The 57671-nt window shown below is 37.6% G+C and carries 61 protein-coding genes, 2 pseudogenes and 3 riboswitches (1 of these 66 running past the window's edge); of the genes and pseudogenes, 36 read left to right on the forward strand and 27 right to left on the reverse strand.

What is annotated here, in order from left to right; genetic code table 11:
- Nucleotides 1–87, forward strand: an 87-nt coding sequence (locus FCI53_RS10995) for an IS3 family transposase (protein WP_138417204.1), incomplete at its 5' end; no start/stop codon positions are given.
- Between the two features lie 75 nt (nucleotides 88–162).
- On the opposite strand, the gene FCI53_RS11000 is transcribed toward FCI53_RS10995, so the two are convergent.
- From FCI53_RS11000 to katA, 8 genes are all read right to left on the reverse strand, one after another.
- Complete coding sequence (locus FCI53_RS11000) at nucleotides 163–552, reverse strand: ectoine synthase (protein WP_138418793.1); 390 nt, start codon at nucleotides 550–552, stop codon at nucleotides 163–165.
- A gap of 90 nt (nucleotides 553–642) precedes the next feature.
- Nucleotides 643–1902, reverse strand: coding sequence for a diaminobutyrate--2-oxoglutarate transaminase (gene ectB / locus FCI53_RS11005; protein WP_425457175.1), 1260 nt, complete (start codon nucleotides 1900–1902; stop codon nucleotides 643–645).
- A 128-nt stretch (nucleotides 1903–2030) separates the two neighbouring features.
- Entirely contained in the window at nucleotides 2031–2564 is a 534-nt protein-coding gene (gene ectA, locus FCI53_RS11010) for a diaminobutyrate acetyltransferase (RefSeq protein WP_425457176.1), read from the reverse strand.
- Nucleotides 2565–2836: 272 nt separating this feature from the next.
- Nucleotides 2837–2983, reverse strand: a complete 147-nt coding sequence (locus FCI53_RS11015; protein ID WP_138418797.1) for a YfhD family protein — start codon at nucleotides 2981–2983, stop codon at nucleotides 2837–2839.
- 76 nt (nucleotides 2984–3059) lie between these two features.
- Nucleotides 3060–3668, reverse strand: coding sequence for a DNA-3-methyladenine glycosylase (locus tag FCI53_RS11020; RefSeq protein ID WP_281279529.1), 609 nt, complete (start codon nucleotides 3666–3668; stop codon nucleotides 3060–3062).
- A 23-nt stretch (nucleotides 3669–3691) separates the two neighbouring features.
- Nucleotides 3692–4648 carry a calcium/sodium antiporter gene (locus FCI53_RS11025; RefSeq protein WP_138419036.1) on the reverse strand — a complete coding sequence of 319 codons (957 nt, stop codon included), beginning with the start codon at nucleotides 4646–4648 and terminating at the stop codon, nucleotides 3692–3694.
- A gap of 257 nt (nucleotides 4649–4905) precedes the next feature.
- On the reverse strand, nucleotides 4906–5172 hold the full coding sequence (locus FCI53_RS11030) for a DUF1450 domain-containing protein (protein ID WP_138418800.1): 267 nt from the start codon (nucleotides 5170–5172) through the stop codon (nucleotides 4906–4908).
- 224 nt (nucleotides 5173–5396) lie between these two features.
- Nucleotides 5397–6860 carry a catalase KatA gene (katA, locus tag FCI53_RS11035; RefSeq protein ID WP_138418802.1) on the reverse strand — a complete coding sequence of 488 codons (1464 nt, stop codon included), beginning with the start codon at nucleotides 6858–6860 and terminating at the stop codon, nucleotides 5397–5399.
- Nucleotides 6861–7347: 487 nt separating this feature from the next.
- Between katA and FCI53_RS11040 the strand changes: the two genes are divergently transcribed.
- From FCI53_RS11040 to FCI53_RS11060, 5 genes are all read left to right on the forward strand, one after another.
- Nucleotides 7348–8157 carry an ABC transporter ATP-binding protein gene (locus tag FCI53_RS11040; RefSeq protein ID WP_138418804.1) on the forward strand — a complete coding sequence of 270 codons (810 nt, stop codon included), beginning with the start codon at nucleotides 7348–7350 and terminating at the stop codon, nucleotides 8155–8157.
- 20 nt (nucleotides 8158–8177) lie between these two features.
- On the forward strand, nucleotides 8178–9146 hold the full coding sequence (locus FCI53_RS11045; protein ID WP_138418806.1) for a bile acid:sodium symporter family protein: 969 nt from the start codon (nucleotides 8178–8180) through the stop codon (nucleotides 9144–9146).
- Nucleotides 9147–9335: 189 nt separating this feature from the next.
- Nucleotides 9336–9686, forward strand: a complete 351-nt coding sequence (locus FCI53_RS11050) for a DUF1360 domain-containing protein (protein ID WP_138419038.1) — start codon at nucleotides 9336–9338, stop codon at nucleotides 9684–9686.
- A 368-nt stretch (nucleotides 9687–10054) separates the two neighbouring features.
- Nucleotides 10055–10456, forward strand: a complete 402-nt coding sequence (locus tag FCI53_RS11055; protein WP_138418808.1) for a MarR family winged helix-turn-helix transcriptional regulator — start codon at nucleotides 10055–10057, stop codon at nucleotides 10454–10456.
- A gap of 17 nt (nucleotides 10457–10473) precedes the next feature.
- The gene (locus tag FCI53_RS11060) at nucleotides 10474–11694 is read left to right on the forward strand and encodes an MFS transporter (RefSeq protein ID WP_138418810.1); all 1221 of its coding nucleotides are present in this window, start codon (nucleotides 10474–10476) and stop codon (nucleotides 11692–11694) included.
- Between the two features lie 233 nt (nucleotides 11695–11927).
- On the opposite strand, the gene FCI53_RS11065 is transcribed toward FCI53_RS11060, so the two are convergent.
- From FCI53_RS11065 to FCI53_RS11075, 3 genes are all read right to left on the reverse strand, one after another.
- Complete coding sequence (locus FCI53_RS11065) at nucleotides 11928–12731, reverse strand: SDR family NAD(P)-dependent oxidoreductase (RefSeq protein WP_138418812.1); 804 nt, start codon at nucleotides 12729–12731, stop codon at nucleotides 11928–11930.
- A 96-nt stretch (nucleotides 12732–12827) separates the two neighbouring features.
- Nucleotides 12828–15437, reverse strand: coding sequence for a bifunctional acetaldehyde-CoA/alcohol dehydrogenase (adhE, locus tag FCI53_RS11070; protein WP_138418814.1), 2610 nt, complete (start codon nucleotides 15435–15437; stop codon nucleotides 12828–12830).
- Nucleotides 15438–15492: 55 nt separating this feature from the next.
- Nucleotides 15493–15723 (reverse strand): hypothetical protein, encoded by a 231-nt coding sequence (locus FCI53_RS11075; protein WP_138418816.1) that lies wholly within the window; start codon nucleotides 15721–15723, stop codon nucleotides 15493–15495.
- Between the two features lie 165 nt (nucleotides 15724–15888).
- Here FCI53_RS11075 and ltaE point away from each other — a divergent pair, with 165 nt between their 5' ends.
- Complete coding sequence (gene ltaE, locus FCI53_RS11080) at nucleotides 15889–16911, forward strand: low-specificity L-threonine aldolase (protein ID WP_138418818.1); 1023 nt, start codon at nucleotides 15889–15891, stop codon at nucleotides 16909–16911.
- A 388-nt stretch (nucleotides 16912–17299) separates the two neighbouring features.
- Here ltaE and FCI53_RS11085 read toward each other — a convergent pair whose 3' ends face one another.
- On the reverse strand, nucleotides 17300–17722 hold the full coding sequence (locus FCI53_RS11085) for a pyridoxamine 5'-phosphate oxidase family protein (RefSeq protein WP_138418820.1): 423 nt from the start codon (nucleotides 17720–17722) through the stop codon (nucleotides 17300–17302).
- A 228-nt stretch (nucleotides 17723–17950) separates the two neighbouring features.
- Here FCI53_RS11085 and ytzI point away from each other — a divergent pair, with 228 nt between their 5' ends.
- The gene (gene ytzI / locus FCI53_RS11090; RefSeq protein ID WP_138418822.1) at nucleotides 17951–18106 is read left to right on the forward strand and encodes a YtzI protein; all 156 of its coding nucleotides are present in this window, start codon (nucleotides 17951–17953) and stop codon (nucleotides 18104–18106) included.
- Between the two features lie 180 nt (nucleotides 18107–18286).
- Nucleotides 18287–18832, forward strand: a complete 546-nt coding sequence (locus tag FCI53_RS11095; protein ID WP_138418824.1) for a ribonuclease H-like YkuK family protein — start codon at nucleotides 18287–18289, stop codon at nucleotides 18830–18832.
- 47 nt (nucleotides 18833–18879) lie between these two features.
- Here the strand turns inward: FCI53_RS11095 and FCI53_RS11100 are convergent, their stop codons facing one another.
- Both FCI53_RS11100 and FCI53_RS11105 read right to left on the reverse strand, forming a co-directional pair.
- A complete protein-coding gene (locus tag FCI53_RS11100) occupies nucleotides 18880–20046 on the reverse strand; it encodes an iron-containing alcohol dehydrogenase (RefSeq protein WP_138418826.1) in 1167 nt (388 codons plus the stop codon).
- Nucleotides 20047–20180: 134 nt separating this feature from the next.
- The gene (locus tag FCI53_RS11105) at nucleotides 20181–21068 is read right to left on the reverse strand and encodes an SDR family oxidoreductase (protein ID WP_138418828.1); all 888 of its coding nucleotides are present in this window, start codon (nucleotides 21066–21068) and stop codon (nucleotides 20181–20183) included.
- A gap of 518 nt (nucleotides 21069–21586) precedes the next feature.
- Between FCI53_RS11105 and FCI53_RS11110 the strand changes: the two genes are divergently transcribed.
- The 3 genes from FCI53_RS11110 (at nucleotide 21587) to FCI53_RS11120 (ending at nucleotide 25385) form a co-directional block, all read left to right on the forward strand.
- Entirely contained in the window at nucleotides 21587–22468 is an 882-nt protein-coding gene (locus FCI53_RS11110) for a TetR/AcrR family transcriptional regulator (RefSeq protein ID WP_138418830.1), read from the forward strand.
- 23 nt (nucleotides 22469–22491) lie between these two features.
- Nucleotides 22492–23934: an MDR family MFS transporter gene (locus FCI53_RS11115; protein WP_138418832.1), complete on the forward strand. Its 1443-nt coding sequence runs from the start codon at nucleotides 22492–22494 to the stop codon at nucleotides 23932–23934.
- A 92-nt stretch (nucleotides 23935–24026) separates the two neighbouring features.
- Nucleotides 24027–25385, forward strand: a complete 1359-nt coding sequence (locus FCI53_RS11120) for an amino acid permease (protein ID WP_138418834.1) — start codon at nucleotides 24027–24029, stop codon at nucleotides 25383–25385.
- Nucleotides 25386–25666: 281 nt separating this feature from the next.
- Here the strand turns inward: FCI53_RS11120 and FCI53_RS11125 are convergent, their stop codons facing one another.
- From FCI53_RS11125 to FCI53_RS11135, 3 genes are all read right to left on the reverse strand, one after another.
- On the reverse strand, nucleotides 25667–26299 hold the full coding sequence (locus tag FCI53_RS11125) for a LysE family transporter (protein WP_138418836.1): 633 nt from the start codon (nucleotides 26297–26299) through the stop codon (nucleotides 25667–25669).
- A 262-nt stretch (nucleotides 26300–26561) separates the two neighbouring features.
- Nucleotides 26562–26801, reverse strand: coding sequence for a hypothetical protein (locus FCI53_RS11130; RefSeq protein ID WP_138418838.1), 240 nt, complete (start codon nucleotides 26799–26801; stop codon nucleotides 26562–26564).
- Nucleotides 26794–27060, reverse strand: coding sequence for a DUF1292 domain-containing protein (locus FCI53_RS11135; protein WP_138418840.1), 267 nt, complete (start codon nucleotides 27058–27060; stop codon nucleotides 26794–26796). The genes FCI53_RS11130 and FCI53_RS11135 overlap by 8 nt, the downstream gene beginning before the upstream one ends.
- A gap of 466 nt (nucleotides 27061–27526) precedes the next feature.
- Between FCI53_RS11135 and pflB the strand changes: the two genes are divergently transcribed.
- The 5 genes from pflB to proC all read left to right on the forward strand — a co-directional run bounded on the left by pflB (nucleotide 27527) and on the right by proC (nucleotide 32794).
- The gene (gene pflB, locus FCI53_RS11140) at nucleotides 27527–29782 is read left to right on the forward strand and encodes a formate C-acetyltransferase (protein WP_138418842.1); all 2256 of its coding nucleotides are present in this window, start codon (nucleotides 27527–27529) and stop codon (nucleotides 29780–29782) included.
- 57 nt (nucleotides 29783–29839) lie between these two features.
- Nucleotides 29840–30580, forward strand: coding sequence for a pyruvate formate-lyase-activating protein (gene pflA / locus FCI53_RS11145; RefSeq protein ID WP_138418844.1), 741 nt, complete (start codon nucleotides 29840–29842; stop codon nucleotides 30578–30580).
- A gap of 255 nt (nucleotides 30581–30835) precedes the next feature.
- Nucleotides 30836–31255: an organic hydroperoxide resistance protein gene (locus FCI53_RS11150; protein WP_138418846.1), complete on the forward strand. Its 420-nt coding sequence runs from the start codon at nucleotides 30836–30838 to the stop codon at nucleotides 31253–31255.
- Nucleotides 31256–31344: 89 nt separating this feature from the next.
- A complete protein-coding gene (locus FCI53_RS11155; RefSeq protein ID WP_138418848.1) occupies nucleotides 31345–31968 on the forward strand; it encodes an SGNH/GDSL hydrolase family protein in 624 nt (207 codons plus the stop codon).
- 31 nt (nucleotides 31969–31999) lie between these two features.
- Nucleotides 32000–32794: a pyrroline-5-carboxylate reductase gene (gene proC / locus FCI53_RS11160; protein WP_138418850.1), complete on the forward strand. Its 795-nt coding sequence runs from the start codon at nucleotides 32000–32002 to the stop codon at nucleotides 32792–32794.
- Nucleotides 32795–33163: 369 nt separating this feature from the next.
- Here proC and FCI53_RS11165 read toward each other — a convergent pair whose 3' ends face one another.
- The 3 genes from FCI53_RS11165 to FCI53_RS11175 form a co-directional block, all read right to left on the reverse strand.
- Nucleotides 33164–34621 (reverse strand): flotillin lipid rafts scaffold protein FloT, encoded by a 1458-nt coding sequence (locus FCI53_RS11165; protein ID WP_138418852.1) that lies wholly within the window; start codon nucleotides 34619–34621, stop codon nucleotides 33164–33166.
- A 15-nt stretch (nucleotides 34622–34636) separates the two neighbouring features.
- Nucleotides 34637–35167 carry an NfeD family protein gene (locus FCI53_RS11170; protein WP_483964210.1) on the reverse strand — a complete coding sequence of 177 codons (531 nt, stop codon included), beginning with the start codon at nucleotides 35165–35167 and terminating at the stop codon, nucleotides 34637–34639.
- 74 nt (nucleotides 35168–35241) lie between these two features.
- Nucleotides 35242–36480, reverse strand: coding sequence for a CynX/NimT family MFS transporter (locus FCI53_RS11175; RefSeq protein WP_138418856.1), 1239 nt, complete (start codon nucleotides 36478–36480; stop codon nucleotides 35242–35244).
- Nucleotides 36481–36828: 348 nt separating this feature from the next.
- Here FCI53_RS11175 and lepB point away from each other — a divergent pair, with 348 nt between their 5' ends.
- From lepB to thiE, 8 genes are all read left to right on the forward strand, one after another.
- On the forward strand, nucleotides 36829–37377 hold the full coding sequence (lepB, locus tag FCI53_RS11180; protein WP_138418860.1) for a signal peptidase I: 549 nt from the start codon (nucleotides 36829–36831) through the stop codon (nucleotides 37375–37377).
- 21 nt (nucleotides 37378–37398) lie between these two features.
- Nucleotides 37399–37785, forward strand: a complete 387-nt coding sequence (locus FCI53_RS11185) for a TIGR02328 family protein (protein ID WP_138418862.1) — start codon at nucleotides 37399–37401, stop codon at nucleotides 37783–37785.
- Between the two features lie 25 nt (nucleotides 37786–37810).
- Complete coding sequence (locus FCI53_RS11190; protein ID WP_138418865.1) at nucleotides 37811–38392, forward strand: LOG family protein; 582 nt, start codon at nucleotides 37811–37813, stop codon at nucleotides 38390–38392.
- A gap of 444 nt (nucleotides 38393–38836) precedes the next feature.
- Nucleotides 38837–39094 (forward strand): transcriptional regulator SplA domain-containing protein, encoded by a 258-nt coding sequence (locus FCI53_RS11195; protein WP_138418867.1) that lies wholly within the window; start codon nucleotides 38837–38839, stop codon nucleotides 39092–39094.
- On the forward strand, nucleotides 39087–40115 hold the full coding sequence (splB, locus tag FCI53_RS11200) for a spore photoproduct lyase (RefSeq protein ID WP_138418870.1): 1029 nt from the start codon (nucleotides 39087–39089) through the stop codon (nucleotides 40113–40115). The genes FCI53_RS11195 and splB overlap by 8 nt, the downstream gene beginning before the upstream one ends.
- Nucleotides 40116–40207: 92 nt before the next feature.
- A riboswitch (TPP riboswitch) is annotated at nucleotides 40208–40310 on the forward strand.
- A gap of 617 nt (nucleotides 40311–40927) precedes the next feature.
- Nucleotides 40928–41746: a bifunctional hydroxymethylpyrimidine kinase/phosphomethylpyrimidine kinase gene (thiD, locus tag FCI53_RS11205; protein ID WP_138418872.1), complete on the forward strand. Its 819-nt coding sequence runs from the start codon at nucleotides 40928–40930 to the stop codon at nucleotides 41744–41746.
- Nucleotides 41743–42567, forward strand: a complete 825-nt coding sequence (gene thiM / locus FCI53_RS11210; protein WP_138418874.1) for a hydroxyethylthiazole kinase — start codon at nucleotides 41743–41745, stop codon at nucleotides 42565–42567. The genes thiD (FCI53_RS11205) and thiM overlap by 4 nt, the downstream gene beginning before the upstream one ends.
- Nucleotides 42567–43205, forward strand: a complete 639-nt coding sequence (thiE, locus tag FCI53_RS11215) for a thiamine phosphate synthase (protein WP_138418876.1) — start codon at nucleotides 42567–42569, stop codon at nucleotides 43203–43205. Before thiM ends, thiE begins: the two co-directional genes overlap by 1 nt.
- 250 nt (nucleotides 43206–43455) lie before the next feature.
- On the opposite strand, the gene FCI53_RS11220 is transcribed toward thiE, so the two are convergent.
- Entirely contained in the window at nucleotides 43456–44184 is a 729-nt protein-coding gene (locus FCI53_RS11220; RefSeq protein ID WP_138418878.1) for a Fic family protein, read from the reverse strand.
- Between the two features lie 211 nt (nucleotides 44185–44395).
- Between FCI53_RS11220 and FCI53_RS11225 the strand changes: the two genes are divergently transcribed.
- The 4 genes from FCI53_RS11225 (at nucleotide 44396) to FCI53_RS11240 (ending at nucleotide 47309) form a co-directional block, all read left to right on the forward strand.
- Nucleotides 44396–44917, forward strand: coding sequence for a type 1 glutamine amidotransferase domain-containing protein (locus FCI53_RS11225; protein WP_138418880.1), 522 nt, complete (start codon nucleotides 44396–44398; stop codon nucleotides 44915–44917).
- Between the two features lie 240 nt (nucleotides 44918–45157).
- On the forward strand, nucleotides 45158–45634 hold the full coding sequence (locus tag FCI53_RS11230) for a DUF456 domain-containing protein (RefSeq protein ID WP_138418882.1): 477 nt from the start codon (nucleotides 45158–45160) through the stop codon (nucleotides 45632–45634).
- Between the two features lie 428 nt (nucleotides 45635–46062).
- The gene (thiD, locus tag FCI53_RS11235) at nucleotides 46063–46887 is read left to right on the forward strand and encodes a bifunctional hydroxymethylpyrimidine kinase/phosphomethylpyrimidine kinase (RefSeq protein ID WP_138418884.1); all 825 of its coding nucleotides are present in this window, start codon (nucleotides 46063–46065) and stop codon (nucleotides 46885–46887) included.
- Nucleotides 46884–47309 (forward strand): DUF4064 domain-containing protein, encoded by a 426-nt coding sequence (locus FCI53_RS11240; RefSeq protein WP_138418886.1) that lies wholly within the window; start codon nucleotides 46884–46886, stop codon nucleotides 47307–47309. Before thiD (FCI53_RS11235) ends, FCI53_RS11240 begins: the two co-directional genes overlap by 4 nt.
- 58 nt (nucleotides 47310–47367) lie before the next feature.
- Here FCI53_RS11240 and FCI53_RS11245 read toward each other — a convergent pair whose 3' ends face one another.
- Entirely contained in the window at nucleotides 47368–48156 is a 789-nt protein-coding gene (locus FCI53_RS11245) for a carbon-nitrogen family hydrolase (protein ID WP_138418887.1), read from the reverse strand.
- 17 nt (nucleotides 48157–48173) lie between these two features.
- Nucleotides 48174–49265 (reverse strand): iron-containing alcohol dehydrogenase family protein, encoded by a 1092-nt coding sequence (locus FCI53_RS11250; protein WP_138418889.1) that lies wholly within the window; start codon nucleotides 49263–49265, stop codon nucleotides 48174–48176.
- Nucleotides 49266–49909: 644 nt separating this feature from the next.
- A riboswitch (SAM riboswitch) is annotated at nucleotides 49910–50014 on the reverse strand.
- Between the two features lie 150 nt (nucleotides 50015–50164).
- Here FCI53_RS11250 and FCI53_RS11255 point away from each other — a divergent pair.
- The 7 genes from FCI53_RS11255 to FCI53_RS11285 all read left to right on the forward strand — a co-directional run bounded on the left by FCI53_RS11255 (nucleotide 50165) and on the right by FCI53_RS11285 (nucleotide 56350).
- Nucleotides 50165–51343, forward strand: a complete 1179-nt coding sequence (locus FCI53_RS11255; RefSeq protein WP_138418891.1) for a pyridoxal phosphate-dependent aminotransferase — start codon at nucleotides 50165–50167, stop codon at nucleotides 51341–51343.
- A 64-nt stretch (nucleotides 51344–51407) separates the two neighbouring features.
- Nucleotides 51408–51511: riboswitch (SAM riboswitch) on the forward strand.
- Between the two features lie 75 nt (nucleotides 51512–51586).
- A complete protein-coding gene (locus FCI53_RS11260; protein ID WP_138418893.1) occupies nucleotides 51587–52597 on the forward strand; it encodes a methionine ABC transporter ATP-binding protein in 1011 nt (336 codons plus the stop codon).
- The gene (locus FCI53_RS11265; RefSeq protein WP_138418895.1) at nucleotides 52590–53252 is read left to right on the forward strand and encodes a methionine ABC transporter permease; all 663 of its coding nucleotides are present in this window, start codon (nucleotides 52590–52592) and stop codon (nucleotides 53250–53252) included. Before FCI53_RS11260 ends, FCI53_RS11265 begins: the two co-directional genes overlap by 8 nt.
- 36 nt (nucleotides 53253–53288) lie before the next feature.
- Nucleotides 53289–54131 (forward strand): MetQ/NlpA family ABC transporter substrate-binding protein, encoded by an 843-nt coding sequence (locus FCI53_RS11270; RefSeq protein WP_138418897.1) that lies wholly within the window; start codon nucleotides 53289–53291, stop codon nucleotides 54129–54131.
- 312 nt (nucleotides 54132–54443) lie between these two features.
- Entirely contained in the window at nucleotides 54444–54983 is a 540-nt protein-coding gene (locus FCI53_RS11275) for a hypothetical protein (RefSeq protein ID WP_138418899.1), read from the forward strand.
- A gap of 133 nt (nucleotides 54984–55116) precedes the next feature.
- Complete coding sequence (locus FCI53_RS11280; protein ID WP_138418901.1) at nucleotides 55117–55569, forward strand: RDD family protein; 453 nt, start codon at nucleotides 55117–55119, stop codon at nucleotides 55567–55569.
- A gap of 400 nt (nucleotides 55570–55969) precedes the next feature.
- Nucleotides 55970–56350 (forward strand): hypothetical protein, encoded by a 381-nt coding sequence (locus FCI53_RS11285; protein WP_138418903.1) that lies wholly within the window; start codon nucleotides 55970–55972, stop codon nucleotides 56348–56350.
- 99 nt (nucleotides 56351–56449) lie between these two features.
- On the opposite strand, the gene FCI53_RS11290 is transcribed toward FCI53_RS11285, so the two are convergent.
- From FCI53_RS11290 to FCI53_RS11305, 4 genes and pseudogenes are all read right to left on the reverse strand, one after another.
- Nucleotides 56450–56728, reverse strand: coding sequence for a type II toxin-antitoxin system death-on-curing family toxin (locus FCI53_RS11290; protein ID WP_342774205.1), 279 nt, complete (start codon nucleotides 56726–56728; stop codon nucleotides 56450–56452).
- Between the two features lie 117 nt (nucleotides 56729–56845).
- Nucleotides 56846–57097 (reverse strand): AbrB/MazE/SpoVT family DNA-binding domain-containing protein, encoded by a 252-nt coding sequence (locus FCI53_RS11295; RefSeq protein ID WP_138418905.1) that lies wholly within the window; start codon nucleotides 57095–57097, stop codon nucleotides 56846–56848.
- A 278-nt stretch (nucleotides 57098–57375) separates the two neighbouring features.
- Nucleotides 57376–57534 (reverse strand): annotated as a pseudogene (locus FCI53_RS11300) (tyrosine-type recombinase/integrase); the annotation flags it as partial.
- 76 nt (nucleotides 57535–57610) lie between these two features.
- Nucleotides 57611–57671 (reverse strand): annotated as a pseudogene (locus FCI53_RS11305) (AraC family transcriptional regulator) (it continues 812 nt past the right edge of the window).

Consider the following 57671-nt stretch of genomic DNA (forward strand, 5'->3'; position numbering starts at 1 on the left):
ATGGTTTACTATAACAATTATCGATATCAATGGAACTTAAAAAAGATGACCCCTATCCAATATAGGAATCATCTTCAAGTAGCTTAATCTCTTTTTTCATAGTGTCCTTGACACGGGTGCCAGTTTATACTTTATCAAGCCTGTCATCTTTTTTTTATTTATTTATTCACTATCATCTACAGGATACACGCCATTTTCATCATGAACTTCTTTGCCAGTTAATGGTGGGTTGAATACACAAACCATGCTCATACCATCTTTAGTTCGTAGTAAGTGTTCATCGTGTTTATCCAACACATAAAGGTCATCCTTTTTAATAGGCCAAACTTTATTGTCGCTAAGTGTAACAACTTCTCCTTCGCCTTCAGTAAGGAAAACCGATTCTAAATGGTTTTGATACCAAATGTGTGTTTCTGTGCCAGGTTTAATCGTTGTATAGTTAACCGTGTAACCCATACCATCCTTTTTAAGGAGCATGCGTTTGGAGACCCAATTACCTCCATCTACATCATGTTCAGTACCTTCAATGTCTTTTAAAGAAATTACTTTCATGTTTAGTTCCTCCTGAGAATTTAGTTAGTATAATGTATTCATGTGTCTCCCCAAGTAGGTTACTTGGGATTTTAATTTAATAGAATACCTTTAGTTTGTTACTGGTTCTTTTATTAAACTTTTTACACTTTTTTCAATAATTTCTAAGCCTTCCTTTAATCCGGCTTCATCAATGTTTAATGGTGGGAAAAGCTTAAATACTTCATCATTAGGTCCAGCAGTTTCCATGATTAGTCCGTTTTCAAATGCTTTGGCTGCAATCTTGTCCGCCAAACCATCTACTTCTGAAGAAATACCAACCATAAATCCGCGACCTTTAACTTTTCCTTTAAGCTCTGGATAATCATCAACAACTTTTTGTAAAAAGTTATAAATGATATCTGATTTCGCTTTAATATCCTTCTCAAAATTTTCGTCTTTCCAGTAGTCTAATGCTGCAGTTGCGGTAACAAATGCATGGTTATTACCACGGAACGTTCCATTATGTTCACCAGGTTTAAATTTATCAATTTCTGGGCGTATTAATGTGATTGCAAATGGTAAACCGTAACCACTTAGTGATTTTGACATACAAATAATATCAGGTTTGATTCCAGCAGGTTCAAAACTAAAGAAAGAACCAGTACGACCAACCCCTGCTTGAACTTCGTCAACGATAAGAAGGATGTCCCAACGCTTACATACTTGTTCAACTTTTCTTAACCATTCAAAGCTAGCAGCATTAATTCCACCTTCACCTTGAACTGTTTCAAGAATAATAGCAGCAGGAATGTCTACACCACTACCACCATCTTCTAGGAAACGTTCTAAATAGTCGATGGAGTCTTGTTCATTCACATAGTTGTCATATGGCATGGTAACAACATTTTGTAATGGAATTCCAGCACCTTTACGTTTCATTGCATTACCAGTCACGGATAGGGAACCGATCGTCATACCGTGAAAGCCGTTAGTAAAACTGATCACATCGGTACGACCAGTTACTTTACGTGCTAATTTCAACGCACTTTCGACTGTATTTGTTCCTGTTGGTCCAGGGAACATGATCTTATAATCTAGGTTTCGCGGTTTAAGAATGGTATTATTAAATTTATCTAAGAATTCAGCTTTTGCTGAAGACGCCATATCAAGTGAATGAGTAATACCGTCACTTGTGATGTATTCGATTAATTTTTCCTTCATCTTAGGATCATTATGTCCATAGTTTAATGCACCAGCACCTGAGAAGAAATCGATATATTCTTTACCAGCTTCATCCCACATTTTGTACCCTTTTGCCTTTGTAAATACGGTTGGAAAACTACGTACATAACTACGAACCTCTGATTCTAACTGATTGATAATATTCATATCATTACTCACGGTAATTAGTTCCTCCTTAATAGTAGGCATACCTTTTAATAAAGTATGTTTATTTAAAAAATATTTGAAATTTTTAAAATTCTATATGTGCAAAAATTCTATGTGTGAAAAAAATTCTATTTGCGTATTGGTCCAATTCGGAAATTTAATTCTGCTTCATGACCTTCGCCTGGAAATAGTTCCTCGGGAAATAGGTCACTAACTTCACATGTTGTATCATGGTCACGAGCAAGACGTTTAAACAGTGATTGAGATGCTTTGTTTGATGGAGTAACCGTTGCTTCAACGAATTGAACGTCCTGGCATGACTCTCTGTTAATAAGTTCATTTAAGAGTTTGGAGGCGATTCCTTTTCCCCGTTGTGAGGAATCTACACCAACTTGCCAGACAAAGACTACATCTTGACGTTCTGGGGGGATAAATGCAGTAACAAATCCAACGACCTTATCTTCTTCTTTTGCTACAACACATGTCTCGGCAAAATACTCAGCCATCATAATGTACTTATATGGTGAGTTTTGGTCCAGTGTTGAGCTGTTTACTAGTTCCCACATTGCTGCGCCATCTTCAACTGTTGGTTTTTCAAATGTAACAATTTTTTTCTGTGGGGCAGTTGCAATTTGACTGTTAATGGTAACTTCTCCCTTCACTTGCTTTTTTTTAACTAATTGTTCACATCTATAATGATAACCATCCAACACAACTTTTCGCAAACAAGCTTATTAGCCATTCATGGTCATTAATTGTGCTTTGCAACGATTAAACATAAAAAGGTTGCCTAAGTTAATAAATACTACAGAATTGTTAAAAATTCTAACAATTTATACGATTTTGCAATTTTTATTAGAATTTAATCTATGTTATGGAAGGAAGTGGAAACGAAAAAACAGCAGATCAAGTGTGATCTGCTGTTCCTATCTATTCATTTATTTTTATTTTGTGCGCGACGATCAGCAGCTTTCATTCGCTGTACAGCTTCCATGTCTTCGGAGTCTGCTAGTTCATAGGAAAATTCAACATCTTCTGCTTTTTCAATGTTTTGCTTTTGGTTCTTGTTGTTTTTGCTCATCGTAACCTTCCCTCCCTCTCTGTTATTTCTTTGTTAGTATGGAGTCATTTTAGAAAAGGTATGCGTTACAAACGTTTCATCTTGAAAGAAAGGGGTTGTCATCAATCCAGAATCGCCATGGATAATATTTAGCCTCGCCACTGTTTTCAATGCCGATTCTAGGACCGGAGACAATCGTGATCTTTTTAGTTTGGTGCGGTTTGGCTATCCAAAGGGGAGGCAACTGTAAGTCATGTCCATAATCCTCCATTTGGATTCCAAGTGCTTGTGTTAGCTTGCCTGGACCATTGGTTAGTTGCTGTTCTTTTTTAGCTTTTGGTCGACGTTTTACCATTAACTCCTGATTATAATAAGGTTGTATGGCACGAATAAGAACAGCCTCAGGGTGACCTACTTCACCACTTACTATATTAAATAAGCAATGTGTATGCATCGTATACGTATAGCAGTATCCAGCTGGGCCAAACATGACTTCTGTTCGTTTTGTTCGACGGTTATTATAACTATGGGCCGCGCGGTCGTTGGGTCCGATATATGCTTCTGTTTCTACGATCATACCTGCTGCAGTTCCTTCTGGCGTTTCTTTGACGAGAATACCTCCAAGTAAAGCTTTGGCAAGGTTGAGTGTTGGCATTTGATAGTCTGCGTTGGTTAAAAGGGTAAGATCTGAGAGCTTACGATCCAATCGTTATCAAATTCCTTTCTTCATTAATTTCGGATTATAATAAAGACCATATAAACAACGTAACAAAGGACTAAAATAAACCCTTCGAACCTTCCGATAGTATATTTTGATCTGGAAAAAAGCAAAAGTGTAGCTGTTAGTAAAATCATAATCAAAATATCAAAGAAGATTTTATTGGAAATATGAAGCGGTGATATTGTAGCTGTTGTACCAAGTACAAATAGGATATTAAAAATACTACTTCCAACTATATTTCCTAACGCAATATCACTTTGTTTCTTTAAAGCTGCAGCGGCTGATGTTACTAATTCGGGTAAAGAAGTTCCAACTGCAACAATGGTAAGACCTGCTAAGGTTTCACTCATTCCCCAAGCATAGGCGATTGCTGTACTACTATCTACTACTAAATTTCCACCAAAAACAATAGCGGCTAATCCAACAATGGTAAGTACAATATTTTTTCCCCATGTTTTTGGTGAGGTGGAGATGTTTTTTTCTAGAACTTGTTCTCGATCGTTTCTTGCTACTTCAAAAATGTAATTTAAAAAGATAAGTAAAAATAGTAATAAGATAATCCCATCCGAGCGCGTAAGCATATTGGTTGTCCCATTTTGTAAAAACATATCACTGATTAGCACATATAAGGCCACACATGTTAAAAGTGTAAAGGGAATTTCTTTCCGAACTGTAGCACTTTCTACTTTTAAGGGATAGATCAGTGCAGTTACCCCAATCGCTAGCGTAATGTTAAAGATATTGCTACCTACTACATTCCCTAATGATACAGTTTCTGTTCCGTGGACAGCTGCTGTAATACTTACAGTTGCTTCGGGGGCGCTGGTTCCAAAAGATACAATCGTTAAGCCAATTAGAAGAGGGGAGACGTGTAATAACCTAGCGATCTTTGATGAACCATCGACAAAAAAATCTGCGCCTTTAATTAATAATAAAAAGCCAATGATTAAAAGTATGTAATTAATTTCTAACACCACCAACAAATTAATCTATAAAATAGGTTAAACAAAAAATAAAAAAATTATTATACAAGTTTATATATCGGGAAGTCTAGGGTGATCGTATATGTATGTTTTTGATTTTTGATGATGAAAACAAGGGAACTCGGGTTCGAGGGCAGGATGTTCCTAAAAGCAACCATAGACAAACAAAGCCACCATGCTATATATCTAGACAAGACCTAAACATATATTTGGTGGCCATCATCATGAAGTTTTAACATTTATTCATTTGCTCTAACTTTTTTTATTTTTGCTAATACTTGATCAGGGTTATCGGCAAAAATTTTTTGTTTATTGTAGACAGCATACGATGAGATTGGACATTCATCACAATTGTCTAGGCACTCCATTTCGCGTAATTCAATTCCTTGTTCCTCTGCATAGTTTTCAAAGGCATCTAAATCTTCATCGTTATAAAATAAATCTAAATTGGTTGAACAGCATTGTATCAAACTCTTCTTACGTTTAAGTTTACTAAATATCCCCATTCTATCTCTTCCTTTTATTAAGGCTGTATAAACATTTTTTGTTTCTTCTATTATATAAGATGAAAAATATTATGGAAAGCTAAAGGCTGGTTGTGTTGCAGATAATGTAATTGTTTGTCGTAATATGACAGAGTCGGCTTTGATTTACTATGCTGCAAAACCTGTAAAATGACAATGAAAAAAGGCCGCTCACTAGGAACGACCTTAAACTTTATATAAGAAAACTATTTTACTGCATTAGGAACTTGTAAACCTAGACCTTCTGCAATCCGAGTACCAAATTCAGGGTCTGCTTTATAGAAATGCCCAATTTGACGAAGTTTAATTTCTTCTTTTTCAACTGGCTTCATATGATCAACAAAGTTTTGTACAGTACGTGTTTTTTCATCTTCGCTCATTAACCGGTACAGGTCACCTGCTTGAGTGTAGTGGTCATCACTATCATAGGCAACACTATCAGCAAATCCGGAAACTTCAAATGGATTAATTTTATTTTCTGGTGTTTCTTTTGGTCCGTCAAAGCTGTTTGGTTCATAGTTAACAGAACCACCTCCGTTGCCATCAAAACGCATATACCCGTCTCTTTGATAGTTATTTACGTCTACTTTTGAACGGTTAATCGGTAATGCATCATGGTTTGCGCCAACACGATAACGATGTGCATCAGCATAAGAAAATAGACGACCTTGAAGCATTTTATCTGGTGATGCTTCAATACCTGGTACGAATCGTCCTGGTGAAAATGCAGCTTGTTCTACTTCAGCAAAGTAGTTTTCAGGGTTTTTGTTAAGCACCATTTTACCTACTTCAATTAATGGATAGTCTTTGTGAGACCATACTTTTGTGACATCAAATGGGTCAAAACGGTACGTATTCGCATCTTCAAATGGCATGATTTGAACATATAATGTCCAGGAAGGATAGTCTCCATTTTCAATTGCATTGTACAGATCTTCTATATGATAGTCTGGATTTTCTCCAGCCAATTTATCAGCTACTTTTGCATCAAGGTTTTTAATCCCTTGGTCTGTTTTAAAGTGATATTTCACCCATACAGATTCTCCGTTTGCATTAGTCCATTTAAAGGTGTGACTTCCATAACCATTCATATGGCGCCATGTTGCAGGAATACCACGATCACCATGTAGGTAAGTGATTTGATGTAGTGATTCTGGTGATAAAGACCAGAAGTCCCAGACAGCGTTAGGATCTTTTAAGTGTGTTTTTGGATTGCGTTTTTGCGTGTGAATAAAATCAGGGAATTTAATTGCATCACGAATAAAGAATACCGGTGTATTGTTACCGACTAGGTCATAATTCCCTTCCTCTGTATAAAATTTAACCGCAAATCCTCGTGGGTCACGTACGGTATCAGCTGAACCAAGCTCACCAGCTACGGTTGAAAAACGAATAAACATTGGTGTGCGTTTACCAGCTTCTGATAAAAAGTCGGCTTTCGTATAGTTAGAAATTTCATCATTGGTAACTTCAAAGTATCCATGTGCACCGCCACCTTTTGCGTGAACAACACGTTCAGGTACTCGTTCGCGGTTGAAGTGTGCTAATTTTTCTAATAGGTGAACATCTTGAATTAAAGTTGGGCCACGGTGACCTGCTGTTATCGAGTTTTGGTTATCCCCAACAGGGCTTCCAGAAGCAGTAGTTAAGTATTTTTTTTCGTTACTCATTATGTGAACACCTCTCCTTAATAGTTTGATAGATAAGCTATAATCTGTCTCTTATTATAATACAAACTTTTTAAAAGTCAATATTTGTTTATAATAATTATAAATAATTATAGGTTGTTCCCTAATTTATATATGGTGTGAAAACACTAAATATGATAGTTATAAAGTTTTTTCGTATAAATGATTAGGAAAAACTAAATTTTGTACAAGAATAGATACAATATGTCATTTTTGTTTTGTTAAGTATATTAGTGGATTTTCCGTTGTAACAGTCCCTCTCTCTTTCCAATGGGTTCAGACTAACAATCATGGGCTAAGAGCAAAACCACCACGGACTTAAGTGTCAGTTTATTGAACGCGTGATTATTATTCTTATAACACTAATTGAGAATTAATAAACTTACAGAATATTCTATAAACAAATTAAAAGCAGTAATCCATTGAATATAGTAGAATAAAAGAAACTACTTTTATATAGGGGGCAATCATGGTTTTACATTTAAAGAATGTGTCGCTTATACGGGATGGGCATCAAATACTAAATGCAATTGACTGGGATGTAAATCAAGGGGAACATTGGGCAATTTTAGGTTTAAATGGTGCAGGAAAAACAGCGTTGTTAAACATGCTATGTGCCTACTATTTTCCAACACATGGTCAAGTAACTGTGCTCGGTAGACAATTTGGCAGAGATATTTTAGGAGAGGAACTCCGTAAAAAAATTGGTCTTGTATCTTCTTTATTAAAGAATAGATTTTATGAATCAGATAGTGCTTATCAAGTGGTACTAAGCGGGGCGTTTGCATCCATTGGTCTTTATGAGACGCCTACAGATGAAATGAGGGAAAAAGCACAACATTTACTAAAAGAATTAGGTTGCTTTTCTTATGCCAATCGACCTTTTCGCTATTTATCTCAAGGCGAGCGGCAACGCGTTATGATTGGTCGTGCTTTAATGGCGGATCCCGAACTGTTAATTTTAGATGAACCAACCAATGGTTTAGACTTTCTTGCTAGAGAACAATTGTTGGAAGTAATCGAAAAAATCACATTAGCCTCTAATGCACCGACAGTAATTTTTGTTACGCATCATGTAGAGGAAATTTCACCTTGTTTTCAAAAGGCATTACTATTAAAAGGTGGGGAAGTTTTTTCGAAAGGACCAATAAACCAAGTGATTGAATCAACGGTTTTATCTAATTTTTTTGAGCTAGATGTCGAGGTTGAGTGGTATGGTAAAAAACCATCTTTGCGTAGAAAAGTAACCAGTGTAAATCATCATGATGTGAAAGCATAAACGTAGGCGAGGGGAATAATATGTTACAACAAGTGAATAACAAATTAGAAAAAGCAATGCCGTTTATAGCTCCATCTAGTGTGATCATCGGTGTTGTTTTTTCTAAATATTTAACTCCACTGGATTTCTTAGTACCTTGGATTTTTGCGTTTATGACATTCATAGGTAGTTTGAATTCAAATTTTCGATCTTTATATAAAGCTGTATCGCATCCTTTACCGATTATAATTGCTTTAGTTACATTGCATGTGATTATGCCACTTTGGGCATGGGGGATTGGTTATTTAGCATTTAGTGGAGATATCTATACGATAACAGGATTAATTATTGCTATGGTAATTCCAACTGGTATAACGAGTTTTATATGGGTGTCCATGGCAAAGGGCAATGTAGCGTTAACCCTTTCTATTATTTTAATTGATACGATACTATCTCCATTTATTGTTCCATTTAGTATTTCTGTGTTAGTGGGGCAATCTGTTGAGATCGAAATTTGGAGTATTATGAAAGGTTTAATTGGCATGGTGGTAGTTCCATCGATTATTGGGATGTATTTAAACCAGTTTACCGCCGGGAAGTTACCGGAAGTTTTAAAACCTCGTCTATCACCATTTTCCAAAATTGGACTTGGTTGTGTGATCATGATAAATAGTTCGGTCATTGCACCATATCTAAGCAATATAAACTTAAAATTAGTTGCTATTGCAGTAGTCGTCTTTTTTATCGCATTTAGTGGGTATTTACTGTCGATGGGAATGGGGAAACTAGTCGGAGTAGATCAAGAAACGATGATTTCCTTAACCTTTTCGGGTGGTATGCGTAATATTAGTGCAGGTGCCGTGATTGCAGTTACCTATTTTGCACCACCAGTTGCTGTTCCAGTTGTAATAGGTATGCTATTTCAACAAATCATTGCCTCGATCTATGGAAAATGGATAAGTAAACACTTCCATAAACCACCAGTTCCTCAATACCAATATGGTACATAAAAAAAGGGGGCTATCCACTTTCGGTAGTCCTTGTTTTAATAATGCATCTACCCGCTCCCCGCTCTGAATACGCTAATGCAAGTCATGCATGCTTCACGGAGGAATTTACACCTAGCAACTCGATTACATTCGCACACGCCAATGTCAGATGAATAGAATATAGCATCCTATTTGTGCGGGGGGAAGTGTATCGTGTCATTGTTTAGTTTTCTTCTATTGGGATTGGCTACATTTCGTTTAACAAGACTACTCGTTTATGATCAAATAACTGAATTTCTTCGTGCACCTTTTCATGATGTGGTAGAGGAGGTGCAAGAAGATGGAACAGTCGAAGAAGTCATTCATATCAAAGGGGAAGGGATACGAAAGTTTTTTGGCGAGTTACTAAGTTGTCACTGGTGTACAGGGGTATGGTGTTCGATCCTATTGTATATTGGTTATGTTTTGATTCCTTATTGGATTACTCCGATCATAATGGTGTTATCTGTCGCAGCAGTTGCTTCAATTATTCAAGTATTTGTGGACTATTTTATGGTGTGAAAAGAAATGTGTCGAATAAAAACGCTAGGCATTCATCAGCCTAGCGTATGTTTATAACTTAATCTAATCTTTTGCTCTTCTTTTCTTTCTTCGTCTTCCAGTACCACAACCGCAGCCAGCTCTACGGCCTTTTTTCTTTCTTTTCACATCTTGACTCATTCTCTCACCTCATTATCTCCAATTTAGCATTACCGTACCTGTATCTATGTTTATGCAATTACGTTAAACAAGGGAAGGGCTGAAAACTAATTAACTGGTAAAATAAGCAAATGGGACTATTACTTTAAAACTTTACAAACACCGAAAAATAGGATAATGTGGTAAAAGTGCAAAATAGTTACCCAGGTAACTATATAGGAGGTTGTTTTGTGGACCAGCAACATTTGGTGCATTTATTGAACCAACGTGTGCGTTATATTAATAAAAGTTTAAACGAAACGCTAAAGCAATATGGATTATATAGTGCGCAGTGGTCTATTTTGTTTTGTTTGGTTACAAATGGTTCGATGACGCAAACGGAAATTTCAAACTATCTTAATGTTGAAAAGCCAACAGTCACTAGAACATTAAAGCGAATGGAAGCAAGTGGCTGGGTAGAAAAAGCACAAGGAAAAGATAAGAGGGAATTGCTAGTAGGTTTAACAGACATGGCGGAAATGAAGTATGAAGAAATCAAGGAAGTTGTTTCGATTCATGATCAAGAAATACTTACAAACTTAACGGAGGGAGAGAGAGAAACGTTATATAACATATTATTAAAATTAGGTTGAAAAAGGGGACTTTCAGCATGAGTAATCACAAACCAGCTATATGGACAAAGGATTTTATTAGTATTTCATTATCACAATTTATGGTATTTGTTGCCTTCTATACATTATTAACTACATTACCAATCTATGTGATTAGCAGCCTTGGTCGAAGTGAGGCAGAAGGTGGATTGATCGTTACTAGTATGCTAGTAGCAGCGATTATTATGCGTCCATTTTCAGGTAATTTACTAGATAAGATTGGGAAGAAAAATGGATTGGTAGGAAGCGTTATCCTCTTTACCGTTACGATGTTTTTATATATATGGATTGATCAGTATGTTCCGCTATTAGTGTTGCGCTTTTTACACGGTTTGTCGTTTGGGGTGTTAACCACAGCAACAAGTGCGATAGCAGCAGATGTTGTACCAATGGAACGCCGAGGTGAAGGGTTAGGATATTTTGCAATGTCAATGAATCTAGCTGTTGTCATTGGCCCTTTCTTAGGTTTATCGGCTATTCAGCTAGTATCCTTTCAAACGCTATTCGTTATATTAAGCGTCATTATGATTAGTGGTGTTGTGTTTTCGTTAGTGGTGAACGTATCAGAACCAACAAATAAAGAAGTACCGAAAACCGCCAGGCAAAAGAAATTTTCTCTACATGATCTATTTGAGTTTAAAGCATTTCCGATTGCCATGATTAGTGGTTTAGTCGCGATCGCCTACTCAAGTGTTCTATCCTATATTTCCGTTTATACGGAAACTATAGGATTGGCTGCAGTCGCAAGTTACTTCTTCGTTGTTTTTGCACTGATTATGCTTATTTCACGCCCATATCTTGGGAAAATGTTTGATTTGAAAGGTGCAAAATATGTTATTATTCCATGTTTATTATTATTTGCGATCGGACTAGTAATGTTAAGCTTTACTGAATCATTGTGGTTGTTATTAGTATCAGCTGCCATTATTGGGCTTGGAAGTGGATCACTATTACCTAGCTTTCAGACGATGTGTATTCAATCAACAGAAAAGCATAGAAGTGGTCATGCGACAGCAACTTTTTTCACCTTCTGGGATTCTGGAATTGCTCTAGGTTCCTATGTGTTAGGAATGATTGTTGCTCAATTTAATTTTCAAATCATGTATGTGATGTGCGCGATTCTATTAATCTCCGTGATGGGATTATTTATGATTCAACAACGATGGAGTGCAAGAAAGGCGGCTATTCCAGTCAAGGATACAGTTTATTCGAATGAATAAGCAGTTATCTTCATTATCAGGTTATTGTTATTGTGCAAAAGCTAACTTTCTATAAAATCAGCTCGTAGATTATCAAGGACTTTTTCTCACGTAATCCGGCAGTTATAAGCTTTATAACGTATATTTACGACTTTACTCTTATCGCCTAGTTTACTTGTAATTACCGATTTAGTGCGCATTAGCTAATGCGCACTAAGTGTAGTTTTACGAAGGGAGCTTTCTATATTAAACTATTACCTCATCACCGACCCACCAGAAATTTTCACAGATTCGCCTACAATATTAGTTGCAGCGTCAGTCAGTAAAAAGGCAATTGTGTTGGCTACTTCCTCAGGTTCAGTAATTCTTCCTGATGGTAATCCTTTATTTGCAAGTTCATACTGCTCTTCGAAACTACGATTTTCGCGTTTGGCCTTATTACGAATGGATGCTCTTCCCATATCAGTTTCTACATAGCCAGGACAAACCGCATTTACCCGGACATTATGTTCAATTGCTTCTAATGCAAATGATTGAGTGAAACCAATCAGAGCAAATTTTGATCCGCAATATGCTGTCCCCCCATATGTGCCACGTAGCCCAGATAGAGAAGAAACATTCACGATTGCGCCTCGTTTATTCTGTTTCATATTTTGATAAATTTCTTGTGTGAGAAGAATCGGAACGGTATAATTCAAGTCCATTACGGATTCAATTTCGGACCGTGTTAGGTTCTCGACGATATCTCCATCCATAATACCGGCGGAGTTTACTAATAAAGAGATAAATCCGTTTGCTGATTCAGCTGCTTTAATCAACATTTTTCGTTCACGATCGTTTGTTAAATCTGCTACATAACTAAATACATCTATATGGGAATGGTTTTGCTCAATCTCTTTTTTTAGTTTGCTTAACGCTTGTTGATTACGTCCAGTAATACTAAGGCTTGCCCCCATACTTGCTAAAGCAAGTGCAGTTTGGTATCCAATCCCTCGTGTAGCACCAGTTATTAGTACGTGTTCTCCTTTTAAACTGTCAGAAGCATAAATGTTCTTCACTGTTCATCACCCTTTGTCCGTGTTATATATATACTTCTATAGAACATAAGAAAATCCTCTCAGTTTGAACTGAGAGGATTGGTCGATACTTGTGTGTTAAACCCCTTTAAATGCCTTGCGATAAACTTCGGCAAGCTCTGTTACCAAAGGCAATTTAGGGTTGGCGGTTGTACATTGGTCTTCAAATGCACGGTCAGCTAGATAGTCTACTTTTTCTTCAAAGTCTTTTTTATTCACACCATTTGCTTCAATGCTCATCGGGATGTTTAGTTCTTTAGCTAGTTTAATAATAGCTTGAACTAAGCTTTCCACACCTTCTGAAGTAGTTCTGGCAGGGAGCCCCAATTCTTTAGCGATTTCTGCATAGCGTTGATCCGCAATAAATTGTTCATACTTAGGGAATGATGCAAATTTTTTCGGTTTTACTGCATTATATCGAATTACATGTGGTAATAGAATAGCATTAGCACGTCCGTGTGCAATCTCAAACTCAGCACCTAACTTATGTGCGAGACTATGGTTAATCCCTAAAAATGCATTGGCAAATGCCATGCCGGCAATAGTGGATGCGTTATGCATTTTTTCACGTGCTTTTTGATTGGATCCATCACGATAAGCAGTTGGTAAATAGTCAAATACGAGTTTGATCGCTTGAAGTGCTAATCCATCTGTATAATCATTGGCCATATTAGATACATAGGATTCGATCGCATGTGTCAAGACATCCATACCAGTATCCGCTGTTACGGTTGGTGGAACTGACATCACAAATTGTGGGTCAACAATCGCAACATCTGGTGTTAATTCATAATCTGCTAGTGGATATTTTACATTGTTTTCTTTATCGGTAATAACAGAAAAGGATGTAACTTCAGAACCAGTACCAGAGGTTGTTGGGATTGCAACAAATTGAGATCGTTTCCCTAACTGAGGGTATTTATAAACCCGTTTACGTATATCTAAAAACTTCTGTTTTAATCCATTAAAATCTGTTTCAGGGTGTTCGTAAAATAACCACATTCCTTTAGCGGCATCCATTGCAGAACCACCACCAATAGTAATGATTACATCTGGCTTAAACTCTTCCATCATTTTTGCCCCGCGCATAACGGTATCTTTGGACGGGTCTGGTTCTACATCAGAGAAAATTTCACAATGCACATAGTCAGGGCGTTTACGTAAATAGTATAATACCTTGTCGACATAACCTAGTTTGATCATCATTGGGTCGGTTACAATAAAGGCTTTAGAAATGTTTGGCATCTTAGCTAAATATTGTACCGCATTTTTTTCGAAGTAAACTTTTGGTGGAACTTTAAACCATTGCATATTCACTGTCCTTTTTGCCATTGTTTTGATATTAACTAGGTGTACCGCTCCAACGTTTGTTGAAACAGAATTTCCGCCATAAGAACCACAACCTAATGTTAGGGATGGCATATAAGCATTATAGATATCACCAATTGCCCCTTGAGAGGAAGGTGCATTTGTAATCAAGCGCCCTGCTTTCATTCTTCTTCCGAATGCCTGAATAACATGTTGGTCTTCTGAATGGATAACAGCAGAGTGACCTAGTCCACCAAATTCAAGCATTTCTTCTGCGCGTTGAAACCCTTCTTCTGTACTGTTCACTCTATAGCAAGCTAATACTGGGCTAAGTTTCTCGCGAGAAAGTGGGCATTCTGGTCCAACCCCATCTAACTCAGCAATTAAGATTTTCGTATCGTCAGGAACCTTTACCCCAGCCATAGCAGCAATCTTCACAGGACTCATCCCAACGATATCCGCATTGACTGCACAAGTATTTTCATTAATAACTAATTTTTCAACTTTGGCTTTTTCCTCTGGATTTAAAAAGTAACAATGATTATCGATTAAATCTTGTTTTACTTCTGTATAAATTTCTTTATCAATGATTACTGCTTGCTCTGAGGCGCAGATCATGCCATTATCAAATGTTTTGGATAAAATTAAATCGTTGACGGATCGTTTGACATTTGCTGTTTTTTCAATATAGCAAGGTACATTCCCTGGTCCAACCCCTAATGCAGGTTTACCTGAACTATAGGCGGATTTCACCATACCAGCACCACCTGTTGCTAGGATGAGTGATATGCCATCATGGTTCATGAGTGTTTGAGTCGCTTGTAAGGATGGTGTTTCAATCCATTGTATACAATGTTTGGGTGCTCCAGCACGTACAGCTGCTTCATATAAAACTTGAGCTGCAGCAGAACTAGATTTCTGAGCAGATGGGTGAAAAGCAAAAATAATCGGGTTACCTGTTTTAATCGAAATCAATATTTTAAACATGGTTGTTGATGTTGGATTTGTAACAGGAGTCACACCTGCGATAATCCCTATTGGTTCAGCAATCTCTACGACACCTTCATTTTCATTTTCATTTATCACACCAATTGTCTTATCGTACTTAATGTTGTGATAAATATATTCTGTCGAGAACATGTTTTTAATGATTTTATCTTCATAAATACCTCGTTTTGTTTCTTCAACAGCCATCTTGGCTAATGGCATATGTTGGTCTAAACCAGCTAATGCCATTTCCTTCACGATGTAATCTATTTGTTCTTGATCCAATTTTTTCATTTCTTGTAAAGCATGATTACCGTTGGATGCTAATTGGTCGATCATTTGATCAACAGATGGTGTTTGTTTCTTTTCCTTTTCCAGTTGAGTAGTAGCCATAAAAAAACCTCCTAGTTAATTGTGAAGTATTGAGCATAATGTGGTGAAAATAATGTCAGTCTATGCTGTTCGGATTCCGGGGGATCTTAATAAAAGAAACATCTTTAAACACTTTGCTATTTAATTTAATAGTTACAACGAAATTTTTCGTCCAAATGTAATTTGGTAAATCGGCATGGTCACTATATATCATTGCTTCAAACGAGTCACCAATCTTCTCTTCAAATTCGGCTTGCGTATAAAAATCGGTATTAGTTCTAAATGGTTTCCATTCATTTAAGATCATTTTTTTCACCCCTTCAATCTTTGTTAATAAAAGAGTATCATTTGATAACGTTTCCAAACCATTAAGTTTATGACATATTTGTGAAACACTTCACAAACTAATAAGTATATAAACCTAATTTTTCTATAGTATGATAACAATAGGATTATAAAGGGAGGAAGTAGTTTGATTGATTTAAGAAGTGATACTGTAACAAAGCCAACAGAATCGATGCGTTTGGCAGCTTATCAAGCGGAAGTAGGGGATGATGTATACCGTGAGGACCCTACTGTTAATCAGTTAGAAGAAACCGCTGCGGAAATGTTAGGTAAGGAAGCGGCATTATTTGTAACGAGTGGTACACAAGGTAACCAAATTGCGGCGCTAACCCATTGTCGACCAGGTGATGAAGCGATCCTTGAAGCAAATGCTCATATTTTCTTATATGAGGCTGCTTCTTTTTCTGCGTTAGCAGGTGTACAGTCACGTCCGATCATAGGGGACCGTGGTGCGATGAAACCGTCGGAGGTTGAAGCTGCAATACGTGTAGAAGATATTCATTTTCCAAGGACTTCTCTTATTTGTATAGAAAATACGCATAATAAAGCAGGAGGAGCTGTTTTACCATTAGAAAATATGGAGGCTATTTATCATGTAGCTGAGAAATATCAAATCCCTGTCCACTTGGATGGCGCGCGTTTATTTAATGCCTCCGTTGCATCAGGTGTGTCTGTGAAAGAATATGCAGCTTTTACTGATACTGTACAGTTTTGTTTGTCGAAAGGTTTAGGTGCTCCAGTTGGTTCCATTATCGCTGGTTCTAAATCATTTATTGAGCAAGCAAGAAAATGGAGAAAACGCTTAGGGGGAGGATTGCGCCAATCAGGTATTATTGCTGCACCAGGACTTGTTGGATTACGTGAAAATGTAGAACGTCTAGCAGATGACCATGCGAATGCCAAAAAATTAGCTGACGGTTTTGCGAATATTAATGGCTTAATAGTAGAAGGAGAAGTCGAGACCAATATTATTTTAGTAAATCTAAAGAATACAGAGCTTAGTGTTGAAGCCTTTTTAGAAAAATTACAAATACAAGGCATAGTAGCCGGTGCATATGGATCAAATACCATACGATTTGTTACCAACTATGGTGTTACAAAAGATGATGTGGAAACAGTGTTGAAAAAGGTGCAAATGATAGTAAGATAGTTGTAGTTGAATGCCGTGGTTGAATGAAACTCCGACATAGAACAAGATGAAAACTTAAGAAACGTGCACATTAGGAAGGGATTTTGCCTCAAATATAGACGAAAAAGAAATAAACGTGCACATCTAGCTTAAAAATTGATCCAAATGTACACGAAAACTTAAGAAACGTATACATTAGGAGGGAGTTTCAACTCAAATATAGACGAACACTAGTTAATTAGTACACATCTGGCTTAAAATTTTCGGTGAATATGAGTAATTATTTTTGAGCTAGGTCGGATTCTATGTTGACAATAGCAACAAAGGCAACAAAGGTCTTTAATGCCAAAAGGTACCAATAACAAATGATTGGTACCTTTGTTTGTCTAGCATTGTTATCCCAATATAATTAATTCAATTCAAGTATTTCAGGTTGATCACTTTCGTTCATAATGCGTATTTCACTTGGGTCAATATGTAATACCGTATAATCCGGGTCCTCTGGTCCATCAAACCATGGTTCTAAGTCATCATTCCAAAGCCTCTTTTTTATCTCACTCGAATCATAAACGGCAGCTTTCCCTTCTATTTCAAGATATGCATCATTCAATCCTTCTCCTTCATACCCAAGTAAAATGTGCACATTATCATTTTTATTAATATCATCGACTTTATGTGTTTGCTTGTTCGTGGCGGTATAAAGCGTAAGGTCATCATGAAAGAATGTCATATAACGTGAAAAAGGTTTCCCGTCTTTAACGGTTGCAAGTGTACCTAATTGATTATGATCCATCATTTCTTTGGCTTTCTGTTTTAATTCTGTTTGTTGCATAACGACACGCTCCTATTTCTATATATTCTTGCTCTCACTCCGTTGATCGCATAAGTATAAGTTAGATAAAGGTTTTCGTGAAGTACGTTGTTTTAAGGAAACATATAAGCTTAATATGTTCTAAACAGTCGAACATATACAATATAGTTAAGATAGTTGCTAAAACCTTGTGTAATAAGGTGGATGAAGTTATCCTAGAGGTATCAAATAGGGATGGGAGTTTTAAAGATGTTTGTGGTGATTGTAGTCTGTGTGATCGTGATACTGATTGTTTTAGCATTGTCTATCATGACAATTAATAAGGGGTATGGCTATAAACAAACAGTTGATCCATTGCCGAATGACGATGCAAACAAAGCAGAACATGATAACCAGTTGAAATAGAATATGGAAAAAAACTCCTTCTGTCAGTTTGAGGGAGTTTTTTATATGTTGTTTTAGGCATAAACACAATCAAGGAATACATAAACTTGAATATACTACTATATCTAAAAGTTTCCTATGACCACTGTCATGCAGAGAATATTCTTATTATGCGTACATTTGGAAAGGAGAAGGGAATTCATGAAGGGGGACGACCTTCCTTTAATAGAAAACATGAAGTTTAGAAACCTTTCCGAAAAAAATATGTCCTTTGATCGAGTCTTTGAACATATTATCGATTTTATGAAACAAGATCCAAAAGCAAATTACCGGTTAATTGTAGGCACAGACTCCCATGTGCATAAACTGCACACGATTTTCATTACAGGTATTGTGATTAAACGTGAAGGAAAAGGGGCTTGGTGTTGTTTACTACCTGTTAAAATCAATCGTAAGTTTATGAATTTGCATGAAAAAATTTCAATGGAAACAAGTTTAACCGAACAAGTAGCTTATTTGTTCGATGAGGAAAAGAAGAAACAGTTAATTGATATTGTGTTACCACATATTTATCGAGGCAGTTCTTTTACAATGGAAGGGCATATTGATGTTGGTTTGGAAAAGAGGTCATTGACACGTTTTTTGGCTCAGGAAATGATGACCAGAATTGAATCTGTTGGGTTAGAGCCAATTGTTAAACCTGATGCCTTTGTTGCTTCGGGGTATGCCAATAAGTTTACTAAATAAGAACATGCAGTAGGTGTATCCACCCTTACTGCATGTTCTTTGTTATATTATAATGCTGCACGGAAGATTGCGATGGAATCTTGTTTCGTGAGTTTTTGGAAATTGCCAAACTCTGGACGAGCAATCACCGTTTTGTCTGCCATTTCTTCCACACTATCTTCGGTGATCTCATAGTCTGCAAGGCGTGATGGTGCTCCAATACTGTTCCAGAATTCCCGCAGTTTTTCTATTCCTTCTAAGGCAACTTCTCGATCTGATTTCCCTTCTGCCTCCACTTCGAAAACACGCTCTGCTAATTGTTTAAAGCGACCGACATTTGCATCTAATGTATGTTTCATCCAGTGCGGGAACAGAATTGCTAATCCGCCACCATGGGGAATGTCGTGAACTGCTGAAACGGCGTGTTCGAGGTTGTGTGTCGCCCAATCGCCTTGGTATCCCATGTTAACCATTCCATTTAGTGCCATTGTTCCATTGTAAAGGATGGTAGCGCGGTGCTCGTAGCTTTCAAGATCTTCTAATAATTTCGGCGCCGTCTCGATTACTGTTTGAAGTAAACCTTCTACCATACGATCCTGTAATAATGTGTTTGTTTCATGATGGAAATAGTGTTCAAGTGCATGTGACATCATGTCCACAATTCCATATACGGTTTGGTTACGTGGTACAGAGAAAGTATTCACAGGATCTAAGATTGAAAACTTTGGATAGGCGTACGGACTACCCCAACCATGTTTTTCGTTTGTTTCCCAGTTGGTAATAACAGATCCAGCGTTCATCTCTGATCCAGTTGCTGCTAGTGTAAGAACAGTACCAAATGGAAGCGCATCTTCTGCAACAGCTTTCTTTGTTACGATGTCCCAAATATCTGTATCTGTTTTTGCACCGACAGCAATTGCTTTTGTACAGTCAATCGTTGATCCTCCACCTACTGCTAGAAGAAAGTCAATCCCTTCTTTTTTACATATATCAATCCCTTTTCGTGCTGTGGACACGCGTGGATTGGGCTCTACGCCAGGAAGTTCAAATACTTCAGCATCAATTTCAGCTAGTTTTTCTTTTACTAGATCATACAAACCATTGCGCTTGATACTTCCGCCACCATATACCATTAATACTTTCTTACCGTATTTAGGTACTTCTGCTGTTAATTGTTCTGTTTGTGCTTTACCAAAAATTAATTTAGTTGGATTATGGTATGTAAAATTGTTCATTTATTTGTCCTCCTTAGATGGAATATACTACATCGTAACATATATAGGATGCAAAATAAGAAAGCTATGCTTAACATAGTGTAACCAAATGTTAACGAGCTATTTAGGGACTGGCAAATAACCAGGCCCCATAGCTAAGAACTAACCATAGTCCCTCCATTTACATGAATGACTTGCCCGGATACGTAGGATGAATCATTTGAAGCTAGGTATACATATGCAGGTGCTAACTCATATGGTTGACCCGCCCGATTCATTGGAGGATTGGTGCCAAATTCAGTTGCAACATATTCGGCAGAAAAGCTAGAAGGGATTAATGGTGTCCAAATCGGACCAGGTGCAACGGCATTCACACGGATGCCTTGACCTGCAAGGTTTTGAGATAATGCTCTAGTAAAGCCAACAATTGCCCCTTTCGTAGCGGTATAATCAATCAACTTTTCATTTCCTTCATAGGCAACAATTGATGCAGTATTAATAATGGAACTTCCCTTTTTGAGAAATGGAAGAGCAGCTTTCGATAAATAAAAAAATGCATATATATTTGTTTTGAATGTATGATCAAATTGGTCATTGGTAATATCTAACAGACTATCTTGAGGGTATTGTACTCCGTGATTATTAATCAAGATATCCAGTTTTCCAAAGTAACGGATTGTCTGATCGACTACTGCCTGGCAGTTTTCCGCAATGGTTAAATCACCAACTAACAGTAAACATCGCCTACCTTGTTCTTCCACTTTTTTCTTAGTTCGCCATGCATCCTCGTTCTCATATTGATAGTAATAAGGTATGACGATGTCTGCCCCTTCCTTGGCAAAAGCGATAGCAGTAGCAGCGCCAATCCCACTATCTCCGCCAGTAATAATAGCTACTTTATTTTTTAGCTTTCCGGCCCCCTTATAGTTCGGGTCTTCAATGATAGGCCGAGGTGTCATTAAAGATTCGATGCCAGGTTGTTTAGGTTGGTGTTGAGGCGGGAATTGGTTTGATTGATTAGAAGAACGTTCATGGTTACGCATAACTAGTTTCCTCCTAAGTTAAATATCTACACACTACTATATTCGAATAAATTTCAAGTGTTAACATGCATAAAAATTGACGGCTGGGCTTGTCTGTACGTATAATCAGCGATAGTGTTATACTCGTTAGTTACAAAATGACTTATAAGTCACGAGGTTTTTTAAACTGCGCCGCAAAGAATATAGAATCTGACGTAACAAGGTAGGGTGAAGGATAACGTAATGAGGGACCAATTCAAGGGGGATGAACTGGATCGAGGTTCCGCTATTTCAATAAATAGAGCCTAAATACGGGTGAAAGCGGTTCGTGATTCCGCTATTAGGCCTAAAAGTAGCTAAAATAACTAGAAAAGTGGCGATTAGCGTAATGAGGGACCGCTTAGAAGCCAAAATGGATAAATTTTGCTAAATAACGGAATGAGGTTCCCGCCTCGATCTACAGGCAGCAAGGTTACGTCTGGGTTTCTACCAAATTCGATACATACCTAGTAACAGATTCTAAGAAAAGAGGTGGAGTAGTGGATCAGCGGAAAGAGCAAATTATGGAATCAGCTATAAGGTGGTTTTCTAATAAAGGGTATTTTGCAACATCCATGCAAGAAATTGCGGATGACTGTGGAATATCAAAGGGGCTATTATACAAACATTTTTCCTCCAAAGAAGATTTATTAATGGAAGTTTTTAGATACAATCATGACAAAATGGTACAAAAAGCAGGCTTTATTAAACTTGATCCGGATTTATCAAAAGAACAGCGTTTTAGGGGAATGGTAGTTGTAGAATTAGAGGGAATGATAGAGAATAAGGATTTTTTTAATGTGCTTTCCAAATCATTACCCATGGATAAAAATAAATTATTTTTCCCATTGTTGAAGAAAATAAGGGGTGAACTGCTTAATTGGCATAAAGAAACCATTTATCATGCATATGGTGAAAAGGTGAAGGACCATATTTGGGATATAACCATTGTGTTTCAAGCAATGATTAAGGAGTTTACATTTATCCTAACACAAGGAAATATGATCTTAGATTTAGATGAAGTGGCGGATTTTATCGTAGATTATGTAAATACCATCGTGGAGGCAAGGTTGCCTGAAAAGCCGTTACTTTCTTCAGTTATGATGAGAGAGTTTGAGGATTTGCAAAAAGGTATGGAACCGAAAACTGTGCAAGAGAAGTTGCAGGAATTGATTCAAAACATGACGCAAACTGTTAGCCGTACTGCTATGAGTGAACAAGAACGTCAAGATCTTCTTGCTACAGTTGACTTGTTGGCACAGGAAATAAAAGAAAAGCAACCAAGAACTTTTCTAATCCGTGCTTTACTTGCTTACATAGAGAAGTATCAAGGATTGAAAAACGATGTGCAAGTTTTTGAAAAGTTATTAGATTTAAGATAGATCGATAAAAGGGGATGAAATAGATGGGCAAGGAACAAACAGAAGGAATGGAAAACATCAATCGCTTACCTATAGTCATTGCGTTACTTGTGGGAGGATTTGTGTCTATTTTAAATCAGACATTATTTGCAACAGCTGCACCACATGTTATGGATGAGTTCGGGATTTCAGAGAATTCTGCGCAATGGTTGACTACTATTTTTATGCTTGTAAATGGTGTCATGATCCCAATAACAGCATTTTTAATTGAAACCTTTACAACTAGAAGGCTCGTTATGTCGGCAATGTCAATTTTTGGAGTTGGGACATTAATCTGTACGATCGCACCAACGTTTGAAGTGCTAATGGTTGGTAGAATCGTGCAGGCAAGTGGTGCAGGTATTATGATGCCCTTGATGATGACAATATTCTTAACGATATTTCCGATAGAAAAACGAGGAACAGCGATGGGGACAGTGGGGCTTGTTATTTCTTTCGCTCCAGCACTTGGACCAACGATTTCTGGATTTGTGGTCGAAAATTATCCATGGCGTTATATGTTCCTTGTTATTTTACCAATTATCGTAATTGATATTATTCTTTGTTACTTTATCTTGAAAAATGTGACACAACGGACATTTCCGAAAGTCGATATCTTATCGATTATATTATCCTCATTAGGCTTTGGTGGATTGCTTTATGGCTTTAGTAGTGCAGGAAATGTGAATGTAGGTTGGACAGCTCCACAGGTTCTGATCGCGCTTATTATTGGTGCGATCACATTGACACTCTTTATCGTGAGACAGTTTAAGTTGGAACAACCAATTTTAGAATTCCGAGTACTAAAATATAAGACATTTACGATTACGACCATAATTGGGATGCTTGTATTTGTGGGCTTAATTGGTTCAGAAACGATTTTACCAATCTACATGCAACAATACGCAGGTTTTACTGCATTGGAATCAGGTTTGATGATTATGCCTGGAGCGTTATTGATGGGGGTTATGTCCCCAATAACTGGGCGTATTTTTGACAAGGTTGGGGCTCGTTGGTTAGCGATCACCGGGCTATCGATTATGACGGTTACCACCTTTTTATTTACAAATCTATCCGCAACGACTTCTTTAACTTATTTAACGATAGTATTTGGTATTCGTATGTTTGGCATGTCGATGGTCATGATGCCAGTAACTACAGCAGGGTTAAACCAGTTACCACTTAAGTTAATTCCGCATGGTACGGCAATGAATAATACGTTAAGACAAGTTGCAGCATCGATTGGAACAGCAATACTTGTCACAGTGATGACGAGCGCGGCTTTGAATTCAGGACAGGACGCAACGCCAAGTGAATTAATTCATGGGGTCAATGTCGCCTTCTATGTGGCGACTGCTCTAACAGCCGTTGGATTAGTATTAACCTTCTTTATTAGTGGGAAAAAACCAGCAGATGAACGGGCGGCTCAAGTGCAAGCGGATAGTTAGATTTCTTTTAGAACAATATGTGTTATGGTGAATCGAATAATTCCTCCCTTTTTTTCTAAGACTAACTTAGACAATAAAGGGAGGAAAGGCATATGGGGCAAAAAAAGAAATCTGAAACAAAAAATTTAACATGGTGGAAGCTAGCGTTAGTCGGTATTGGTAGCATTATTGGTACGGGCTACTTTCTAGGTTCTAGTATTGCGATTAAACAAGCTGGTCCCTCAGCTGCTTTTGCTTTTGTTATAGCTGCTATCACTACCTATATTGTGTTTGATTCCCTTGCCAAACTTACAGCTGACCACCCGGAAAAAGGTTCCTTCCGTTCTTATGCTAAAAAGGCGTTTGGCCGTTGGGCTGGATTTAGTAATGGTTGGGTATATTGGTCATCAGAACTATTAATAATGGGGAGTCAATTAACTGCTCTTGGGATCTTCTCAAAGTTTTGGTTTCCTAACACACCGATTTGGTTATTTGTGACGATTTATGGTGTTCTTGGAATTATTGTTATTTTAACTGGAATTCATGGGTTTGAACGTTTTGAAAATGTAGCAGCAGTAGTGAAAGTAGCTGCAATCTTGATGTTTATTATCATCGCTGGCGCAGCCATCTTTGGTTTGCTTGATGGAGAACGTCCTCAGTCGTCTGTAGAAGTAAGCTTACAAGGACTGTTGCCAAATGGTGTCATGGGTTTATGGACTGCAATGATTTTTGCGTTTTACTCATTTGGTGGTATAGAAATTATGGGGATTATGGCTAATGATTTAAAAGATCCCAAACAAGCGCCGAAGTCTGGTCGTGTCATGCTTTCGACTTTGGCAACTATCTATGTCATTTCCATTGTTTTAGCTGTTTATTTAGTATCATGGGATAAGTTCACTGCAGATGAGAGTCCATTCATTGTTGCTTTAGCTAGTTATGATTTAAACTTTGTGCCGCATGTTTTTAATGGTGCATTAATCATTGCAGGCTTTTCCACAATGGTTGCGTCTCTCTATGCGATTACAACGATCATGGTTACGTTATCCAACGATGGAGATGCCCCCAAGTTCTTTTCCAAGACTAGTAAAAGAAATATTCCATTTCGAGCATTAGGGCTGACAGTAGTAGGATTACTTGTTTCGATCGTCGTTTCATTGCTATTGCCTGATAAAATTTATGAATATTTTACAACTGCTGCGGGTCTAATGTTGTTATATACTTGGTTGTTTATTTTATTTTCCTATCGAAAATTAATGCCCCTGGGAGCAGGGGGGAAGATGAAGCAATCCATTGGGGTTGTCTTTATTGTTGTGGCCGTTTCAGGGACATTATTTAATGGCGATAGCCGCCCCGGATTTTTTGTTAGTGTCGCTTTTCTTCTATTAATTGGGATTGTTACTTATATGATGCGTAACAAGTGGAAAAAACAGCCGAAAAAAACAACCCCTGGTTCATTATTTAAGAAGCAGTAGGGGTGGATGTAACGGAAGAAGGTGGGTTGTGCAAGGAGGAACCGGTTCGTGGTTCCGCTAAAGGCTCGAAAAGTAGCAATAATGCGGACGAAGCGGTCTTAAATTCCGCTAATGCTCTGAAAGTAAATGAAAAAGGCCATCAAATAAGTGAATAGCGGAATGAGGAACCGCTCAACCGCTAAAAAGGGCTTTAAAAAGGAGAATAGCGGAATGAGGGACCGCCTAAAGTGTTTAACCAGTCCCTCTATTAACATTAACTATTCTAGGTTTTAGAAAAGAGCTTAAGATCCAAATAATAGTTGTATGGCTTGGTAACCAAAGTAAACACCAAAGCCAACTAAAGAAAGCCCAGATAAAATAGAAATAAGCACAAGGATTCGGTCGGTTAAAATTTTTCTGAAACCACTGGAAACGACAGCCATAGAAAAATCCCATACTAATAATCCTGTAATAATAGCTCCACTGTAAAGTAAAAGGTGTGGTGTGTCATATTGTGTGGTTGTTTTTGCAAGGACGGATCCGTAAATACCTAACCAAAATAAAATGGATAGTGGGTTAGATAAGGCTAAAATAAACCCTGTAAAAAACGTCTTGGAATGTGAGTCATCACTGTTACGGCTGTTTTGGGTGTTTATGTTGTTTGCCCCAAGCAGACTTTCTATTCCAGTGTAAAGTAATACAAAACAACCAAACGACCAAAGAAATGCTTTCATAAACGGTATCTCCAAGAAATGTACAACACCAAAATAAACAGCTAACATAAATAAAATATCTGCTGTAACAGATCCCAATCCAATTAACCAAGCATGAGAAAACCCGTTCTTAATCCCCTTGTCCAATTGTGCAGCATTAATTGGACCAATTGGTGCAGCTAAAGAAAGTCCTAGTACTACATAGCTAAAAAATATAGACATCATTGCTCTCTCCCTTATTAACAGCTTGTACATGTCTATTCATTAGCAAGTTTTTTTAATACAATAGTATTAAATTTTTTTAAAAATAAATTGAAAACTTCATTTAGTGGTGCCTTCAACCTCAGGGATCTGCAGCCCTTAAAATTACTGACAATAAAACCCCACTTATGTTCTAAAGTTTTCCTTGTAGAATGAAGTGGGGTTCTTACTAGTTCCATACAGAATAATAACGCACGATCTAAATGGGACCGTGCGCCTATGTCTATTTAGTTTTGTACGCTTGATATGTTTCTTTTAGAAGGAGTAATAGTTCGGATGCTTGTTGTAACCGGTGACGATCTTCAATATTATCTTGATTGTTTAAATGTGCATTAATGATTAATTCTTCGGCAACCTCAAGCTGGTTTTGGGTTTCCAAAGGATTAGTATCTAGTTTATTTGTTTTTTCTTGTGCCAATTGAACAGCACGAATGGCATCGGACACGGAATGATTCTCATTCATTTTTTCCTACCTCTTCCTCGATTGCCTGTTGGTAGGCATCATAGATTTGTTGCATTTCTTGCTCCGTGATGTCTTCTAAACGTTCCTCTCCATCTTCCTCTACAATTTCGTTAATAATCATATGTTGATCATGAGAGTATAAGATGTACTGTTTGTTATTCATTTCAATAACTGCATCGACTTGATAAGTGGTTTCGTTTCCTTGTTCGTCCTCGATGGTTAATGTTTCTAGTTCTTCAATGGGTGTTTGTTCTTTCATACTAGTCACTCACTTTCTGCCTTATTTCTCATAGGTTTAGTCTTAACTATCGAAATATACACATAAGCAGAGGTGTTTGGCTGTTTCAAATTTGTTTTAATACAAAGTATAACAGATTGGTACAGTGAGGACTTGTTGTATCAGTAAAATGAAATAAATACTATTAAATAATGGATATTGTCGCGATGTTTTATGGAAAACAGTTTACTATTTTTTGGATTTGAAAATATGAACATTTTTAGAACAAATACTATAACAGTTTAAAATTGTGACAAATATCACATGACTTTTTCATGAGGTCGATGTATAATGTAGTTAAGATAAAAGTTTGTTCAGTGGTGAACATTAAAAACTTTTACTATTAAAATGTTTATTAATTTAGTTTAAAGCTTTAGTATGGAAATGTTTACCTCGTGGTAATGAGGTGAATGACAAGTATTCCTAAATCATAAAGGAGGTACAAAGAATGAAAGTAGCAGATGAAGTTGTACAGAAAAATCCTTGGAACGGTTTTAAAGAAGGTAGATGGCAAAAGGAAATTGACGTCCGTGATTTTATATCCAAAAACTATACATTATATGAAGGAAATGACGAGTTTTTAGAAGAAGCAACAGATGAGACATTAGCTTTATGGGATCAAGTGATGGATCTCACAAAGAAAGAACGTGAAAACGGTGGTGTGTTAGATCTTGATACAAAAATTGTATCAACGATTACATCACATGGACCTGGCTATTTAAATGAGAATACAGAAAAAGTGGTTGGGGTACAAACAGATAAACCATTTAAACGCTCGCTACAACCATTTGGTGGTATGCGTATGGCGGTAGCTGCAGCTGAATCTTATGGCTTCGAAATTGACAAAGAAGTGGAAAAAGTATTCACGGACTATCGTAAAACACATAACCAAGGTGTATTCGATGCTTATACTCCAGAAATTAGAGCGGCCCGTAAAGCTGGTATTGTAACTGGTTTGCCTGATGCTTATGGTCGTGGAAGAATCATTGGTGATTATCGTCGTGTTGCATTATATGGTGTTGATCACTTAATTGCTCAAAAGAAAGAAGAACTTGATCTAATCGGTAATGGAACAATGACAGACGAAATAATTCGTGATCGTGAAGAAACTTCAGAACAAATTCGTTCTTTAATGGAACTAAAACAATTAGGCGCGGCTTATGGTTTTGATATTTCTAAACCTGCAACAACTGCACAAGAAGCTTTCCAATGGTTATACTTTGGATACCTTGCTGCTATTAAAGAGCAAAATGGTGCAGCGATGAGTCTTGGTCGTACATCAACATTCTTAGATATTTATATTGAAAGAGACTTACAGAACGGCGTATTAACTGAAAAAGAAGCACAAGAATTAGTGGATCACTTTGTTATGAAGCTTCGTTTAGTTAAGTTTGCTAGAACACCTGAATATAATGAATTATTTAGTGGTGACCCAACTTGGGTAACGGAATCATTAGCGGGAATGGCATTAGATGGACGTCCATTAGTAACGAAAAGCTCATTCCGCTTCTTACACACGTTGGATAACCTGGGGCCTGCTCCAGAACCAAACTTAACGGTTCTTTGGTCCACACAATTACCTGATAACTATAAGAAATACTGTGCAAGAATGTCGATTAAAACAAGTTCTGTACAGTATGAAAATGATGACTTAATGCGAGACACCTATGGCGATGATTATGGTATTGCATGTTGTGTATCTGCTATGAGAATAGGAAAACAAATGCAATTCTTCGGTGCACGTGCAAACCTTGCAAAAGCATTGCTTTATGCGATTAATGGTGGGGTTGATGAGAAACTTAAAATGCAAGTTGCACCAAACTATGCGCCAATTACTTCTGAGTATTTAGACTATGATGAAGTTGTACAAAAATATGACCAAATGCTGGACTGGTTATCTGGACTTTATGTAAATGCATTAAATATTATTCACTATATGCATGACAAATATAGCTATGAGCGTATCGAAATGGCACTTCATGACCGTGAAGTATTAAGAACAATGGCTTGTGGTATTGCAGGATTATCTGTAGTAGCTGACTCATTGAGTGCTATCAAATATGCAAAAGTAAGAACGATTCGTGATGAAGATGGTCTAGCCGTTGATTATGAAATCGAAGGGGATTTCCCTAAATATGGAAACAATGATGATCGCGTTGACCAAATTGCAGCAGATCTTGTGAAACGTTTCATGCAAAAAATCCAAAAACATCATACGTACCGTAACTCAAAACATACACAATCAATTCTTACGATTACTTCTAATGTTGTGTATGGTAAGAAAACAGGTAACACACCAGACGGACGTAAAGCTGGCGAACCATTTGCACCAGGTGCAAACCCATTACACGGACGTGACACAAACGGGGCACTAGCATCTCTAAGTTCAGTAGCTAAAATGCCTTATGAGTTTTCAGAAGATGGTATTTCTAATACATTCTCGATTGTTCCGAAAGCATTAGGAAAAGATCAAGCAACAAGAGAAGCAAACTTAGCGGGTATGCTTGATGGGTATGTGATTAAGAAAGGTCACCACTTAAATGTTAACGTGTTTGACCGTGAAACATTACTTGATGCAATGGAACGACCAGAAGAGTATCCACAACTTACGATCCGTGTATCAGGATATGCAGTAAACTTTGTTAAATTAACTAGAGAACAGCAAATAGATGTTATTAACCGTACATTCCACGAAGGGATGTAAGGATGTTCAGAGAGGGGTTGCCCTCTCTGATAAATAAAAGCAAGGAGGGCGAGCAACATGAAAGGTCGAATTCATTCAGTAGAAACATGTGGCACTGTAGATGGTCCGGGTTTACGTTACGTTATTTTCACACAGGGGTGTTTGCTACGTTGTCAGTTTTGTCATAACCCTGATACGTGGAAAATTAACCAAGGCAAAGAAATGTCTGTAGAAGAGATTGTGAATGATATAAAAGATTATCTTCCTTTTTTCCAATCAACAGGTGGTGGCGTAACCGTAAGCGGAGGCGAACCGTTATTACAACTAGAATTCTTAATCGAATTATTTAAAGAATTAAAGAAAATAGGTGTCCATACTACGATCGATAGTTCGGGTGGTTGTTTTAGTCGCTCTCCTCGCTTTATGAAAAACTTAGAAGAACTTTTAACTTATACGGATCTAGTTTTGCTTGATTTAAAACATATTGATCCAGTAAGACATAAAGAATTAACAGGAATGTCCAATGAACATATCATAGATCTAGCTAACTATTTGTCGGAAAAACAAGTACCTGTTTGGATCCGTCATGTATTGGTACCAACGATTAGTGATTATGACGAATATCTGCATGGACTTTCTGATTTTATTCAGACGTTAACGAATGTTGAACGAATTGAAGTACTCCCTTATCATAAACTCGGTGTATATAAGTGGGAAAGCCTTGGCTTAGAATATAAATTAGCAAATGTGGAACCACCTTCCCAAGAACGTGTTGAAAATGCTGAAGCAATATTAAATCGAACCAAAGTATTACAATAAATGAAAGAGTGCCAGATCTTAATTGATTTGGTGCTCTTTTTTTATGAACAGAGTCAAGGGCTCTCACGGTAGATTCGGGCACTTAATTTTGCTGAATCAACCGAGACAAGTGAGATTCTACTCATGGCAAGCGATGCATTCTACCGCAGCGGTGGTATAGCACTAACATATGTAAATTTACGCTGGTGGTCATGTTTAATGACGAAAACAACAAGGAATACTATTACTAGATTCATTTAGAAAAGGAGTGATCAGATGAGTGAAGTTATTTTTACAGCACATGCAACTGCAAAAGGTGGTCGAGATGGTCATGTTAAATCAGATGACGGATTAATAGATCTTAAGTTAGTGAATCCAGCAGGGAACTCTAATCAGACAGGTTCTAATCCAGAACAATTATTCGCAGCTGGTTATGCTGCATGCTACGATGGAGCGCTTAACTTAATGGCTTCTAAACAGAAAAAAGACATAGATTCAACGATTACTGCAGATGTTCATTTTCTTAAAGATCCCGAGGATAACGGCTTTAAAATTGGGGTGACCTTAAATGTGAATATAAAAGGAGTAAGTCAGGAAGAGGCAGAGCAATTGTCAAAACAAGCCCATGATTTCTGTCCATATTCAAAAGCAACTAGAGGGAATATAGATGTCGAATTAAAGGTTACGGCAGAATAAAACGAATCCCCGTGCTAAATTTTAGCGCGGGGATTCGTTTGTGACTTAACATACTGAAGGTGTATGATATTAATAAAGGATGGTGAAAAATGGATAGGAGAAAAAGAATTATTTTCATTGGCGATAGTATTACGGATTGTGTTCGAAAGGAAGACCCTGAACAAATCGGTTATGGTTATGTTCGATTAATTCGTGACCAACTTATCATTGATGATCCACTCGATTTTTCTGAAGTGATAAATAAGGGAGTTGGTGGCGATCGTGTTATAGATTTAGCCAATAGATGGACAGGGGATGTCATTAATCTACATCCTGATTATGTGTCTGTTTCGATTGGAATTAATGATGTTTGGAGACAATTAGACAACCCTGATATGGAACAAGTGTATCCAGATCAATTTAAAAAAGTTTACTATGATTTACTACAACAGGTTAAATCAGAAACAGGTGCTAGTCTCATTCTAATGGAACCTACCATCATTGAAGAAGATGTACATTCTCCAGGTAATCAAAAACTAAAAGACTATGTTCAAATTGTACGAGATTTAGCTGACCAGTTTGATGCTTTATTAGTCCCCACACACCGAGTCTTTGGTAACTTTATGAGCAATCCAAAGCACCCAAAACTAACGGTAGATGGTGTGCATATGAATTCATTAGGAAATTTATTAATGGCTCAGACATGGTTGAAAACTTTTATTCCCGGGAAATAATATGAAAGCAGAATTAATTGGAGGAGATACCATGACTAGCAAGAAAAAACAGATACTTTTTATTGGAGCAGGTAGGATGGCACAAGCAATCATTTCTGGTCTTGCCGATAATGATCAATTTGTGATTACAGCAACAAATAATGGCAATAAACAACGTTTGCGTGAAGTAGAACATACATACGGAATCAGCACTGTAGATACATGGAAAGATATCATTGAAAGAGTGGATGTGGTTGTATTGGCATTGCCACCAGAAGGCCATGAATCCTTATTAACGGAGTTATCCTCTCATATAAATGAACAGTTTATCATCACGGTTGCGGCAGGTATTGATCCAGAATATCTTGAAGCAAAACTTCCGCTCCATACACCGGTAGCTTGGGTGATGCCAAACACTGCAGCGGAATTAGGGAAATCGATGACGTTGTACACTTGTGGTCAATATGTACATGATGATCATAAAAAATTGTTGGAAACAATCTTACACGGGATTGGACCTTTTGAACAACTGACACAACAACAGGTACATCAATTAACACCGATTACAGGGAGCGCACCAGCATTTGTTTATTATTTAGCTGAATCACTAGTGCAACAGGCATTGGGAGCTGGAATAACAGAAGAACAGGCTAGAAAATTAGTAGCGCAAATGATTGATGGATCGGCAGCATTATTAAAAACAGGTGAATCCCCTAAACAGTTAGCGGATCAAGTGGCTACACCAGGTGGAGTGACTGCTGCTGGTTTGCAGGTGTTTGAAGCAAATGGGTTTGATAAAATAGCGGAAGATGCGATATGCGCTTGTCATGACAGGGCAAAAAGTTAGGTTAGTAGTATTCTTGTTAAGGTAAAAATGCTTTGAATATTAGTTGTTAAACGTACACATCTGGCATGAAACTCACACTAAATGTACACGAAAACTAAAGAAACGTGTACATTAGCAAGAGAATTCGTCACAGATATAGACGAAAATAAAATTATCGTGCATTCTAACGGGAAATGTACAATTGAGATAAATATTTTACAGTTACGTCGGAGTTTATGTTTGTTCTGACAAAAGCAACTAACTCCTAAAAGGCATAAAAATGAAAAAAATAATTAGTTAATTCCCCAGAGCTTTATCATAAGCCGGGGGGAAAACGAAAAATGCGCACCTAGCCTTCTGGCCATGGTGCGCACAATTTTACATGCCGTTTTAATCTGTATCTGCCGTGTTAATATCTGTTTTTGAATCCTTTGAAACAGAAAGGTTTTCATTAATTTTTGATTCACTATTGGCTGCAACATTGTCTAACATCCCTTTTAAATCAACACCAGAGACATCTTTTAATGTTTCAGGTAATTGACTCATTAAGTTTGTTACATAACTGCTCATTCGTGTTGCGCCATCACTGTCACCTTTTCCGTTATCAACCACTGTTACTTTATCAACGGAGCTAATTGGTTCAGCAATTTTTCCAGCGAATTCTGGTAACATATTAATAATCATCTCTAAGATTGCAGCTTCTCCATATTTCTCCATTGCATCTGCTAGTTTTTCTTTTGCTTCGGCCTCAGCTAGCCCTTTTAAGCGTATTGCTTCGGCCTCAGCTTCCCCGTCAAGACGAATTTCTTCTGCTTCCGCTTCCGCGTGTTTCACGCGACTAACTTTTTCCGCCTCTGCTTTTTGCTCAGCAGCATAACGCTCGGCTTCTGCCTTTTTAGAAATGTCCGCTTCATATTGACGCTGTTTACGTAATACTTCTTTTTCATCAATTTCAATTTGTTTGTTCTTTTCAACAAGTTGTATTTGCATTTCTTCTTGTTTGACCTGTTGTTCTGACTTGGCACCTTGTAATTTATAGGCCATGTCTGCTTCAGCCTTCGCTGTATCTTGTTCTTGTTTATATGTGGCAACTTTTAATTCTTTTTCTTTTGTAGATTCTGCAATTTGTGTTTCACTTAGTAATTCCGCGCTTTGGCTTTCACGTTCTGCCTGTGCTTTCTGAATACGAGCATCACGCATGGCATTAGCTTCTGCGATTTGGGCATCACGTTTTACTTCTGATATACGTGGCTTTCCTAATGCCTCTAAGTAACCATTTTCATCTTGAACATCTTTAATGGTAAAGGAGACAATTTGTAGTCCCATCTTTTTCAAATCAACTGCAGCCTGTGTCTGTACCTCTTGGGCAAAACGTTCTCTGTTTTTATAAATTTCTTCAACTGTCATCGTACCAAGTATAGCGCGCAGGTGACCTTCGAGAACTTCTTGTGCTTCTCCTCTTAATTCTGAATCATCTTTTCCAAGAAATTGCTCACCTGCTGTCGCAATTCCTTCTGTCGTACTCTGAACCTTAATGATTGCTGTTCCATCCGCCATAACGGGTACACCATTCTCCGTGTAGACATTTGGAGTAGAAATATCAAGGCTGTGCGATCGTAGACTAATATTTTCGGCTTGTTGGAAGATTGGTAGAATAAATGCACCGCCACCACGGACAATCTTTATACCACTCCCACCATCAACCTTATGTACGTTTTTACTTCCAAGAAAGCTACCTGTCACAATCATGGCATCATCTGCACCAACGGTTTTATACCTGGCTGCAAAAAGAATACCGAATGCAACTAAAACCGCAACAATCACACCAATCACAATAACAAAATCCATAATTTAACCCCCTGTTTAAAGTTGATCTAACGCAGACACATAGAGTATCTGATCTTTAACTTGCACCACAACAATTCTAGTACCTTGTTTTAATTCGTTTTCATCGAAACTTTTCGCTGTTTCATTGCGACTTCCATTTGTTGACTCAATGAAAACTTCACCCAATCCGTGAGCAGGTATCGTTGTAATTACTTCCCCGATTTTCCCTTCTAAATCATGGACAGAAATCGACGTGGATGCTTCAGCGTTCGACATTGGAATAATAAAAAAATAATAGATTAAAAAGTATGCTCCCACCCCAATCAAGAGGCTAATAAGTAGAACATAGATGGGCTGCAAACTTGAGTATTTAGTTAGTAAAACGCCTGCACCACTTACAACTGACAATGTCCCAAACAGTAATAGTGGGTTAAGAAACTCACCGAGACTATCGAATAAACCTTCTAATAAGTCTCCGAAAAACATTGAAATGATTGCAAATCCTAAGCTCCCCCACAAGAGCCACCAATAAATATCTATAGCTCCAATAAAAACACATCCTTCCAATTTGGTGTCTAACTAATTATACGAATGAAATGTTAAAAGGTTTCTATAATTCTGTAAATAATTTATAAAAAAATTTATTTACTAACTTCTGCTTGTTGAACTATATCTCTATTTTTCTCAACAACATACTGATCGCGTCCAGCACCAATCCCGAAGATGACAATAAGTATAGTGACCACTAACATTGTGATTAATGGTATGGTCCATTGATGTGTTAAGTCAAACAGGAAACCAATTAATATTGGACCGAATGAGGCAAGTAAATAACCAAAGGACTGCGCCATTCCGGAAAGTTCTGCCGCTTGTTTGGCGTTTTCGGAACGCATACCTAAAAATGCAAGAGCTAAACTAATACTTGCGCCTAATGCAAAACCAATAAATGTTGTCCAAATAATTAGCAGTGGAAGAGAACCACCGAATAGTAACCCTGAATAACCAACTGCAGCCGAGCAACCTATTGCTAAAACGATTCCTTTTTGATTGTTAAACCGTGATGCAAGGATAGGTGCTAAAAAAGTAGCGGGTAAACTAATAAACTGCATGTAAGATAATAACCACCCACCAGTGGCAATGGAATAACCTAAATGATGAATGATTTCAGGAAGCCAAGAAATTGTGACATAAAAGGCAAAGGATTGTAACCCCATAAATAATGTGACATACCAAGCCATGGATGACTTTAACAAAGTACCACCGGATCGTTTAACAAAACGTTGTGGTGAAGTAGATGGTGATTGTTGAATGATCACAATCCATATGATGACACCAATAATGACGAGACTTCCCCAAACGAGAAGGCTGTTTTGCCATCCAAGTTGAAGCTTACTGGCAAAAGGGACACTCAATCCTGATGCTGTGGCAGCAAATACGGCCATGCCTGTTGTATAAATGCTTGTCATCAAACCAACTTTTTGAGGGAATTTTTCTTTGATCACACTTGGTAGTAATACATTACAAATCGCAATTCCTAGCCCGACGAAAGTTGTTCCAATATATAATGTTGGGATGTAGGCTATCGACCGAATACTAATTCCAAATAGCAGTAATACTAAACCTATTAGTAAAGTCCGTTCATTACCGAGACGATTATTGATTTTTGGTGCGAATGGTGACATGCCTGCAAATGCTAATAACGGTAAGCTGGTGATCAATCCAGTGTTCCAATTGGATAAGCCGATATCATCTCGAATCATCCCCATTAATGGACCGACAGAAGTAATAGCAGGCCTTAAATTAAAGGCAATAAGGATGATACCAATGATAAGGATTCCCTTTTGAAACGCATTTGTTGATAGGATTACAGGTTGCTTCATACATATTAATCTCCTTTAATATAAAGTAAAACTTCAATCAGTGGGGGTTTTTGCCCTTCCCCCACTGATTGTTAGTACCACAAGGGAGACCCGCAGGCCCTTGAACCAATCGGGGTGAAAGCGAAAGTTTACTCCCACTTAAACATTTCCGTTTATATCATGTTTTGAAGTGGGAGTATTACGGACGGTTGCACCAGGATAAATGTTGCATTGTTATAAAGTATAGAGGACGATAAAAGTAACGGCAAATTAAAGCGTTTAAAAAAATATGGAATAGGTTGTTTCGGAGTAAAGAAAAGCGCTATACTTAATAAGATATGAGAGAAAAGAAAAGGAATGAGGGTAAAAATGAAATCTGAATTGGCTAAGGAAGTATATTCATGGATTAAAGCACTAGCAATCGCGTTTATCATTGTATTTGTTGTACGACAGTTTCTTATCACACCTTCCATTGTTAATGGAGAATCCATGTTGCCTAGTTTAGAAGATGGAGATCGAATTATTATAAGTAAGATTAGTAGAATTGATCGATTTGATGAGATTGCCTTTCATGCACCAGACTCAGATGAAAATTATGTCAAAAGAGTAATTGGTGTTCCAGGAGATACAATTGAAATGAAAGATGACACTTTATATATCAATGGGAAGGAATATCAAGAGCCTTATTTGGATAAATATAAAGAAAGGTTAGGTCCAGAAGAGAGACTGACAGATGATTTTACTTTGGAAGAAAAAACCGATCATTCTGTTGTACCTAAAGGTTCATTTTTTGTATTAGGTGATAATCGTTGGATTAGTAAGGATAGTCGATATTTCGGACTCATTTCAGAAGATGAAATTATAGGTGATGTAAAAATGAGAATATGGCCATTAGATTCTTTTGGCTTTATTCAATAAAAGAGCAGGGTGTTAACTACCATGCGTTTATGGCATGAACAATTACTGTCAAAATTACCGCGTCAACAATTGCTTGGTCAACATCGTGAATGTTGTGCATTAAGAGGGAACGGTTGGAGAAAACCTCATACAACAGTTAATTATGTCTTTAACTATGCTCCCATTTATTTATATGCCTATCACAAACTTGTTATGGAAGAAATGACAAGGCGTGGATATAAAGTGGATGAACGATGGTGGGAACCAACCTATCGCGGAAAAGCATGTCCTCCATTTTCAATAGACCTTCAATATGCAGGTTGTCAAGGGAATGAAGAAGGTGAAAGTCCGATTTATCCAGAACATAATGATGATTATTTACAAGAATGCATGGAAAATCTTGCGGGCAAAGGTATACAAGTTAAATAAAAGAGAAGAGACTGGTGGTGTTGTGATGCAATCAATTTGCGTGTTTGCTGGGTCAAGTGCCGGAAATCAATTGATATACCAAGAGAACGCTACAAGGTTAGGGGAAATGATTGCTAAGAATAACTTTCGTTTAATTTACGGTGGTTCGAAAACTGGACTTATGGGCAGAGTTGCCAATGCAGTCTTAAATGAAGGTGGCCAAGTCATTGGCGTAATGCCCAAAGGATTATTTAATGGTGAAAAAGTACATCAAGGTCTGTCCCAATTGATTGAAGTGGAAGGAATGCATGAGCGAAAAGCAAAAATGAGTGAACTTGCAGATAGTTTTATTGCTTTACCCGGAGGCCTAGGTACGTTTGAGGAACTTTTTGAAGTGTTATGTTGGGCGCAAATCGGCATCCACGAAAAGCCAATTGGTTTGCTAAATACAAATGATTATTTTGATCCATTAATAAAACTAATTCAGTATAGTGTAGATGAGGGCTTTTCCTACCAAAATCAGTTGGATATGATCCAATCATCTGCTGATCCAGAAGGACTGTTACATAAACTGAAGGAATATCGCCCACCAGTAATGGAAGCGAAGTGGAATACAGGTAATGAGTAGTGTAGTGTCCATTGTTGACATTTGCATAGCCTCCAGAGCAACGGGGAAACAATGAACACAGGGGATGCGGATCCTTATTCCGTTATTTTGTTAAATTTTCCTATTTTAAGGTGCAAAATGGTTTCTTATTCCGCTATTTGTGTTTTTTCGAGCGAATTTAACCACTTTTGGGACTAATAGTGGAACCACGAACCGCTTACCCCTGTATTTAGGTTCATATTCGATAAATAGCGGAAGAACGAACCGTTTCATTGTGAAGCGGATTCATTCCGTTATTAATCACTTTACATACGTTGGAATCCATGTTTATTGTGACGAAAAAAATAATGTATTCAATGTTCACACACACTGATTAAAGTCTCTTTTTAATTAGAGTGATCTCCTGTATAAATCCAATTCGTTAAAGACATAATAAGCAAAAACTACATGAATTAGGTGAATGACATGGATTTAGAACAATTTTATCAACCGGGGGATGTTGTATACGTGATTATACGAAATCCTCATGTTCAAGGTGCAGCAAATGTGCAAGAGGCAGCGGTAGTAAACAATCCAGATCAACCTGGAGAATTAGCGTTATTTATTTATGAAACGTATTATCCATTAACAGATGAAGTGGCTGTCTATCAAACGGAAGAAGAAGCGGAGCAACAGTTTCAACAGGTATTTGGATCACCAGATAGTGAGGGGTACTATGGTTAGACCGTTCGTACCACAACTCGTTTACTTTGAACCAAAGGCGATGGAGTATCCATTGGGACAACAACTTCGAGATAAGTTTGAAAACATGGGCCTGGAAATTAGAGAAACAACCTCCCATAATCAAGTTCGTAATTTGCCGGGTGATAATGACTTCCAAAAATATCGTAATGCAAAATCAACGCTTGTGGTAGGGTTACGTAAAACATTAAAGTTTGACACATCAAAACCATCTGCTGAATATGCGATACCATTTGCAACTGGTTGTATGGGACATTGTCACTATTGTTATTTACAAACAACGATGGGAAGTAAACCGTATATCCGTACATATGTCAACACGGATGAGATTTTTGATGCAGCAGAAAAATACATGGAAGAACGCTCGCCTGACATCACGAGGTTTGAGGCATCCTGCACATCAGATATTGTCGGAGTCGACCACTTAACACACACATTAAAGCAAGCGATAGAATTTTTTGGAAAATCAGATCGTGGTTTGCTACGTTTCGTGACAAAGTTTGCTCATGTTGATCATCTTCTTGATGCCGATCACAGGGGAAAAACACGTTTTCGTTTTAGCATTAATGATGATTATGTCATTAAATATTTTGAGCCAGGAACGTCAAGATTAGATGAAAGAATTGAAGCAGCAGTAAAAGTTGCAGAAGCTGGTTACCCACTCGGATTTATCATTGCGCCAATCTATTTACATGAAGGTTGGCAAGAAGGATACGGAGAAATGTTAGAAAAACTAGAGGCTGCATTACCTGCTTTTGCAAAAAAAGACTTAACGTTTGAAATGATCCAGCATCGTTTTACCAAACCGGCTAAAAGAGTGATCCAAAAAAATTACCCCATGACCAAATTAGAGCTTGATGAGTCTAAACGTAAAGCTAAATGGGGCCGATATGGTATTTTGAAATATGTTTATCAAGATCAAGAACAGGAAGAAATGAAAGATCATATTGGAGGGTTAGTCCATAAGTTGTTCCCTAAGGCTGAGCTTGAATATTTTACTTAAGTTTAATCGTGGATATGGGTAGAGAAGTGAACCAAAATTGTTTGACAATGCGAAAGATTAGTGATTAATTAGAAATATACAACATCATATAAAAGATCCGCTAGGGGCGCCTTTTGGCTGAGATTAGGATTTTTCCTTTGTCCCTTTGCACCTGATCTGGTTCGTACCAGCGTAGGAAAGCGGAGTCGGTAATATTATTCGTATAACTTTAGAATAGATACAGAATAAAACCGCTCCGTTATGGGGCGGTTTTTTTATTGCGCATTTGCTGTATTATGAGCATTAACTTTGATCAAATTAGATATTTTTTCTGTGGTTGGTAACATACGAACATACCTTAAAACACTTGAGTGACCACTTCGAGTCGTACTTTGGCTTAAGTAAAGCTAAATGTATCCTGGATTAACTTGAAAGCCCAAAACCAGTGCACGATTCTGTGTGAAACGTACCCTGGATTAGCTTAAAAGCCCAAAACCGGTACACGATTCAGGGTGAAACGTACCCTGGATTAGCTTAAAAGCCCAAAACCGGTAGACGATTCTGTGTGAAACGTACCCTGGATTAGCTTAAAAGCCCAAAACCGGTACACGATTCTAGGTGAAACGTACCCTGGATTAGCCTAAAAGCCCAAAACCAGTGCACGATTACGGTCAAAATGTACCCTGGATTAGCTTAAAAGTCCAAAACCGGTAGACGATTCTGTGTGAAACGTACCCCGGATTAGCTTAAAAGCCCAAAACCAGTGCACGTTTAATTCATGACATAATGTAGCTATTGTGCATTAACACAATTAAAGAAAATGGGGGATAAACATGAGTCAAATAGCCAGTGCTTTAACAATTGCAGGAACAGACCCAACAGGTGGGGCTGGAATTCAAGCAGATTTAAAGAGTTTCCAAGAACGCGAAGTATATGGAATGAGTGTTGTCACGTCCGTTGTTGCCCAAAACACATTAGGAGTAGATGCCATCCATAACCTGCCTGTAGATTTTATAGAACAACAATTATATTCTGTTTTTAACGATATTGTTCCCGGTGCAGTCAAGACAGGCATGATCGCAACGGTTGATATGATGGAAATGATCGGGCAGGTATTAAAGGAGCAACCTGTTCAATATGTGATTGATCCTGTTATGGTAGCAAAAAGTGGAGATACATTAATGGAGGAGACATCGAGAAATGTATTACGTGATGTGTTAATACCTGTTTCGACAGTTGTTACTCCAAACATTCCAGAAGCTGAGATATTAGTAGAATCTAAGATTACCAATACAGAAGATGCTAAAAAAGCTGCGAAAGTAATCGTAGATGAAATTGGGGCAAAAGCTGCCATTGTAAAAGGTGGGCACTTATCTGGAGAGGCAATTGATGTTCTATATGACCAAGGCGACTACTATTACTTTACGTCGCCACGAACAGAAACAAAACACACCCACGGGACAGGTTGTACATTTTCAGCTGTGATTACAGCAGAACTCGCAAAGGGAAAATCAGTTTTAGAGGCGGTAGACACAGGGAAGAAATTTATTACGGATGCAATCCAATACACACTTGGGGTCGGAAAAGGAAATGGACCTACTAACCATTGGGGGCACCGCTTACAAGGGCTTCCAAATCAAGGAGGAAAATGAAAGTGGAAGATTTGACACTGTTGATAGATAAAGTAAGAGAGAAACAGCCGCTCGTACACAACATCACCAACCAAGTCGTCATTAATTTTACTGCCAATGGCTTATATGCACTTGGAGCCGCTCCTGTAATGGCGAATGCGGTAGAAGAAGCTGCGGAAATGGCAAGAAATGCTGATGCACTCTCGATCAATATTGGTACGTTAACTGCTTCTCAAGTTGAAGCTATGATTCTAGCGGGACAAGCTGCAAATGACAAGGGAATTCCAGTTGTATTAGATCCAGTTGGTGTTGGTGCTACACCATTTCGAACGGAAGTAGCGGAAAAAATAATCAAGCATGTGAACATTTCTTTGATTCGTGGTAATGCTGGTGAAATTAGTCAGTTGGCAGGCATAGACTCACATGTAAGAGGGGTTGATGGTGCTGAAATGGCTATTAGTCATCAACAAATTGCTAGACAAGCAGTTCGTCAACTTGGTGTCCCAGTTGTTGTAACTGGTAAGCAGGATGTGATTACCGATGGAGAAACATGCTATCAGGTTGATAACGGTGATACACTGCTAACACGTGTAACAGGAACAGGCTGCTTATTGAGTTCCGTTATAGCTGCATTTTTGGCAACGGATGAAAGGGTTGTAGAGGCAGCAACAAGTGCGGTTGGTTTTTATAATGTAGCTGCTGAAGTAGCAGCAACACATACAAGTGCACCAGGTAGTTTTCAAGTAGCATTTCTTGATGCTTTATATCAGTTAAAAAGTGATATTGTAGAAGAAACAATTAAACTGGATTATTCCATTCTGAATGAAGAGGGTATGAAATAATGGAAATGGCTAACTATCTTCGCGTTTATTTTATTATGGGCAGCAATAATTGTGAGGAAGATCCATTACATGTCTTAGAAGCTGCTTTAAAAGGTGGCATTACCTGTTTTCAATTTAGGGAAAAAGGAAAAGGTGCAAAAATAGGGGGAGAGAAAAAGAATTTAGCTATTGAAATGCAACGATTATGTAAAAGCTATGGGGTGCCATTTCTTGTGAATGATGATGTGCCGTTAGCGATCGAAATCGGTGCTGATGGGATCCATGTTGGACAGGACGATGCCCCAGTTGCCACGATCAAATCTCAATGTCCAAGTGACTTTGTGATTGGGGTGTCAGCGACCAATCACAATGAGGCAATTCAAGCAGTAAAAGATGGAGCAGACTATATTGGAGTAGGTCCTATTTTTGCAACGAATACAAAAGAGGATGCCAAAACACCAATTGGCTTAAATGGCATTACACAAATAAGAAATCATGTTGGAGACCTGCCTATGGTGGCAATTGGAGGTATAAAGGCAGAACATGTTGGGCAAATTGTGGAAGCAGGTGCAGATGGTGTTTCGGTAATTTCAGCGATCAGCCAAGCGGAGTCACCTGAACAAGCGTCTAAAGAAATGAGACGGCTTGTGAACAAATGAAGATCACAATATAAAATGAACACTCCCTCAGTGGGGAAGTCCCTCCTTCCCCACTATCCTCTTTTTCAACACCTCATCGTTTGGAAGTAGGAGATTGATTCAAACTTCAAAGTTAACTTGTAATAAAAGTGCCATGTTTCATCAATAGAATAGCAATGTATAGCTTCCTTTGGAACAAATGTATTTAATAACTAAACCCTCTATATTATAAAAAGCACCTCTACAAATCTGTAGAGATGCTGATCATAACTTATTTTATGGCACTTAAATATAAATCTATGGAATCATTAACCTCTTGTTTGACTAGTGAAATAAAGTCACGATAATCTTCTTCGGTATGGGCTTTATCTAATGCTTCATAATAAGCCAAACGATTTTCAACTTTAATTATTACTGGTGGGAACCCTTCTTTCATCAACTCCAGGTTTAAAAGAAGTCTTGATGTCCGTCCGTTTCCATCTATAAATGGATGGATACCTACAAAGATGGCATGCAACATTGCTCCGCGCTCTAATGGATGAAGGTGAATCCCTTCATTACGATACCAATTCATCAATTGGTCCATTTTTTCCTTAATCAGGTAATGTGCTGGTGGTGTATGTGTAGTTCCTGATATAAACACTTGTTGATCACGATATACTCCCGCATGTTCATCATCAATTCCTTTTAAAATGAATCGATGTAAGTTTTTAATTTGCCATTCTGATAACGATTCATTCTTTTGAACAATTTCTTCTACATATGTGATTGCATCTCGGTGATTGATAACTTCTAAATGCTCTCTTAGGGTTTTTCCTCCAACAGTAATTCCTTCAAGAACAACTTTAGTCTCATTTATTGTCAGTGTATTACCTTCAATTGCATTGGAATTGTATGTCCATTCAAGAAAAAGCTTTTCTCGCAAGGTTTTTAGTGTATATTTAGGTAATGGTCGTAAACGATCTAGTTCTTTCTTTTTTTGATTAATTGTTTCAAACATGGAATTCGCCTCACTTAGCGATCGGAATATATTAGCATTTTACAGTTAATAGGATACAGCATCAACTATAGCCACGTCCTAATAACAGAATGGTACTTTCTATTTTGCATTATTTAGTATTACTGTAACAATAATAAAGGTTAAGCGAAATATTCCACTTCACTAGTTATGTTTGTTACACTAAACAATACCATTGATAAGGAGGTTGTTTATGCGCTTGAATGATAAAAAGGTCATTGCTCTAATTGAAGATGACTTTGAAGATTTAGAATTATGGTACCCTGTTCTCAGGCTTAGAGAAGAAGGGGCGCAAGTTGACCTTGTGGGAAAAGAAGCCAAAAAGGTTTATACAGGAAAATATGGTGTCCCTGCTGAATCAGATAAAGCATTTACTGATGTTGATGTGAACGATTATGATGCCATCCTTGTACCGGGCGGATGGGCACCTGATAAATTAAGACGTTATCCAGAAGTGCTTGACTTTGTTCGCCATATGAATGATAACCAAAAATTAATTGGACAAATCTGTCATGCAGGTTGGGTACTTATCTCTGCAGATATTCTTAAAGGTAAACATGTGACAAGTACCCCAGGTATTAAAGATGATATGACCAATGCTGGCGCAACATGGAGTGATGAAGCGGTTGTGGTCGACGGACATATTATCTCCAGCCGCCGTCCACCAGATTTACCACCATATGTGAAAGAATTTGCTGATAAATTAGCGGATTAATGATGATGGAGCTGTCTCTACTATAGGGGCAGCTTTTTTTAGATGCGTCACGGCAGATTCAGCAAGAAAAAGAGAGTGAACCGACCGAGAAAGGTGTGTCACGGTAGATTCAGCGAGAAAAAGATCGATTCGTCAAGCTTCTTTATTTACTGTTAACTTTTTTGCTATACTGACATCGATAACCTAATATACTAATAAAACGAATTGCGTTACATTTACATATAGGTTGGAGGTGTTCAGATGGATGTTGTGTTATGGTTACTTATTATCGTTTGTTTTGTCCTTAGTTTCGTTGGCGTAATATTTCCTTGGATTCCATCTCCATTAGTGTTATGGATTGGTTTCTTACTGTATTTTTTCTTTATAAATGGAGCTAGTCTATCGTGGGTATTTTGGATTGCGATGATTCTTCTAACAGTAGTATTAATTGTTTCCGATATCATTGCCAATAGTTATTTTGTGAAAAAATATGGTGGTAGTAAATGGGGAGAGCGGATTGCTGCAGTTGCTGTGATTATTGGTTCGTTTGTGATTCCGCCGTTTGGAATTATTATTGTTCCATTTGTTGCGGTACTTCTCGTTGAATTAATGCAAAAACGATCAACCCAAGACTCAATTCGTGCGGCAATTGGATCATTATTAGGATTTTTAGGTGGAGCTTTTGCAAAAGTCATCATCCAAATCATTATGATCGTTTGGTTTTTTATAGCAATTTAAATTCAACACATTTTTGTTGAAATAACTATAAACTCCGACGTAATGATAAAGTGAAGGAAGGCGGAATGAAGTCCCAGTCGCACCTCGAAACGGGGTGTTTTTCTAAATAACGGAATGAGGGGCCGTATCGTAGGATTAACCGGTTTATGATTCCGCTAATTTAAGAAAGTGGGCCTGAATAAAGGTGTAAGCAGTTCGTATTTCCGCTATTAGGTCTAAATGTGATGAAAATCTTTAAGAAAATAGCGAATAGCGGAATGAGGAACCGTTTTGCCTCTCAAAATGTGGAAATTTAACTAAATAACAGAATGAGAATCCGCCTCCAACCCACTCCAAAAAAGTTACGTTAAATGTTCAATCAACATCAAAGTTAATACAACACAAAACAATCCTTGTAGATAAAAGCGATTAAAATGGAGGAATAAAAAATGACAATGGCAAGAGCGCTAACAATCGCTGGTTCTGCGGCGCAAGGAAGTGCCGGTATCCAAGCAGACCTGAAAACATTCCAAGAAAGGGATGTCTATGGGATGGCGGCGATCACTGCGATTGTGGCTAATAATCCAATTACAGACAAAGGGATCTTTATCCATTCATTGGAAGAAATTGAAGCACAGTTCTATACAGCTATCGAGCATGTTGGGGTGGATGCAATCAAAACAGGAATGTTATTTTCAACAGATATCATTGAATTGGTTGCAGAATTAGTACAGCATGCCCCTATTAATAAATATGTAATGGATCCAGTCATGATTGGGAAAATGGGATCACAGTTATTGAAAGATGAAGCCATTGAAGCGATGAAGCAAAAACTATTACCATTAGCGACGATTATTACACCGAATTTGCATGAAGCTGCAAAAATGATTGGGAAGTCAAAAGTTTCTAAAATACAAGAGATGAAAGAAGCTGCAAAACAGTTACACTCGTATGGTCCGGCTTATGTACTTGTGAAAGGCGGTGCATTACAAGGAGCAGCTGTTGATCTCCTGTATGATGGGCAGCAATTTGTTGAATTGACAACAGCAAGGGTGAATACGATACATACTAGTGGTGCGGGATGTAGTTATTCAGCGGCGATCACTGCCGAATTGGCCAAAGGGAAATCGGTGGAATCGGCTGTAAGACTAGGAAAGCAATTTGTGACAGCAGCGATAGAACATGCTTTATCGTTTGGAAAAGGAATTGGATCTACTAATCATGCTGCATTAAGGAATTATGGCGAAAGGAATAGGAGCGTGGGAAAAGAATGAAACGAACAGGTGAGATCGTATTAGGAGTCATTGGAGCAGTGGTCTATGGTTTTTTTGCGTTGTTGGGAGCTGGAATGATTTGGTTACAAAACAATTCTGGCCTTTTGCAAGATGTGATGGAGGATCCTGCCAACCAACAACTTAACATAGAACAAGCAGATCTGGATATGGTGATCGAGATGATGGGATCAAGTGGGCGATTGTTTTTAATAATGTCTATTATTGCAATTATTCTAGGGATTATCGCAATTGTCTTCATCAAAGGGAACAAAAAGCCGAAAGTAGCGGGGATTCTGTTTATTGCAACAGCTGGGATTATCACGCTTGTTAGTTTTGGCCTTGGATTCTTTGGTGGAATTTTTTACATGATCGCTGGTATTATGTGCTTGGTTCGTAAACCAAAACAAGAAATAGAAGCATAAACATAAATATGAAAGCCAAAACACTGATAGAATTGCCAGTGTTTTGGCTTTTTCGTTTTTACAGCTTATACATATCTGGTCGTCGATCCGTAAAAATTGGAATCGTATCTCTTACATCTTTTACTTGATCAAGATCTACTTCACCGTAAAGGATGGTTTCATCTGTTTGTGCTTCGGCTATGATTTTTCCCCATGGATCAATGATCATCGAATGACCAGCAAATTGGTTATTAGGATCTGCTCCAACCCGGTTACAAGCAATCACATAACACTGATTTTCAATCGCTCGACTAATCAATAGTGCTCGCCAATGATCCACGCGCTGACTAGGCCATTCAGCAACAACGAATAAAAATTCGGTATCATCAAGCATATGCGTGCGGATCCATTCGGGGAAACGAATGTCGTAACAAATAACGCCTGCGCTTTTGTGTCCTTCTAGTTCGAATAATCCATCATGATTTCCTTCAATTAAATGTTTTTCTTCATTCATTAAGCGGAACAGGTGTGCTTTGCTATATTCTTTGATGAGCTTTCCGTTACGGTTAAAAATAAGCATGGTATTGGTTACTTGATCGTTAACGCGTTTCGCAATGGAACCAGCGACAATATTTACATTATTTTTTTTGGCTAAATTTGCCAAAAAATGGATTGACTCTTGTCCGTTATCATCGGCAATTTCATCTAGTCTAGTTAAGTCATATCCAGTAGTCCATAACTCGGGAAGCACCACAACATCGACCGCTTGTTTGCTAGCTTGTTTGATAAAATGTTCTACTTTTTTAAAATTAGCAGTTGGATCACCAAATGCAATGTCAATTTGTAGTAAGGCAACGTTTAATTTCAACAAAATTTCTCCTCTCTTTATGTTGTAGGTGTGGAAGCAATAAGTTCCTCTACCTCGTCAATTGCTTGCTTGACTTGATCTGGTTGGCTTATATTCATTAGGTGAATCGATTCATTCGATTGTGTCGCAGCGTTTGCAGTGATTTCTATTGCTTTATCTTGATTTTTTTGTATCCCTAAATCATATAATGATAGAGGGAGTTTCATTTCTTTGTAAAACGGAATAAGTTGTTTTATTTCATCCTGTCTTTCTTCGAGTGCTAGCTGCACCAGAATACCGAAAGCAACTTTATCCCCATGAAGGTAATCATGCGTTTCTTCTACATGTGTCAGCCCATTATGGATCGAATGTGCGCCGGCAATTCTACCATATTTATCACCGTAGCCACCTACCATTCCACCAGCCATAATAATCGTTTCGACCACTTTGGTGAAAGCCGTTGTGACGGAGCTTTGTTGTAGTGATTGGATTGCCTCTACACCATGATCGATTAGAACATCACGACACAGCCTTGCAGCATGTAATGAAATATCCAGTGCAATTGGTTTTTCAGATAGTGACCTTGTCAAAACGTCTGCTTCATACCATTTGGCAATCGTATCGCCAATACCTGCCCGTAAATAGGAAATAGGTGAATCTATAATGACATTCGGATCAAGCAGTACCATCAGCGTACTTCGTGGAAAAATTTTATAATTCACAAAGTTCCCTTGTTGATCATAAAACACACTTAAAGGTGTCCATACTGCACAATTAGAGGCAAGTGTCGGTATGAGAATGACAGGTAGATTGGTAGAATGACCACAAGCCTTGGCGATGTCCATAATTTTTCCGCCACCAACCCCTATAATGTAATCAACCTGATTGTTTTGCACAACCTGATGAATGCGTTCAACTTCTTCCTCTGTACATTCGCCATGGTACTTCGTATAAGTGATTGGAGTCGGAAGTGATGGTACATGCTTTTTGGCAACTTGCCATGATGCATCCCCATGTATGATTAAACCGTGATGAAATGGTTGTTCACTTATTTTACTAGGTAGTTGCTCCAGCACACCTGGTGCACATTGATAAAAACTTGGCGCACCTTGGATTTGTAATGGATCCATATGACTCACCTCTTCGTTATAAAAATAAGTTCTCATTCGTAAGTATTAAATTAACGTATTTCGTAATTAAGATAGAATCCGACGTAACTTTAATATGATTATCTTACATGATTTTCTCGCTCATTCTTTATACAATGAGTGGTAATCTAGCGCTGCGGAAATACACCTACGCTTTCCGCGGGTGGCTGATGAGCCTCCTCGTTCGTACCTCACTGCGGGGTCTCATCGAGGCCATTAGTCCCACAGGAGTCTCCGGTGTATTTCCTCCGCTCTTGTTGTGTACATCGTAACTTTATAGCTTTTTGCTTAATTATACGTACAAAAAATCCCTTTTCTTGTAGATAATAATGCATTATGATCCAGCTATTGGTTTAGGTATTTTATCTGACATATAAATCAGAACACCACAAACAGCGTAGGTAGAATAAGGAGACTCCTATGGGAACAGCACGAGCCGAAGATCCACTTGGTAAAGGGCTTTTCTTTACCAAGTTAGCTGAGGCCGTGCCCATGGAAAGCGGAGTATTCTACCGAAGCGATTGTATTACACTTAATTCAAATCAGGTCAATGTATTCTTTTTTTGAGAATCAGTAATATTAAAGCCTCTTCCAAAGAAGAAGAGGCTTGATTTACTATTCTCTCCCTCTCATCTCACAACAATTTCCTGTTGTAGGATTTAGCACCGTGCAAATCAACGCCGGTTGCCGGGCTTCGCTGGGCCATCCCCTCCACCTTCTCTTGATAAGAGTTCATTCGTTCATCTGTATAATATTGTTGCTTATTATCCCATTACAGCAGAGCTAATGTCAATAAAAAAGGGCGAAACTTTACAAAGATTCAGTAAATAGATAGTATAATTAATTATACTTTCATTGCAAGAGTAGGAGAGATGAAACCCATGCAAAAATTTGAACAGTCAGCTACATTGAAACGATTGCCTAAACAGTTTTTTGCGGACCTTGTGCAAAAAGTACAACAACTTAAAGAGCAGGGGCATGATGTCATCAATTTAGGGCAAGGTAATCCAGATTTACCAACCCCAGATCATATTGTGGAAGAATTAAAAGTGGCAGCTGAGAACCCGTTTTATCATAAATATTCACCTTTTCGCGGACAGCATTTCTTAAAACAAGCGATATGCGACTTTTATCAACGTGAATATGATGTAGAACTTGATCCGAGTAGTGAAGTCGCTATTTTATTTGGAGCGAAGACAGGACTAGTGGAAATCAGTCAATGTTTACTTAATCCTGGTGACCTCGCTTTAGTACCAGACCCAGGCTATCCCGATTATATGTCAGGTATTGCCTTAGCGAATGCTAAAACGACCTTGATGCCATTAGTGAAAGAGAATGAATTTTTACCAGATTATACGAGTATTGATCCAGAAACATTGGACGAGGCAAAATTAATGTTTTTGAATTACCCGAATAATCCAACTTCTGCAACTGCGGATCAGCCATTTTTTGATCAAACAATTGAAGTGGCTAAAAATCATAATATTTGTGTGGTACATGACTTTGCTTATGGGGCCATCGGTTTTGATGGCGAGAAGCCACAGAGCTTTTTGCAATCAGAAGGTGCCAAAGATGTTGGCGTGGAAATGTACACTTTATCAAAAACCTATAACATGGCAGGTTGGCGTGTTGGTTTTGCTGTTGGTAATCCTTCTGTTGTCGAAAGTATAAATCTGATTCAAGACCATCTGTATGTTAGTTTGTTTAGTGCAGTACAACAGGCAGCTGAAAAGGCGTTAACAGGGGATCAGTCAGCAGTGAACAACTTAGTCCAAACCTATAAGCGGAGAAGAGATGTGTTTATAAACAAGTTGCATGACATTGGCTGGGAAGTCGAACCACCAAAAGGAAGTTTCTTTGTTTGGCTACCAGTACCAAAAGGGTATAGCTCTGAACAGTTTGCTGATGTATTATTGGAAAAAGCACATGTCGTTGTAGCCCCAGGAAATGGTTTTGGTGAACATGGTGAAGGATATGTCCGTGTCGGTTTATTAGATCAAGAAGAGCGACTAATAGAGGCTGTAGAGCGAATTGAACGTTTGAATTTACTTAATAATTAAAAATTTTGTTGACAATTGATGTGAAGCGGATTAGTATAGAGTTTAACTTCAAAACAAAATACGTTTCTTATCATGAGTGGCAGAGGGACAGGCCCGTTGACGTCACAGCAACCTTCCGTATGGAGTGGTGCTACTTCCTGCAGAATAAATTATTCTGAAAGATAAGAGTTGATATGTATATAGACTCTCTTTCAGGAAAAGAGGGTTTTTTTATTGGCTTAACAGAAAAAAGGGGGGACATCGATGATAACGATTGAGAATGTCAATAAAGTATACGAAACGAAAACAAGTCGTGTTGTTGGTGTCGATGATGTTTCCCTAGAGATAAAAAAAGGGGAAATATACGGCATTGTTGGCTACAGTGGAGCTGGAAAAAGTACGCTGCTTCGGTGTATGAATATATTAGAACGCCCAACATCAGGGAAGATCTTCATTGATGAAGTCGATTTGTTAAGTCTATCAAATAAAGAATTACGAAAAGCGAGACAATCGATCGGAATGATTTTTCAAGGTTTTTTTCTTACTTCGTCTAAAACTGTCTTTGATAATGTTGCATTTGCTTTGAAGGCGGCTGGTGTTCCTAAAAGTGAGCGAAAAGATAGAGTGCTAGAGTTGCTTGATTTAGTAGGACTAGGTGATAAAGCGAATCAGTATCCAGCTAAATTAAGTGGTGGCCAAAAACAACGGGTAAGTATCGCTAGGGCGCTAGCGAACAATCCAAAAGTATTACTCTGTGATGAGGCTACTTCAGCACTAGATCCAAGTACGACCAAATCGATTTTGGCGTTATTAAAAAAGATTAATAAGGAATTTGGGATAACGATTGTGATTATTACCCATGAAATGGAAGTGGTGAAAGAAATTTGTGATAAGTGTGCGGTGATGCAAGATGGACAAGTGATTGAACAAGGCTCGTCCTATGAAATATTTGCTAATCCAACCAAGCCATTAACCAAGCAATTTATCCAAACCGTCCTAAATTTTGAATTACCTGAACAGTTGCTTGAATCGTGCCAAGGGACATTAGTGCAACTGCAATTTAGAGGAAGCATTGCAGGGGATCCGGTAGTCTCAGATGTGCTACAAAAGTTTCCCGTTCAGGGAAATATCTTGCATGGAAAAGTAGAGTACATTAAGGATACACCATTAGGAATTTTTATTATGGAATTACTAGGTGACCAGCAAGACGTGAACAATGCGATTGATTATCTGCAACAGCGATTGAAGCAGGTGGAGGTGATCCAACATGCTTGATAGGGTGATTGAAATATTGCCGGAATTAAATGTGGCATTTATCGAAACATTGATCATGGTTGGTATTGGTTTGTTAGTAGCAATTATTCTTGGGTTACCAGTTGGGATTCTGTTGTATGTCACCGATCGAGGACTTTTTCTCGAAAATCAATTTGTTAAAGGTGTCCTTGGAGTTATCGTTAATTTAATCCGTTCGATTCCATTCATTATATTACTTGTTTTCTTATTTCCTTTTACAGAGTTTCTATTGGACAAGACAACAGGGCCATTTGCAGCGTCCGTATCCTTGTCGGTGGCGGCCATTCCTTTTTATGCAAGAATTGTAGAATCATCGGCGCGTGAGATTGATAAAGGTGTGATTGAAGCGGCGATTGCAGTTGGTGCTTCTCCATGGATGATTATCAAAGATATTATTTTACCTGAGACCAAGCCAGGTTTGATCAGTGGTCTAACGATCACGGCAATCAGCTTAATAGGGTATTCTGCGATGGCAGGTACGATTGGTGGCGGTGGTATAGGTGACTTAGCCATCCGCTATGGGTATTATCGTTATGATAATACGGTCATGTTTACGACTGTGATTGTATTAATTGTATTAGTTCAATTTATTCAATACCTTGGTGACTTTATAGCTAAAGCTGTAAATAAACGCTAAGAAAAAATATATTAAACATTAGGGGGACAAAGGAAGATGAAAAAGTATTTAGTAACATTTTTATCTGTAGTACTTATTACGGTGTTAGCTGCTTGTGGGTCAAATGAAAGTGCAAGTGGTGAAGAAGAAAATACCGGGGATGAACAACAATCGATTACGTTTGGAGCAACGGTAGGACCTTATAGTGATATGGTAACAAAAGCAATTGCACCACTGTTGGAGGAAAAAGGCTATGAAGTATCCAACCAAGAATTTACCGATTATGTTCAGCCGAATAAGGTGTTAGATAGTGGCGATATTGATGCGAACTTATTCCAACATAAAATTTACATGGAAGCATTTGCTGAGGAGAATGACTTAGATTTATCAGAAGTAATTGTTGTTCCAACAGCACCAATGGGGTTATATTCGGAGAAATTTGATAGTGTCGATGCAATTGAAGATGGAAGTACAATTGCGATTGCTAACGATCCTACCAACCTAGCTCGAACGTTAGGAATGCTTGAAGATGAAGGGTTAATTACCATTAGTGAAGATGTGGAAACATTGACTGCTTCTGTAAATGATATTGCGGAAAATCCTAAAGAGATTAACTTTGTTGAAGTGGAAGCGGCACAATTACCACGATTAGTAGAAAGTGAAGACTTATCTGCCGTACCTGGTAACTATGCTCTTGCAGCGGATATGGATTTGTTAGATGCATTAGCGCTGGAAGATATGCCTGATGATTACCGTAACCGTGTTGTTGTTAATACAGAAGATCTAGATGCACAATTTGCTAAAGATATTAAAGAAGTTGTGGAATCTGATGAGTTTGAAGCAATCATTGATGAACAGTTCCAAGGTTTTGGTAAACCACAATGGATGTTAGAAGAGTAGAACATTGAAATATAAGTAGTACCATTTCAGTGGCGAGACATAGGAAATAGCGTACTAATTAGCGGGCCAAATCATACATATGATTTGGCCCTTTTTTTCAATGTGAGACTGTTAAGGGGGATTTTGATCATAATTGTCAAACGATTAAGTTGTTTGTTATTCCTAATAATGTTAAGGGTTTCTTTTTTGTTTAATTTCGATTTTGTGATGAATTCTGAATATTCCTGTTAAAATAATGTAAGATTGTGAAGTGATGATCTTAAACGAGGCAGTGTAGTTGAAGAGGAGAAATTATGATTGGTAGGTGGGGGGATGAAAAAGTTTTCAATAGTAAGTTTTATCATAGTTATTTTATTTTTAACGGGATGTAAACAAGATAAATATGATAACAATGATGTTGCTGCAATTGTAAATGATAAGGAAGTCACGGTAGAGGAGATTAGGTGGCTACATAGTTTAGAAGATGAAAGTTTAGAACAACTCGTAAGAAGTTATGTTAAGGAAGAAATTATGGTTCAAGAAGCCATGAAAATGGGGGTAGATGTATCACACAAGGTAGAAGAGGAGTTAAAGGGGTATAGTTTACCTGCTGAACCACCACAAGGTAAAGAAAACCCAATTCTCGATTTTTATAAAAAACAGGCAGACAAACTTGATATGTCACCAGAGGAATATGGCGAATTTTATATTGAAAAGTCAACCGAAAGACGAGAATACACGAAAAAATATATAGAAAATGAGATAGGTAAACCAGCCCAATCAGAGGATATTGAGTATCATGATAAATTGAATAAAATGTACGATAATCTTTTAACTAAATATCAAGACAATATCGATATTCTTATAAAATAAGAAAACGGTATTCCACTAAAGGGTGGCAAATATTGAATAAGGAGTTGTCGATGCGGCAGCTCCTATTGTGCTAAAGGGCAGGTTTGTTGAAAAAATACATTCAAAGCAATTCTAAAGAGAGGGGGAGTTTTTTATCAGATTTAATAATCCAGCTGGTTTTTGGAATAGGGTAACTGCACGAATTTTAGATATTATTATTATATCTGTGTCGACAGCTCTCATTTCAATACCTCTATACGGAGACTTGTATTTGTTTACAGATGTTTATAATTATCGTCTTATTGATTTATCAGGATTCTTGTATGGCATTATATTACCTATTATTTGGTGTGGATACACTTTAGGGAGGCGAGTGGTAAGAAATCGGATTGTCGGTATTGATGGTGGTAATGTAGGATTTAGAACAATGCTATTAAGAGAGATAGTGGCTTCGATTGTTTATGCTCTTACGTTAGGGATTGGTATTATTATAAGTGCTTTTATGGTTAGTATCAGGGAAGATAAACGTGCTATTCATGACTTTATTGCTGGTACTTATGTGACAAAGAATGCTTGTCAGAAATCTCCAGAAGAACAGTTCAGCTAACGAGTGCGTTTCTTTAAGAGATAAGTGAGGTGTTAATATTAAACAGAAGAAAACATGGAAAAAGATATTGAATACTTTAATTATATTAGGGGCTATAAGCGTTTTTTACTATTATTTCAAAGCTGATGGTGTAAATCCGAGTAAACATGAACTTACAAAAGAAGAAGTTCAGTTATTTGCAGATTACCATTTAAGGATGGCACAATCACAATTACTTTTGTTTATCCTTATTATAATTAGACTCGTATTAAATAAAAAATAATCTTCAACTATAGGAAGCAAATATTGAATAAGGAGTTGTCGATGCGGCAGCTCCTATTGTGCTAAAGGAGCAGGTTAATAAAAATTTGATGAATCTTTTTTTGGTAATGGAACCGTCTAATATATGGGAGGTGTTTATATGCAAAAGAAATTATTAGTGATAATTTCTGGAATTCTTTTATTATTATCTGGTTGTTCTTTAAATGATGGTGAATCAGAGAATGAAATACAAAATGATGCCAGTGCAAGCTGGGCATATCCTTTCGTTAAATGGGAAAATGAAACCTATGTTGTATCAGAAGAGGAAGTTAAAGAAGATAAATTAGGTCAAGAAATCGGTAAAGTTACTTCATATTCAGACCTTGAAAGTTCTAACACAAGTGGAAACTTCTCTAATGAATATGAAGTTGGGACAAAGTATTATGAAATCACAGATATTAGCCAAAAAGAAGCAATAGCTATCGAAGTTAAGAAAGGAAAGTTTATTAAAGCTGTAATTTCTGATAAATGGGAAGAGTAAAATTTTCATCTTTGTGAAATAATGCACTTAAACTTATCTTTAATAATTTTTTGCAGAATAAGAACAAAAATCCATTCTCAAATCGAATAGAGAATATATTTATAGTTTTTCTGTATGACTTTCAATTGTTAAAACAATTTCCTCAAACGTGTATTTATGATTTACAACATCAACTGTAAAGTCTTGTTCTTCTTCAATACCCATCGTCCAACGAAAATGGTTTACTTTCAAAAAGACAATTAGGGAAGCAAGAGCTGTTCGCTTATTCGCATTGTGGAAGGCATGGTTCATAGCTATAGATTCAAAAAGTGCGGCACCTTTTTCAAAAATAGTTGGATAAGCATCACTGCCAAATTCGGATTGCTTTGGTCGGTTAATAGCTGAATCAAGTAGGCTTGGATCTTTGTCCTAAAGGTTCATCAGGAGAATATAGACGAATTTGTACAGTATTAATAGCAATGATTTGGTTTGTTGTAAGATAGATGACTTCATCCATTATCTGTTTACTAACCCTCTAAACGCTTTATCATGCTCATTAATGACATCATTTAATATATCCATGAACTCTGCATCAACGCCTTCGGGAAGTGTCATCTGCTCTTTTTTTCTTAAAACAATCTTTCCATCTTTAACTTCAACTTGAACATCATCACCATGTGTTAAACCGACTTGTTTAAGTAACTCGTTAGGAAGAGTGATTCCAAAACTATTTCTAACTTTTGTAATCTTTCTTTCAAATTGTTCCAAAAGATCACATCCTTATTATAACTGTTATAACGATTATAACCTATAAAAAGAGCTAGAAAAAAGTCAATTGGTAAGTGAAATGCTATACTTAAAGTGAAATTTTTAGTTTAACAAGAAAATATAAAAAAGAGAACGCTTGGACAGTAAATTCCAAGCGTATTTTTCTGTCTTTTACTAATGAAAGGGGGGATGTTTACTAATGGTTGTGTTGTTTTTAATTTAAGTTGCATTTTTCTCCACAAACTCTACCTGTTAGATTTACCGTTAACTTTTAATTATCAAAAGTATTTGTTGTAAAACGCTGTCTGATCTTCCCGCTTAATTGATCATATATTCGGGTTGTTTCACTTTTTTTCGTGTCGGAGTAAGCTCTGAATCACATCAATTGGAGCACCATTATTTAACAGCTGGGTAGCATAACTATGCCTCAGTTGATGAAACTGTGCTCCGTTTTAATTAAAAACATCATAAAAAAGAGCTGCCGAAACAGCCCTTTGAATATAAACTAATTAATTATTTCTTAGAAACGGGAATCCAAATTTCACTTTTTACAGATGGAGAAGTTAAATCTTTA

The sequence above is a fragment of the Aquibacillus sediminis genome (assembly GCF_005870085.1).
In the GTDB taxonomy this organism is placed as follows: Bacteria; Bacillota; Bacilli; order Bacillales; family Amphibacillaceae; genus Aquibacillus_E; species Aquibacillus_E sediminis.

Bases quoted from the DNA above. Each gene is read 5' to 3' on its own strand.
- FCI53_RS11000 (WP_138418793.1), bottom strand. From the start codon at position 552: ATGAAAGTAATTTCTTTAAAAGACATTGAAGGTACTGAACATGATGTA.
- ectB (WP_425457175.1), bottom strand. From the start codon at position 1,902: ATGAATATTATCAATCAGTTAGAATCAGAGGTTCGTAGTTATGTACGT.
- FCI53_RS11015 (WP_138418797.1), bottom strand. From the start codon at position 2,983: ATGAGCAAAAACAACAAGAACCAAAAGCAAAACATTGAAAAAGCAGAA.
- FCI53_RS11030 (WP_138418800.1), bottom strand. From the start codon at position 5,172: ATGGGGATATTTAGTAAACTTAAACGTAAGAAGAGTTTGATACAATGC.
- katA (WP_138418802.1), bottom strand. From the start codon at position 6,860: ATGAGTAACGAAAAAAAATACTTAACTACTGCTTCTGGAAGCCCTGTT.
- FCI53_RS11040 (WP_138418804.1), top strand. From the start codon at position 7,348: ATGGTTTTACATTTAAAGAATGTGTCGCTTATACGGGATGGGCATCAA.
- FCI53_RS11045 (WP_138418806.1), top strand. From the start codon at position 8,178: ATGTTACAACAAGTGAATAACAAATTAGAAAAAGCAATGCCGTTTATA.
- FCI53_RS11060 (WP_138418810.1), top strand. From the start codon at position 10,474: ATGAGTAATCACAAACCAGCTATATGGACAAAGGATTTTATTAGTATT.
- adhE (WP_138418814.1), bottom strand. From the start codon at position 15,437: ATGGCTACTACTCAACTGGAAAAGGAAAAGAAACAAACACCATCTGTT.
- FCI53_RS11075 (WP_138418816.1), bottom strand. From the start codon at position 15,723: ATGATCTTAAATGAATGGAAACCATTTAGAACTAATACCGATTTTTAT.
- FCI53_RS11085 (WP_138418820.1), bottom strand. From the start codon at position 17,722: ATGCAACAAACAGAATTAAAACAGAAAGCCAAAGAAATGATGGATCAT.
- ytzI (WP_138418822.1), top strand. From the start codon at position 17,951: ATGTTTGTGGTGATTGTAGTCTGTGTGATCGTGATACTGATTGTTTTA.
- FCI53_RS11095 (WP_138418824.1), top strand. From the start codon at position 18,287: ATGAAGGGGGACGACCTTCCTTTAATAGAAAACATGAAGTTTAGAAAC.
- FCI53_RS11100 (WP_138418826.1), bottom strand. From the start codon at position 20,046: ATGAACAATTTTACATACCATAATCCAACTAAATTAATTTTTGGTAAA.
- FCI53_RS11105 (WP_138418828.1), bottom strand. From the start codon at position 21,068: ATGCGTAACCATGAACGTTCTTCTAATCAATCAAACCAATTCCCGCCT.
- FCI53_RS11115 (WP_138418832.1), top strand. From the start codon at position 22,492: ATGGGCAAGGAACAAACAGAAGGAATGGAAAACATCAATCGCTTACCT.
- FCI53_RS11120 (WP_138418834.1), top strand. From the start codon at position 24,027: ATGGGGCAAAAAAAGAAATCTGAAACAAAAAATTTAACATGGTGGAAG.
- FCI53_RS11125 (WP_138418836.1), bottom strand. From the start codon at position 26,299: ATGTCTATATTTTTTAGCTATGTAGTACTAGGACTTTCTTTAGCTGCA.
- FCI53_RS11130 (WP_138418838.1), bottom strand. From the start codon at position 26,801: ATGAATGAGAATCATTCCGTGTCCGATGCCATTCGTGCTGTTCAATTG.
- FCI53_RS11135 (WP_138418840.1), bottom strand. From the start codon at position 27,060: ATGAAAGAACAAACACCCATTGAAGAACTAGAAACATTAACCATCGAG.
- pflB (WP_138418842.1), top strand. From the start codon at position 27,527: ATGAAAGTAGCAGATGAAGTTGTACAGAAAAATCCTTGGAACGGTTTT.
- pflA (WP_138418844.1), top strand. From the start codon at position 29,840: ATGAAAGGTCGAATTCATTCAGTAGAAACATGTGGCACTGTAGATGGT.
- FCI53_RS11150 (WP_138418846.1), top strand. From the start codon at position 30,836: ATGAGTGAAGTTATTTTTACAGCACATGCAACTGCAAAAGGTGGTCGA.
- FCI53_RS11155 (WP_138418848.1), top strand. From the start codon at position 31,345: ATGGATAGGAGAAAAAGAATTATTTTCATTGGCGATAGTATTACGGAT.
- proC (WP_138418850.1), top strand. From the start codon at position 32,000: ATGACTAGCAAGAAAAAACAGATACTTTTTATTGGAGCAGGTAGGATG.
- FCI53_RS11165 (WP_138418852.1), bottom strand. From the start codon at position 34,621: ATGGATTTTGTTATTGTGATTGGTGTGATTGTTGCGGTTTTAGTTGCA.
- FCI53_RS11175 (WP_138418856.1), bottom strand. From the start codon at position 36,480: ATGAAGCAACCTGTAATCCTATCAACAAATGCGTTTCAAAAGGGAATC.
- lepB (WP_138418860.1), top strand. From the start codon at position 36,829: ATGAAATCTGAATTGGCTAAGGAAGTATATTCATGGATTAAAGCACTA.
- FCI53_RS11185 (WP_138418862.1), top strand. From the start codon at position 37,399: ATGCGTTTATGGCATGAACAATTACTGTCAAAATTACCGCGTCAACAA.
- FCI53_RS11190 (WP_138418865.1), top strand. From the start codon at position 37,811: ATGCAATCAATTTGCGTGTTTGCTGGGTCAAGTGCCGGAAATCAATTG.
- FCI53_RS11195 (WP_138418867.1), top strand. From the start codon at position 38,837: ATGGATTTAGAACAATTTTATCAACCGGGGGATGTTGTATACGTGATT.
- splB (WP_138418870.1), top strand. From the start codon at position 39,087: ATGGTTAGACCGTTCGTACCACAACTCGTTTACTTTGAACCAAAGGCG.
- thiD (WP_138418872.1), top strand. From the start codon at position 40,928: ATGAGTCAAATAGCCAGTGCTTTAACAATTGCAGGAACAGACCCAACA.
- thiM (WP_138418874.1), top strand. From the start codon at position 41,743: ATGAAAGTGGAAGATTTGACACTGTTGATAGATAAAGTAAGAGAGAAA.
- thiE (WP_138418876.1), top strand. From the start codon at position 42,567: ATGGAAATGGCTAACTATCTTCGCGTTTATTTTATTATGGGCAGCAAT.
- FCI53_RS11220 (WP_138418878.1), bottom strand. From the start codon at position 44,184: ATGTTTGAAACAATTAATCAAAAAAAGAAAGAACTAGATCGTTTACGA.
- FCI53_RS11225 (WP_138418880.1), top strand. From the start codon at position 44,396: ATGCGCTTGAATGATAAAAAGGTCATTGCTCTAATTGAAGATGACTTT.
- FCI53_RS11230 (WP_138418882.1), top strand. From the start codon at position 45,158: ATGGATGTTGTGTTATGGTTACTTATTATCGTTTGTTTTGTCCTTAGT.
- thiD (WP_138418884.1), top strand. From the start codon at position 46,063: ATGACAATGGCAAGAGCGCTAACAATCGCTGGTTCTGCGGCGCAAGGA.
- FCI53_RS11240 (WP_138418886.1), top strand. From the start codon at position 46,884: ATGAAACGAACAGGTGAGATCGTATTAGGAGTCATTGGAGCAGTGGTC.
- FCI53_RS11250 (WP_138418889.1), bottom strand. From the start codon at position 49,265: ATGGATCCATTACAAATCCAAGGTGCGCCAAGTTTTTATCAATGTGCA.
- FCI53_RS11255 (WP_138418891.1), top strand. From the start codon at position 50,165: ATGCAAAAATTTGAACAGTCAGCTACATTGAAACGATTGCCTAAACAG.
- FCI53_RS11260 (WP_138418893.1), top strand. From the start codon at position 51,587: ATGATAACGATTGAGAATGTCAATAAAGTATACGAAACGAAAACAAGT.
- FCI53_RS11265 (WP_138418895.1), top strand. From the start codon at position 52,590: ATGCTTGATAGGGTGATTGAAATATTGCCGGAATTAAATGTGGCATTT.
- FCI53_RS11270 (WP_138418897.1), top strand. From the start codon at position 53,289: ATGAAAAAGTATTTAGTAACATTTTTATCTGTAGTACTTATTACGGTG.
- FCI53_RS11275 (WP_138418899.1), top strand. From the start codon at position 54,444: ATGAAAAAGTTTTCAATAGTAAGTTTTATCATAGTTATTTTATTTTTA.
- FCI53_RS11285 (WP_138418903.1), top strand. From the start codon at position 55,970: ATGCAAAAGAAATTATTAGTGATAATTTCTGGAATTCTTTTATTATTA.